This is a genomic window from Amycolatopsis sp. NPDC026612 (assembly GCF_040638285.1).
Lineage (GTDB): Bacteria > Actinomycetota > Actinomycetes > Mycobacteriales > Pseudonocardiaceae > Amycolatopsis.
Window position 1 is genome coordinate 1 of sequence record NZ_JBEZYB010000040.1, and the last position, 55598, is coordinate 55598.

The following is a 55598-nucleotide window of genomic DNA, read 5'->3' on the forward strand; positions in this document are numbered from 1 at the left end:
ATGGTCTTGGGTCTAGTAAAACGCACCGAAGGCCACATTGGGGCGTATGAGTCAGGAGGCGTCGAGCAGCCGCGACGCCGACTTCAGGACCGCGTCCCGCAGCGAGCCGACATCCGGCACCGCCTCGCCGTTGACCTGCAGGCCGACGTGGACGGAGTCGCGGTACGTCGCCACCGCGATGCCGACCGCGTGGCGCGGGGCCAGCGGCACGAACGGGTAGATCTCCGTCAGGCGGGCGCCGCCGAGGGACAGCCGGGCCGGGGGCAGCGGCACCGTCGTGATCACCAGGTCGAACAGCATCGGCGCGGCCCGGCCCGCCGTGCGGGTGCCCAGGCGGTGCAGCAGCGGCGGGACGCGGCCGGCGAGCAGCGGCAGCGCGCCGGCGCCGCGGCTCGGGCCCGCCGCCTTGTTGCGGGCCATCGCCCGGCGGACCACCCGCAGCCGCTCGACCGGGTCGTCTTCGCCGACCGGGAGGTCGCACAGGTAGCCCGAGAGCTTGTTGCCGCCCAGCTGGTCATCCCCCCGGCCGCGCACGCTCACCGGGATCAGCGCGCGCAGCGTGCGGCCGTCGGCACGCTGGCCGCGGTTGACGAGCCACTCGCGCAGCGCACCGGACAGCACCGCCAGCACGACGTCGTTGGTCGTGCCGCCGTGCGCGCGGCGCATCCGGCGCAGCTCGGTCAGCGGCAGCCGCACGAAACCGAGGCGCCGCTGGGCGGACGGCGGTGCCGACACCGGCGAGAGCGGCGGGCGCGCGGCCCGCACCACCGAAGACGCGATCCCGGCGGCCTCGTTCGCCTGGCCCCAGACCGTGCCGAGCGCGCCCTTCACCGTGTCCAAAGTGGAGCGCGGAGCCGGGATCACCGGGGCCGGTGCGGAGCTGCGCACCGGCAGTTCGACGCCGTCGAGCAGCCCGGCCGCGACCGCGTACGCCCCGGCGCCGTCGGTCAGCGCGTGGTGCAGTTTCAGCAGCAGCGCGAACTTGCCGTTCGGCAGGCCGGTGACCAGCGTCAGGTCCCACAGCGGCCGGGCCGTGTCGAGGGGCTCGGCGATCCACTGCGACGCGTAGGCGGAAAGGGGGTCCGGCTCGTACAGCGAGCTCAGCATCACGTGGTGAACGTGGTCGGCCGCAACGAAACCCGGGTCGTCGGCCCAGCTGGCCGAGCCCGGCGGGAACAGTTCCGTCCGGGTGCGCTGGCGCAGCTTCGGCAGCCGCGCGGCCCGCTGCGCGAGCAACGCCGTCAACGCGCCCGGATCCACCGGGCCGCGGGCGGTGAAGGTGGCCACCGCCGCCATGTGCATCGGAGAGGTTTCGCTTTCCAGGCAAAGGAAAGCAACATCGAGTGCGCTGAGCGGCGAGCCTGCCATGGGCGACCTTTCCGGGTTCGCGGGGGGCGCACGGCCACGTGCGTCGGAAGGGAAGGAACCCACTGCACCAGCCCGACATGACGGCCGGGTGGTCGAAGTGTTTCCACCACGCTAACGAGCGACCCCGTTCATCCATTCGAGATACCCCGGGCCGCGGTGCGCCTGCTCACAGATCAAGAAAGGGATTCATTCTCCCGGAGCAGGCTGGGGCTCTTCCGCCCGGGCGACGGGCGGCCCCCAATCGGGGGTGAACGCGACCTGCTTGCCGACGCGGCGCACCGGCAGGCCGTTCACCTGCCGCTTGCCGAGCCCCGGCCAGATCTCCGCGGCGTCCTTCGCCGCGGCCCGGATCGCGCCGCCGTCGAGCGTCGTGCGGGTCTCCGGGATCTCGCGGTCCGTCCACTGCACGACCAGCTTCAGCGGGCCTGCCGAGGGCAGCGGCCAGAGGAACACCTCGTGCTCGACGGCGAACCGCGTGCCGCCCACCGGCTGGGCCCGCAGCACGGGGGCGTCCGGTTCGGACGCGGACGGCACCGAGATGGTCTCGGAGCTCGCCCGGCTGCCGTCGGCGTAGAGCACCCCGATGAGCAGCCCGTTGTAGTCGGGCTTGCGCCGGTGGTCGATCAGCCCTTCGGCGGGGTCCTCGACCAGCCCGTCGCGGGAGTACACCGTGACGCGGAGTGTCACTGCCTGGGGCCACACCTCGATGACCCGCAGCGCGACCACCGTGCGCTCGGACCGGCCCAGCGGCTGCGCCCACGGCAGCACGGCCGGGACGATGTGCTCGCGCGGGGGATCGGTCCAGTGCCGTCCGCTGAACGCGTAAAGCTCCTGCTCCGGTACGGGGAACAGGGGACGCTCACGGGGACCGCCGGTGAAGAAGCTCATCGGACGGCCCGCGAACCACGGTCCGGCACCATGCGCCCACGGTAGGACAAGACCGCGGGAATTTCCGCCCCCGAACGGGGGTACGGCCCCGGTGACCCGTGATCCGGGACACAGGGGCCGTACACGCGGAGTGAACTGTCAGTCGCTCAGCTTGAGTTCGCCGTTGCGCCGGGCGGGCTCGGCCGGGTCGGTTTCCGCCGGCTTGCCCATGGACTCCATCAGCTGACGGGCCAGGCCGAGGCCGGTCCCGCCGAGCGACAGCGCCTTGGCGAACATGTCGGACATGCCGTCGGCGCCGTTGAGCACGACCATGTGGTCGATGTTGCCGAACGCGCTCGCGCCCGCCTCGACGATCTCCGGCCAGCGCTCGGCCAGCTGCTGCGCGACGACGGCTTCCTGGTTTTCCGCCAGCGCCGCCGCGCGCGCCTTGATCGCGTCCGCTTCGGCGAGACCCTTCGCCCTGGCCGACTCCGCTTCGGCAAGACCCTTCGCCTTCGCGGCCTCCGCCTCGGCCAGACCACGGGCCTTGGCCGCGGCGGCCTCGGCCTCACCGGTCGCCCGGGTCGCGCCCGCCATCGCCTCGGCACGGGCCTTCGTGGCCTGGGCCTCGGCCTCGGCGGCCGTCTTCACGCGGGTCGCGTCCGCCGCGGCCCGCAGCTCGGTCTCCCTCGCCTCGGCCTGGGCCTTGGCGATCGACGCGTCACGGGCGGCGTCGGCCGCTGTGCGGGTGTCGTACGCCTTCGCGTCGGCCGGCTTGCGGACCTGCGACTGCAGGCGCTGCTCGGCCAGCGCCGCCTCCAGCTCGGCGGCGCGCGTCTCCTGGACGACGACCTCCTGGCGCGCGGTCGCCTCGGCCAGCGGGCCCGACTGCGACGCCTTCGCCCGCGCCTGGTCCACCTCGGCCTGGTAGCCGGCCTGCTGGATCTGGCTCTCGCGGACCGCGGCGGCCTTCTTCGCGGCGGAGACCTGCTCGACCTCGGCGGCCTCCTGGTCGCGCTGGGCCTCGGCGATGCGGGCCGACGCGGCGACCGCGGCGGCGTGCGGCTTGCCGAGGTTGAGGATGTAGCCGGACTCGTCTTCGATCTCCTGGATCTGCAGCGAGTCGACGATCAGCCCCAGCTTGATCATCTCCGTGGCCGAGGACTGGCGCACCTCGCCGGTGAGCGCGTCCCGGTTGTGGATCATCTCCTCGATGGTCAGCCCGCCCACGATCGAGCGCAGGTGCCCGGAGAAGAGCTCGTGGATCGTGTCGTTCATGCCCTTCTGCTGGTCCAGGAACCGGCGGGCGGCATTGGCGATCGACGCGAAGTCGTCCCCGACCTTGTAGATCACGACGGCCCGCACGGTGACCGGCAGCCCCTGCTTGGTCACGCAGGAGACCTGGAGGTTGACCCCGCGGGTGTCGAGCGACAGCCGCCGCGCGGTCTGGAAGCCGGGCAGGACGTTCACCCCACGGCCGGTGATGATCTTGAAGCCCAGGCTGTCCGCGGTGTCCGCGCGGTCGACCCGCACGCCCAGCCCGGAGATGATCAGGGCTTCGTTCGGCTCGGCAACCTTGTACAGCAGCCGCAGGATCCCGAAGACGACGAACAGCACGGCGATGATTCCACCGGCCGCGGACAGCAGGATTTCCACGAAAGTCATGGCACCGACCCCCTCGCTCTTTTCTGTTGTGGTGCGTTGGTGCCCCTTCGACGTCGTCAGCGGCTCAGGGGTTGCCACCGTTCGACATAAACCGTGCGCGGGGGTTCGAAGTCGACCACGAGCACCTGGGTGCCGGAAGTGAAGGTCTCGTCCGGGTCGGCCGGGTAGGCGTAGAACGCCTCCGTGCCGCCCCGGACGTTCAGGAGCACCTCGCCGATGAGGCCGGGGCCGATCGTGCCGGACACGCGGCCTCGGCTGCCGATCATCCGCCGAAGCCCTTCAGCTTGACCTTGCTGCCCTTCTCCACGAAGGAGCCCGGCTGCGGGTCCTGCTGGAAGACGAAGTCGAACCCGCCGCCGTTGCCGCGGCCGCGGCCGCCGTCGCGGTCGGCCTTCAGCCCGGCCTGCTCGAGGATCTTCTGGGCGTCTTCGAACGACTTGAACCGCACGTCCGGCACCTGGACGGCGTTGTTGACGAAGACGCCGATGCGCTTCGCCTTCGCCTGCGAGCCGGCCGGCGGATCGGTCCGGGTGACGGCGCCGCCCGGGATTTCCTGCTTGAACTCCTCGCCCGCCTGGAACGGCTCGAACCCGGCCTGCTGCAGCAGGCCGAACGCCTCGTCCTTGGACCGGCCGGTGACGTCCGGGACCGGCGGCAGCGGGATCGGCCCCTTCGACACGATGATCGTGACCTGGCCGCCGATGGTGAGCTGGCTGCCCCCCGCCGGTGTCGTGCGGATGACCGCGCCCTGCGGGACTTCGGCGTCGAAGTCGTCGGTGCCGCGGACCGGGGTCAGCTGCGACGCCTTGATCGCCTGCTCGGCATCGGGCACCGCGGTGCCCGGCCGGATGTCCGGCACCTGCGGGCGGCCCTTCGACAGCACCACCGACACCGTCGCGTTCGGTGACAGCGTCGTGCCCTCCGCCGGGTCGGCGCGCAGCACGGTGTTCGACGGCGCCGTGTTGTCGTACTCCTGGCTGAACCGCGGGTTCAGCTTCACCGCCCGCAGCGCGTCGCCGGCCGCGGCCTGGTTCAGCCCGACGAGCCTCGGCACGCGCGCGGTCTTGTCCCCGCCGGTGTCGGTGAGGATGAACGCGAACGCCCCGATCAGCCCGCCGAGCAGCAGCACCGCGGCGGCGATCACGAGGATCCGCTTGCGGTTGTCCGCCGGCTTCTCCGGTTCCGGCCGGCTCCGCTGCCGCGGCGGCGCGGTGAGCGACGGCGGCACCGGCGGCACCTGCGTGGTCATCGGACCGGCGCCGTGGCCCAGCGCCCGGGTCACGTTCGGCCGGTGCACCGGCATCGTCTTCCCGGTGTCCGGCACCTGCGGGATCCGCGGCAGCGTGCGCTCGGTGTCGGCGAGGTCGCCCTGGCCGTGGGAGACCGGGACCGGCACGGTCACCGGCAGCAGCCCCAGCCGGGCCCGCACCGCGGTCAGCTCGGTGAGGAACTCCCCGGCGTCGGCCGGGCGCAGCTGCGGGTCCCGCCGCGTCGCGCGCATGACCAGGTCGTCCAGCTCCGGCGGCAGGTCCGGGCGCAGCCCGCTCGGCCGCGGCACGTCGTCGTTCACGTGCCGGTACGCCACCGAGAGCGCCGTGTCCCCGATGTAGGGCGCCCGCCCGGTGAGCATTTCGTAGAGCAGGATCCCCGCCGAGTAGACGTCGCCCCGCGCGGACGCCGCGCCGACGGTGACCTGCTCCGGCGACAGGTAGGCGACCGTGCCGAGGATGACGCTCGAGCTGGTCGTGCCCGCGCTCGCCACGGCCCGCACCAGGCCGAAGTCCGCGACCTTCACCGCCCCGCCGGTCTGCTGCCCCACCCGGCCGATCAGCACGTTCTCCGGCTTGACGTCCCGGTGCACCAGCCCGGCCCGGTGCGCGGCGGCCAGCGCCGACAGCACGGGCTCGGCGACGCTCAGTGCCAGTGCGACGTCCAGCGGGCCCTGGTCGTCCAGCAGGTCGCGCAGCGTCCCGCCGTCCACCAGTTCCATCACCAGGAACGCCAGCCCCGACTCCGCACCCTGCGGCAGGTCGAAGCCCTGGTCGTGCACCGCCACGACGTGCGGGTGGTGCAGCTGCGCCGCGGACTGCGCCTCCCGCACGAACCGGTCGACGAACGACCGGTCGTCCGCGAACCGCGGATCCATGATCTTGATCGCGACCGGACGGTCCAGCCGGGTGTCCGTCCCCCGGTAGACGGAAGACATTCCGCCGTGGGCGAGCAGCCGGTCCACCCGGTAGCGCTGCTCCAGGAGCGTGCCGACCAGGCTGGGATGGGTGCGTGTCACGAGTATGGATCGTACGGAACCGCGCACGCCTCGTGGAGGAGACCTGGCGGCTCACCCATGCGCACTAGCGGGGAAGAGGACGGAATGTGGCACAGTGTCACCTGTGAGTGGGATTCCTGTCGCCGAAGACGTCCTCGACGCCGCCATCGCGGTCCTCCCGTTGCCGGAGGTGGCGACCGTTCTCGGGACCTCGACCAACAAGGTCCGGCAGCTGCTGCGGGACGGGCAGCTGATCGGGCTGAAGCGCGGCGGTGAACTGTGCGTGCCCAGCGACTTCTTCGTCGAGGACGGAGTCGTCAAGGGCCTGACGGGGACGATCACCGTGCTCGCCGACTCCGGGTTCAGCCGCACGGAGATGCTGCGGTGGCTGTTCACCGAGGACGACTCCCTGCCCGGGAGCACGCCCATCAACGCGCTGCGGGCCAACCGCGGCACCGAGGTCAAGCGGCGCGCCCAGGCCATGGCGTTCTGACCTGCGAAGACAAGACGCCGCGGCGACGATCTGGACCGCTGCCGCCGTCAGCAGGCAGGCCGGGAGCGACCACGCGGCCAGCGGGCCGGCCAGCGCCGCGCCCGCGGCCAAGCCGGTGATCTTCACGCTCGCCGCCGTCGTGAACACCTGCGCGCGGACGTGGGCCGGTGCTTCCCGGTGGCGGATGGCGAACAACGCCGTGAGCTGCGGGCCTTCGGCGAACCCGGCCAGCACTGCCGCCGCCACGAGCAGCGTGACGTCGTGCGCGAGCGCGGCCAGTGCGCCGCTGGCCGCGAGGAGCAGCGTGCTCAGCCACACCGTCCGGTCGGGCGCCCACGGCGGCGGTCGTTTCGCGAAGACCGCGTTGACCAGCAGGGACGCCACCGCCAGCACGGTCAGCAGCAGCGCGCCGTCCGCCGGTCCGCGCAGGTGCGCCGCGCCCAGCAGCGGGTAACAGACCGTGACCATTCCGATCCCGCTGCAGGAGATCGTCGAGGCGACGGTGGCCCGTCTCAGCGGAGCGTTGCGGACGAGCACCCGGAAGCCGTCCGTGAGGCGGGTCTTCGCCGGCGTCCTTCCCGGCAGGGACCACGCCACCGGGACCGCGGCGGCGACCAGGACGACCGCGACCACGAGCCCGGCCGGCCCGCCGAGCAGCCCGGCCAGGCCGGGACCGGCGAGGGCCGCCGCGGTGAACGTCATGGCGTCGAGACGGCTGGCCTTCGGCAGCCCGGGGCCGGCGACCGCGGGCAGCTGAGCGGTCCAGCCGCCCGCGATGGCGGGGTTGAGCAGGCCGGTCACGACCGCCACCGCGACGACGGCTTCGAGTGGCAGGTGGCCGAAGACCGCGGTGACCAGCGCGATCCCGCTCGCGTACCCGCCCAGTGCGACGGCGAGCAGCCGTCCCGGGGTGGCGCTGCGGTCCAGCAGCGCCCCGAACACCGGGCCACCCACGGCGCCCGCCGCGGTCAGCCCCGCGAGCAACAGCGAGCCGGCGTGCGGGCCCGCGGTCAGCCCGAGCAGCAGGAGCGCGGGCCCCGACAGCTCGTCGCCGGTCCGGGCGAGCGTGGCCCCGGCGAGGTACCCCGCGTAACGGCTTGACATGGTCGAGACGTTACAGTGGGGGATGACCTTCCCGCACCGGGATTCCGTGCAGCGCGCCGCCGATCTCTTGGCCGTGCTGCTGGTGGCGTCCCCCGAGCCGGCCTCGGTGGCCCAGGTCCTGCGCGAGCACGGCGAACCGGATCCTTCGCTGTCCCCGGAAGACGTTGCGGCGCTGCGCGCGGCGGCCCTGGAACTGCGCGAAGTCTTCGCGGCGCCCGACGTCGCTTCGGCCGCTTCGGTGCTCAACGCGTTGTTCGGGAAGTACGCGGGGCCGCCGCGCCTGACCGACCACGACGATGGTTACGGCTGGCACCTGCACGCGGACGCCGCCGACGACGGCCCGTGGGGCGCATGGCTCGTGACCTCGTCGGCACTGGGGCTGGCGGCGCTGCTGGCGGAGCGCCAGGACGTCCCGGGCGGGCTGTGCGCCTCGCCGTCGTGCGGCCGGCCGTTCGCCCACACGGGCGGCGGCAGTCCCCGCCGCTACTGCTCGGCCCGGTGCGCGACGCGCGAACGCGTCGCCGCGCACCGGGCGCGAACGTGAACCTCAGCCCTGGGTCTTCTCGCGCCAGGCGATCCACTTCTCCAGCGCGCCCAGGTCGTAGTCCGGGCCGCCCACGCCGACCGTGAACGTCGTGACGCCCAGCTCCAGCAGCTTCGGGCCCAGCTCCTCCGGCTCGCCCTGGACACCGCACGAGCGCTCGATCTCGCCCGGGTCGCGGCCGGCGTCCGCGCAGTGCTGGTCGAGGATCTTCACCTTGCGCGCGACGACCTCCGGGTCGCCGAAGCCGTGCCAGATGTCGCCGTGCTTGGCGACCAGCTTGAGGGTCTTCTTTTCGCCGCCGCCGCCGATCAGCACCGGGATCTTGCGGGTCGGGGCCGGGTTCAGCTTGCCGAGGCGCGCCTCGATGCGCGGCAGCGACTCCGCCAGGTCGTCGAGGCGGCCACCGGCGGTGCCGAACTCGTAGCCGTACTCCTCGTAGTCCTTCTCGAACCAGCCGGAACCGATGCCGAGGATGAGCCGGCCGCCGGAGATGTGGTCGACCGTGCGGGCCATGTCGGCCAGCAGCTCGGGGTTGCGGTAGCTGTTGCACGTCACGAGTGCGCCGATCTCCACCCGGGACGTCGACTCCGCCCACGCGCCGAGCATGGTCCAGCACTCGAAGTGCTTGCCCTCGGGCTCGCCGTACAGCGGGTAGAAGTGGTCCCAGTTGAAGACGATGTCGGCACCGAGGTCCTCGGCGGCCGACGCGGTGCGCCGGATGGAGTCGTAGTCGGCGTGCTGCGGCTGGAGCTGCAGGCCGATCCGGATGCGTCGTTCGGTCATGATCGCAGCCTACGACCGGTGCCGAGCGTTTCGCGCGCCCATACCGCGGCCAAGGGTGGTAGCGCGACCACCAGCCTCCGCCGCTTCGGGACCACGACCCGCCGCGTCAGGACGTCGTAGTCCAGCGCGGCGATCTCGTCGAGGATCCCTCCGTACAGCGTCAACGCCGTCCGCGCGCACGGCCGCGATTCGGGGCGCAGCATCCCGACGCCGGCTTCGGCCCGCCGGTACACCGCCCGCGTCCGCGCGACGAAGTACGCCAGGGCCGCCCGGATCCGCGGGTCGGGACGCCGCCGCTCCAGCAGCTCACGCGAGACGCCGAACGCGGCCAGCTCGTCCAGCGGCAGGTAGAGCCGGCCGCGGTCGAGGTCCTCGCCGACATCGCGCAGGAAGTTCGTCAGCTGGAACGCCTCGCCCAGCGCGATCGCGCCCGGCTCGGCGTCGGCGAGCGGGCCGATCGTGCCGAACACCGGCAGCATCTGCAGCCCGATCACCGCGGCCGAGCCGTACATGTACTCGCTCAGGTCGGCGAAGGTCGCGTACTCGACGGGCTCGAGATCCCGCCGCATGGACTCGAGGAACGCGTCGAACAGGTCCCGGGCGAGGCCGTACCGGCGCACCGTGTCCGACAGCGCCACCAGCACCGGGTCGTCCGGTGTCCCGCCCGCGAAGACGACGTCGACCATGGCCGCGACGCGGTCCAGCTCGGCCGCCGGCTCGGTGCCGGGTGCGGGGTTGTCGACCAGTTCGTCGGCCATCCGCGCGAACCCGTACAGCGCGTGGGCGGCGGGCCGGGCCCGGGCCGGCAGCAGCCGCGTCGCGAGGAAGAACGTGCGGCCGTAGTGGGCGTTGATGTGGCGGCACCCGGTGTAGGCGTCGCGCAGGGCCGGGTCGGTGATGCCCGCCGCGTCGAGTTCGTTCACCGGCCGGTGATCCTTTCCGCCGCCAGTCGTCCGGAGATGAGCACCGGCGGGATGCCGACGCCGGGGGTGGTACCGCAGCCGGCCAGCACGACGTTGCCCGCCGCCCGGACCAGGTTCGCCGGCCGGAAGGGGCCGGTCTGCGCAAACGTGTGCGCCAGGGAGAACGGCGTCCCCGCCGCGAGCCCGCGCGCCGCCCAGTCCGCCGGGGTGATCGTCTCGTCGACGGTGAACTCGTCGCCGAAGCCGGTCAGCCCGCGTGCCTCGAGCGTGCGGAGCAGTTCCTCGCGGTACGGCCCGCGGAGGCGGTCCCAGTCGATCGGGCCGCGGCGCAGGTTCGGCGCCGGTGCGAGCACCGAGACGATCTCGCCACCCCGCCCGGCCAGCCCCGGGTCGGTCGCCGTCGGCCGCGTGACCAGCAGCGACGGGTCGCTCATGAGCTTGCCCTCGCGGATGATCTCGGCGAACGTCCGCTCCCAGGCGTCGCCGAAGAAGATCGTGTGGTGGCCGAGGTCCCACGCCTTCGGGGCGCGCCCGTGCAGGACCACGGCGGACGGCGAGTAGCGCAGCGGCAGCGGACGGCGGGGCCGCGCCCCGAGGAGCCGGTAGGCCGTGCTCAGCTCGGTGGCCAGCACCACGGCGTCGCAGGCGATCCGCTCGCCCGAGCGGGTCCGGACCGCGCGCACCCGCGACGCAACGCGCTCCAGCCAGGCGGCTTCGGTGCCGAACCGCACGTCCGCGCCCGCCCGCGCGGCGGCCCCGGTCATCGCCCGGCCGATTTCGCCCATTCCGCCGTCGGGGTAGTAGACGCCGCCGACGGTGTCCATGTAGGCGATGACGCCGTACGCGCCGATCGCGCGCGCCGGGTCGAGCCCCGCGTAGAGCGACTGGAACGTGAACAGCCGCCGGACGCGTTCGTCCCGCAGGTAGCGCCCGACGCGGGGACCCAGCCGGCCGAACCCGCCCAGCGCGCCGAGTTTCACCAGCTCGGGCCGGGTCAGGTCCAGCGGCGAGTCGAAGTTCGCCGCCAGGAAGTGGTCCTTCTGCACGGCGTACAGCTCGGTCAGCCAGCGTCGCAGCGCGCGGTAACCCGCCGCCTCGCGCGCGCCGGCGAAGGCGCGGATCTCGGCTTCCATCGCTTCGCCGTCGGTGCGGAGGGCGAGTTCACGGCCGTCGGCGAACCGGGCCCGGTACGCCGGGTCGAGCCGGGTCAGCCGCAGGTTCTTGGCCAGCGGCTCGCCGACCGCGGCGAACGTCTCCTCGAGGAGCTCGGGCATGGTCAGCACGCTGGCGCCGGTGTCCACGGTGTTGCCGTCGAAGCTCCGCTGCCCGGCCCGGCCGCCCGGGACGTCCGCCTGTTCCAGCAGCGTGACCTGCCGTCCCGCCCCGAGCAGGTGCAGCGCCGCCGAAAGGCCGGCCAGCCCGGCCCCGATCACGACGACGTGGTCGGCAGGACCGTCGATCGTCCGCACGTCAGTACGTCCGCTGGGTGGCCTTGACGACGAGCCCGGTCAGCGCCTCGGGAGCGGGCTCGGCCAGGTGCGCGCGCTCGAGGGCGGCCATCGCCGCCGTCGTCAGCTCGTCGATCCGCCGCTCCACGGCGTCGACCGCGCCGACCTGCTCCAACGCCATCCGGACGGTCTCGACGCCTTCGTCGGACAGGTCCGCGTCCCCGATCGCGTCCGCGATCACCGTGGCCGCGGCCCGCTCGCCCTTCTCCGCCGCGAGCTGCAGGCCGAGCGCGACCAGCAGCGTGCGCTTGCCCTCGCGCAGGTCGTCGCCGGCGGGCTTGCCGGTGACCGACGGGTCACCGAACACGCCCAGCAGGTCGTCGCGCAGCTGGAACGCGACGCCGACCTCGCCGCCGAACTCCAGCAGCGTGGCGATCAGCTCGTCCGACGCCCCGCCCAGCGCGGCGCCCAGGTGCAGCGGCCGCTGCACGGTGTAGGCGGCGGTCTTGAGCCGGTCGATCTTCAAGGCGGCCTCGACGGAGGCGTCCCCGGTGGCCTGCGTGCGGACGTCGAGGTACTGCCCGGCGAGCACCTCGGTGCGCATCGCGCGCCAGGCCGGGCGGGCCGCGGCCAGTGTTGCCGCCGGCAGCGGCGCCTCGGCGAACATGTCGTCGGCCCAGGCCAGCGCCAGGTCGCCGACCAGCACCGCGGTGGCCAGGCCGAACGTCGCGGGTGAGCCGAGCCAGCCCTGGTCGGCGTGCAGTTTCGCGCTCGCGATGTGCACCGTCGGGAAACCGCGGCGGGAGTCGGAGGAGTCGATGAGGTCGTCGTGGATCAGCGCGCACGCCTGGATCAGCTCGAGGCTGGAGACCGCCTGCAGCACACCCTCGGCGTCCGGGCCCGCGGGGTCGCCGCCCGCGCCGCGCCAGCCCCACCACGCGAACGTCGGGCGCAACCGCTTGCCCCCGTTCAGCACGAACCCGCGCAGCGCGTCGATCCCGGCGGCCACGGTCGGCTCGGTGGCCAGGATCGCGGTGCCCGCCCGCTCGAGGAACCCGGCCAGCGCGCGCTCGACGTGGGCGGGCAGATCGGTGTCGGCGCGCGCGTTCATGGCCCCAATACTCGCCGAACCCACGGGCGCGCGGGTTGCCGGGGCACCCGGATGTGGCGAATCAGACTCCGGCCGCGGCCGCCCAGAACGGACCGGTGAGGCCCGCTCCGGCGAAGTAGGCGACCGCGTCGCCCGGTTCGCGCCGCCGGTAACCGCGCTCCAGCCTGCCCGCGTACCAGCCGCGGGCGAGCTGCCAGAGCGTGACCAGGTCCAGCACGGATCCCTTGGCGCCGCCGGTTTCCGCCCGCCAAGCGTCCACACAGGACTCGCAGCAGAAGAGCCGCTGGTTCGCGCACGTGTGCAGCACGTCGTCCCACATCCGCGCCGCGGGCACCGGGAAGTGCGCCACCTGGGTGCCCTCGGGCGGCGCGGCCCGGTTCACGACCAGCGCGTGCGGCTGCCCGCAGCCGGGGCAGCGGGTCGCGACGAGCACCTCCGGCTCGTCGCCGACCAGGTGGGGGATCGCGAACGAGTCCCACGCGCAGCCGCCCCACCACAACGTGTGCGAGCCCATCACGGAGAAGCCGAGCGACTTCGCGGCGAACGGGTGGGCCAGGACGACGTGCTCGCACTCGTCGAGCACCAGCTGGCGGGCGTCGGCGAGGCGGTGCAGCGCCTGCTTCGCGACGGCCAGCGAGCCGCCCGCGGCGTCGGCCAGCTCCGGCCCGGTCGGCGCGCGGCCGTGGCGGGCGAAGGCGTGGTAGACCGCGAGGCGCACGTCCTCGTCCCAGCCGGCGTCGTCTTCCCGCATGCGCTCACTCCCGCGGACCAGTCTAATCCGCGGATCGCCCTCGAAGGTGACTCGAGCGACTGTCTCGCGACGCGGACGGGGGCTCCCGCATGCCGGGCGGCGGCCCTTAACATGCAGGGATGACGTCGGTGATCGAGCGGTTGCGCGGAGACGGGCCCAAGTTCTCCATCGAGTTCTTCCCGCCCCGGGACACGGCGGACGAGGCCGTCCTCTGGAAGGCGATCCGGGAGCTCGAGCCGTACGACCCGACCTACATGTCGATCACCTACGGCGCCGGCGGCTCCAACCGGGACGGCACGATCCGCAGCATCGCCCGTGTCGCGACCGAGACGACGCTGGTGCCGATGGCGCACCTGACCGCGGTCAACCACTCCGTCGCCGAGCTGCGCAACGTGATCGGCTGGTACGCCTCGGTCGGCGTCCGCAACATCCTCGCCCTGCGCGGCGACCCGCCGGGCGACGTCTACGGCGACTGGATCCCGCACCCGGAGGGCCTGACCTACGCGGAGGAACTGGTCCAGCTGGTCCGCGAGCTGGGCGACTTCTGCGTCGGCGTGTCGGCGTCCACCTACGGCCACCCGCGCTCACCGGACCTCGAGCACGACACGAAGTACCTGGTCCGCAAGCTGCGAGCGGGTGCCGACTTCGCGATCGCGCAGCTCTTCCACGACGCCGAGGACTTCCTGCGGCTGCGCGACCGGGTGGCCGCGACCGGCTGCGACGTCCCCGTGCTGCCCGGCGTGATGCCGCTGACGACGATGCGGACCCTGCAGACGACGATCAAGCTGTCCGGCGCACCGGCGCCGCGCAAGCTCCTGGACCGGCTCGAACCCCTGGCCGACGACCCCAAGGCGTTCCGCGCGGCGGGCATCGACGTCATCACCGAGCTGTGCGAGAAGCTGATCGCCGAGGGCGTGCCGAACCTGCACTTCTACACGTTCAACCGCTCGAAGGCGACGCGCGAGGTGATCGCGAGGCTGGGGCTGGTCCCGGCCCGTGCGTAAGTCCGTACCGCACGCCACGGGTGGTTCGGTAGCGTGCGGCGCATGGCTTCTACTGCTTCCGAAGGCGTGCACGCGATCTGTGACCGCTACGTCGACGACTACGCGGCCGCGGACCCGGTCACCGCGACGGTCGTCGGCATCAAGGGTCACGACCACCGGCTGACCGACTACTCGGCGGACGGGTTCGCCGAACGCGCCGGGCTGTCCGCGCGGGCGCACGCCGCCGTCACCGCCGCCGGACCGCGGGACGCCGCCGAACGGGCGGCCAAGGCCGTGTTCACCGAACGCATCGGCCTGGAGCTGGAGATCCACGACGCCGGCCTGGACGTGGCCGGCCTCAACGTCATCGCCAGCCCGGTGCAGGAGCTGCGGATGGCGTTCGACCTGATGCCGCTGGAGACCGAGCACGACTGGTCGGTCGTCTCGGCCCGGATCGGCGAGGTCCCGCGCGCGCTCGCGGCCATCCGCAGCGGCCTGCTTTCGGCCGCCGACGCGGGGCGTGTCTCGGCGCTGCGGCAGGTCGCGAAGGTGGCCGAGCAGTGCGAGACCTGGGCGGGCCTGAAGGAGGAGACGGGCTACTTCACCGAGCTCGTCGGCGGAGCGTCCGAGCAAGGCGAAGCGGTGAAGGCGGATCTCGCGCGCGGTGTGCGGGCCGCCGAGGAGGCGTTCGCCGAGTTCGCCGGCTTCCTGCGGGCCGAGCTGGCGCCGAGGGCCCCGGTCAAGGACGCCGTCGGCGAGGACGTCTACCGCCTGTGGTCGCGGTACTTCGTCGGCGCCGCGCTGGACCTGCGGGAGGCCTACGAGTGGGGCTGGGCGGAGTTCGCCCGGATCGAGGCCGAGATGCGCGCGGTCGCGAACCGGATCAAAGCGGGTTCGACGCCGGTGGAGGCCGCGGCGGTCCTGGACGCCGACCCGCGCTACCGCGTCCGTGGCCGCGCCGAGTTCGAGGCGTGGATGCAGCGCCTGTCCGACGACGCACTGAAGTCGTTGCGGGGCAAGCACTTCGACATCTCCGATCGGGTGATGGCCCTGGAGTGCAAGATCGCCCCGCCGGGCGGCGGCGTCGGCGCGTACTACACACCCCCGAGCGAAGACTTCGCCCGTCCGGGCCGCATGTGGTGGTCCCTGCCCGCCGGCCGCGACGAGTTCGTCACCTGGCGCGAGACGAGCACGGTGTACCACGAGGGCGCGCCGGGCCACCACCTCCAGATCGCGACGGCGGTGGACCAGTCGGCCGGGTTGAACAAGTACCAGCGGCTGATGGCGTTCACCTCGGGCCACGCGGAGGGCTGGGCCCTGTACGCGGAGCGCCTGATGGAGGACCTGGGCTACCTCGCCGACGACGGCGACCTGCTGGGCATGCTGTCGGAGCAGCTGTTCCGCGCCGCCCGGGTGGTCGTCGACCTCGGCATGCACCTGGAGCTGGCGATTCCGGCGGGCACGGGCTTCCACGAAGGCGAGCGCTGGACGCCGGAGCTGGGGCTGGAGTTCATGCTGACCCGCACGATCACCGACCAGGCCCACATCCGCGACGAGATCGACCGGTACCTGGGCTGGCCGGGCCAGGCACCGGCGTACAAGATCGGCGAGCGCCTCTGGCTCGCGGCGCGCGCGGAGGCGAAAGCCCGGGCAGGAGCCGGGTTCGACATCAAGCGGTTCCACACGGAGGCGCTGAAACTGGGCGGCATGGGACTGGACACGCTGCGGGAGCAGCTGGCCGAGCTGGACTGAGTGCTCGTGGGCGGAGCCGCCGGAAACCGGTGGCTCCGCTTCGCGGACCCCGCTAGGTTTCCCTCGTGCGCCGGATTCTCTTCGTCACCCCACCGCCTCGCGCCTGAGCGGGGTGGTCCCTCGCCGCGTGGCCTCCGTGCCCGCGGCTGCTTCGTCTTGCGCACCGCCCCGCGTCGTCGATCTCCCTTTTCCTTCGACGCAGGAGCGTTCCCTTGTTGTCTCTGCCCACGCGCGCCCGTTCTTCGGCCGCGCTCGTGCTCGCCGGTGTCCTGTGGGGCACCGGCGGTCTCGCCGGCTCGCTGCTCGGCGGTCTCGCCGGCCTCCAGCCGCTCGCCGTCGCCGCCTACCGGCTGCTCGTCGGCGGTGGCGTCGCGGCCCTCTTCGTCGTCCTGACCGGCCGTCCTGTCCCGCGCAGCGCCGCAGCGGCCAAGCGCATCCTCGCCGTCGGCGCGCTGTTCGCCCTGTTCCAGGCGAGCTACTTCGCCGCCGTCTCGTTCAGCTCGGTGAGCGTCGCGACCATGACCACGATCGGTGCCGCGCCCGTCATCGTCACCCTTGCCGGCGGGCGGAAACCGCGGCGTTGGACGCTGGTGTCGGTGGCCGGCACCGGGGCCGGCCTGGTGCTGCTCCGCTGGTCACCGGCCGGCCCCGCGCACCTGCTCGGCGGCCTCGGCTTCGCGCTGCTCGCGGCCGCCGGCTTCGCGACCCTCACCCTGCTCACGGCCAAGCCGGTCGACGGACTGGAGCCGCTGCCGACGACGGCGTTCGGCTGCCTGACCGGCGGCCTGCTGCTCGTCCCGGCGGCGAGCTGGTCCGGCATGGCGATCCCGCTCCACGCGGACGTCCTCGCGGCGGTCTGCTACCTCGGCGCGGTGCCGACCGCGCTCGCCTACGCCGCGTACCTGCGCGGATTGGCGGACGCGCACCCGGTGCTCGGCGCGCTTTCGGCGGTGCTCGAGCCGCTGACGGCCGCGGTGCTGTCCGCCGCGCTGCTCGGCGAACGGCTGAGCGTCACGGCGTGGTGCGGCGCCGCCGTGCTGGTCGCGGCGCTCGTCGTCGGCTACTGGCGGCCGGAACCGCGCTGACGACGGCTGCCCCTCGGCTCAGCGCGGGTCGAGGGGCAGCGTCCGCCCCAGGATCGCGAACGGCCGCGGGTCGCCGGCGAAGTGGTAGTCGCGCAGGACGTCGACGAACCCGGTGCGGCGGTAGAGCTTCCACGCCCGGCTGGTGCCCTCGGGCGTCGACAGCAGCACGTTCGCGCTCGGGACGCCTTCGAGCAGGCTGCGCAGCAGGTCCTCGCCGATCTGGTGGCCCTGGTTCTCCGGCCGGACGTGGATCTCGGTCAGTTCGAAGTAGTCCGACAGCCAGCGGTCGGCTTCGGCGACGCCGGCCCGGCGGCTGAGGCCGTGGCGCACCTGTTCGTGCCACCACTGCCCGGCCCGGCCGCGGTAGCCGTAGGCCACGCCGAGCAGCACGTCGTCGGCGTCGAGCGCGGCCATGCAGCGCCAGCCCTCGCGCAGCGCGTGGGTGAGCCACATCGGCGCGCGCTGCTCGGCGGTGCCCGCCGGGTACCGCATCGCCCGGACGTAGATGTCGAGCGCTTCGGGAAGGCGGGCACGGAACTCGTCCGGGGACAGCTGGACGTAGCGGGAGCAGCCGGCGGGCATCGCGGTCACGGCTGCCCATCTTCCTCCGCGCCGGCGAGCGCGCCGGGGGTGCCCCCGGTCAACGCCACCAGCCCGGCGAAGGTCGTGGGGAACACGGTCTTCGGGTGCCCGGCCGCGGCCCACACGACGTCGTGGGCGCGCAGGGCGGTGTCGACGAGGGTCGGCAGCGGCTCGGGGTGCCCGACGGGAGCGACGCCACCGATCGGCTGCCCGGTGTGCGCCCGCACGAAGTCGGCGTCGGCCTTGCCGATTTCGCCGCCGGCCAGCCGGGCGAGCGTGGCCGGGTCGGCGCGGTGGGCGCCGGAGGTCAGCGCGAGGAGCGCGTTTTTGTCGGACCCCAGGTGGAAGATGAGGCTGTTGGCGATGGCCCCGACGGGCACGCCGAGCGCTTCGGCCGCCTGAGCGGCGGTCCGGACCTCGGCGGGCAGGACACGGATGCCCTCGGCGGCGGCGTGCTGCCCGGCTTCGGCCAGCGCGGCCGCCACCTTGGCGACGGCGGGGTGCTCCAGCGAACTCATGAACCTATGAGATCACGCCACCGACCTGGTGTCCGCACACACGTCCGGGGATCGCCCCCTGGGGTTGAGTGCGCAGCGGGTACGGGGTTACTCTGGAAATTGTTCGAACAGGCGTTCGACATCTGGTGAGCGCGCACCGGTCGGGTGCCCGGGACCGGGACGGGGGAAGCGTCTCGGCACCGGGCACCGGGCACCGGATCGGGCTCACCCCGCGCAGGAGGAGGGTCGTCATGTCCGTCAAGGTCGTGTCCCCCACGGATCCCGGGCAGCCCGAGCTGCCCATGTCGCTGCGCCCGCAGGCCACGCCGGCCCCGGCAGGCACCCACCGCGGGCGGTCCCGTCAGTGCCTGACGGCCGGCGCGGAGCCGCGCCCGCGCGCGTCGGTGGATTCGCGGCAGCCGGAGCTGCCGATGCTGCGCCCGTCGGATCCGGCGCCTGCGGACCCGGCCCGGCCAGCGACTTCGGTTTCGGGTTCGGCCTCGCCTTCGGCCTCGCCTTCGGCCTCGCCTTCTGCGGATCGGGGGCAGTTTCAGCTGCCCGTGGCGTCGGCTGCGGACGCCGCGGAGCAAGCCGAGCTGCCCATCCCGCCGCAGCGCCCCGCGGCTCGGGAGCCGTCCGGGCCGGCGGCTGCCGGTGCTGGCTCCGGTCGGCTCGAGGTGCCGGCGCGCATGGATTCGGGGGAGGCCCCGCCCGCGGTGCCGGCGCCTGCGGACCCGGAGCCGTCCGAACCGGTGGCTGCCGGCTCCGGCCGGGCCGAGCTGCCGATGGCGCTGCGCCCGCCCACTGCCGGTGCGGACTCCGATCCCCAGCTCCCCATGTCCCTGCGTCCGCCCGCTTCGCCGGCCGCCGCCGGGCTGCTCGCCCAGGCGCGTCGCGAGCTGGCCGAGGCCGAGCGGGAGTCGCGGCCCGCCGAGCGGTTCATCGGTGCCTACCTCGCCGCGCTCCGGGGCGCCGCCGCGGTGCTCGCCGCGCGGGGGCGTCCGCACCGGGGACGGGCGCGGCCGGCCAGCACGTGGGTGCTGCTCGACTCCGTCGCGCCCGAACTGCGGGAGTGGTCCGCCTTCTTCGCGAGCAACTCCGCCACGCGCGCCGCCGCGCAGGCCGGTATCACCGGCAAGGTCACCGCGGAGTCGGCCGCCGGGCTGGTGCGGGCCGCCACGCCGTTCCTCGAACTCGTCCGCCGTCTGGTGCACGGCCTGCCGATCACCGGGGAAGCCCATGTCGCGTGAGCACGGCCCGGTCGACCAGGGGCGGTTGCTCACGGCGTTGGGAGCCGAAGGCGGGCTGCTGGCCGACGCGGTGCGCACGGCGCCGATCGAAGCGCCGGTGCCCGCCTGCCCCGGCTGGTCGATCGGCGAGGTCGGCCGGCACGTCGGCAGCCTCTACCGGATGGTCCGGCGCCGGCTGGCCGACGGCCGGAGCCCCGACGACTGGCCGCGCGACCCCGCACCCGGCCAAAGCCTGCAGGCGTTCCTCCAGAAGGGCCTGACCGAACTGCTCGACGAGCTGGCCGCGCACGATCCGGAGGAGCGCGCCGACACCTGGTGGCCCGCGGACCGGACGTACGGGTTCTGGTGCCGGCGGATGCTGCACGAGACCGTCGTCCACCGGGTGGACGTCGAACAGGCGGCGGGCGCGGAGCCGCGCGGTGTGCCCGACGACATCGCGGTCGACGGCATCGACGAGGTGCTGACCCTGTGGTTCGGGCAGAAGCTGCCGATGCTCGGCCTGACCGGCACCAAGGCGGGCTCGGTCGGCGTCCGGGCCGGCGCGCACAGCTGGATCGCGCGGGCGGGACCGGTCACCACCGAGGCCTGGCGCTGTTCGGCCGAGGAGGCCGAGGCCGCGGACGACGTCGTCACGGCCGGACCCGCGCAGATCTACCTGTGGCTCTGGGGCCGGGCGTCCCTGACCTCGGTGACCGTGCGGGGCGTGCACGACCAGGCGGCCCAGCTCTGGGCGCTGCTGCGGCTCGCGACCCGATGACCCGGCCGGTGGGGAAGCCGAACCGGAATCGTCGGAGGTGGCGGTTAGCCTGCGGCCCATGAGCACGCGCCTGGTGAACCTGGTGATCGACGCGGCGCGGCCGGAAGTCCTGGCGGACTTCTGGGCCGCGCTGCTCGGCTGGCACGTCGACGTCGAGCAGCCCGGTGAGGTCGACGTCCGCGCCCCGGAGAGCGACGGCTGGGACCTCGACCTCGTTTTCGTGCCGGTACCCGAACCCAAGGAGGTGAAGAACCGCATCCACCTGGACCTGGCGAGCTCGACCCTCGCGCACCAGGCCACGCTGGTGGCGCGGGCCCTGGAGCTGGGCGGCCGCCGGGTCGACGTGGGGCAGGGTGCGGTGCCGTGGGTGGTTTTGGCGGATCCGGAAGGCAACGAGTTCTGCGTGCTCGAGCCCCGCGAGCGGTACGCGGACACGGGCGCGGTCGCCTCGATCCTGGTCGACGCCCGCGCTCCGGAAGTCCTGGCGGCCTTCTGGGCGCGGATCACCGGCTGGCCGGTCCAGGCCCGTGAAGACGACGTCCTGGTGGGGCTGCGGGCGCCGTCCGGCCGGGGACCGTGGCTGGAGTTCCTCCGCAACGACGACGTCAAGCGGGTCAAGAACCGCGTGCACCTGGATGTCGCCCCGCCGGCGGGCGCCGGGCACGCCGCGGCGGTGAGGGAAGTCATCGCGGCCGGTGCGGCGCCGGCGACACTGGACGATCCGGAGCTGCCGTGGCGCGTGCTGACGGATCCGGAGGGCAACGAGTTCTGCGTGCTGACCCCACGCTGATCTGCTCGGGAGCAGGGAGGTCGCCGACTGGCGGGACGCTCGATCGGGGCCCGCGCCGACGCCCGCAATGCGTGGTCCGCGGTCGACCCCGGCCGTCTGTGGCTCGGGCGGGCCCGGCCGAGTGTTTCGCCGGCGTTGCCGGGTCGCGTCGAACGCTGATCTGCGCGAAACACCCGCGTCCTGGAGCGGCAACAAGTCAGGGGGACCGTGGGGGCATGGAGACCTCCAGAGCGTTGCCCCAGCCGAGCAGGACGGCCGCCGTCGAGGAGCCGGCTGCGCCGTCGGCGTGGCGGGTGCGGATCCGGATGCACGACCACCCGGGCACCCTCGCCCGGATCGCCATCCGGCTCGCCGACCTCGAGTGCAACATCCTCGGCTTGTCCGTGCTGCCGGTGCCCGGCGGGGTGCTCGACGAGATCGTCCTGCGTCCCGCGACGGGCCTGCCTCGCCGGCACCTGGTCGACGCCATCCGCGCCGAGGGCTGCGAGTGCACCGCGATCATCGACGCCGACGTCCACGAGCTGGTCGACCCGTCCTCGTCGACGCTGCTCGCGGCCCGCCGCGCGGTCGACGACCCGGCTCGCCTCGCCGAAGTGCTGAAGGACGTCGTGGCCGCGGACGTCGTCACGTGCGTCCCCGCCGCCGAGGCGAACCCGGCGCGCACGGAGAGCGGGCACCGCGCGGTGTTCGCGCTGGCCGACGGCACCGCGCTGGTGGCGCGCCGCCAGTGGGCGCCGTTCGTGCAACTGGAGCTCACGCGTGCCGAAGCGCTGGTGACGCTGCTCGCCGCGACGGCCCGGAACGTGGCAGGCCCGGTGGTCCTCGACCGTCCGGACGGCGCGGCGATCGTCCTGCGCAAGGGCGTCCCCGGCGACGCCGACGCGGTGGCCGAGCTCCACCGCCGCTGCTCGATGGCCACGCTGTTCCGGCGCTACCACACGGGAGTGCGGACGGTGCCGCGCCGCCGGCTGCACCGGCTGCTGATGCCACCGCGCGGCACGAGCGTGCTGGCTGTCTTCGGCCGCGAGGTGATCGGCTTGGCGCAGCTCATCCCGCTGGCCTCGGGCGGCGCCGAGATCTCGCTGCTGGTGGAGGACGACTGGCAGCGGCAGGGAATCGGCACGGCGTTGCTGGCGCGGCTCGCGGTGCTCGCGGAGGCCCAGGGCATCACGGAGCTGGCCGCGGACTGCCTCGCGGGCGACGACGTCCTGCCCCGCACCGCGGCGCGCGCCGGCCTGCGCACGGAGCGCAGCACAGAGGACGGCGCCAGGTTGAGACTGTTTCTGCCCGCTTGAATCGTGCTCGGCTGCTGCCTGCTCGAGCGTTGCTCAGCGCTTCCAGAACCAGTCTTTGTCGCGCGCTTCGCGCAGAGCGGCCTTCTTGCGCTCGGCGGTGAGCCGGTCGAGGTAGAGAACGCCGTCGAGGTGATCGGTCTCGTGCTGGAGGCATTGAGCCAGCACGTCTTCGCCTTCGACCTCGATCGGCTGGTTGCGGACGTCGACGCCCCGGACCTTCGCGTGCTTCGCCCGCTTGGTGGGAAACCACAGCTCCGGTACGGACAGGCAGCCTTCGTTGATCTCGTGCGTTTCCTCGGACAGTTCGACGATCTCGGGATTGACGACGTACCCGGTCAGGCCCGCGACGTCGTAGCTGAAAACGCGAAGCCCCACCCCGATCTGCGGCGCGGCCAGCCCGGCCCGCCCGGCGGGTTTCACCGAGTCGACCAGGTCCCGCACGAGCGCCTCGAGCTTCTCGTCGAACACGGTGACCGGTTCGCAGACGGACTTGAGGATCGGGTCCCCGAAATAGCGCAGTTCGCGCATCGCCATGAGCAGAACATCCTTCGTGCGGTGTCGGACTGGCAGCTTAGGCCAGCCGCGGACGGCGCTGCGCGCGAATCGGCAACCCGGGCTCCGGCCGCAGCGGTCTCACGCGCGTAAGCGCAGGCCCGAGGGTGTGGCCCGGAAGCCCGCCTCCTGCAGCACTTCCGCCAGCTCCGAGGTCAGCGCCTGCTCGCCGTCCGCGCGTTGGACGGACAGCTGGCCCAGCCAGCCCTCGCGGACCGCCGCCGACAGGGCTTGGGCCGCGTCCGACAACGCCGGGCGTTCCTCCGTGAAGCTCAGCAGTGATCGGCCTCCTCGCTCCACGTACAGTGCCGGGACCCCGTCGACCAGGACGGCCAGTGCGCCGGCCTTGCGGGCGGGGCGGTGCTTGGTGTCGCCCGTCGCGGCCGGCCACGGGAGGGCCGCGCCGTACGGCTGGGCCGGATCCGCCGCCGCGAGGACCACCGCGCGGCCGGGCGCCGGGCGGCCCGGGCCCGACAGCGCGCGCAGGCGGTCCACCGCGCCCTTCGCCGCGAACTGGGCCGCGCCGAGGCCCTCCACCACGTAGCCGCGGATCACCTGGCCGGTGTCCTCCATGCCGCGGAGCACCTTGTAGATCCCGGAGAACCCGCCGGTGACGCGTTCGGTGTCGAGCGCGCCGCGGGTCAGGACGCCGTGGCGCTCCAGGAACGCCTCCGTCCGCGCGTGGGCCCGGCGGGTCGCGTCGGTTTCGCGGACCGGGGTCAGCGCCCACCGGCCCGCAACCGTCGGCGGCCCGGACCGCGACGGCATCTGCGGCCGCCCCGCCCGCAGCCGCGCGTACCGGCCGCGGGGCGCCTGGCGGCGGGGTTTGTGCGCCCCGTGCCCGGCGACCTGGGCCCGCAACGGTCCCAGCGTGTCGCCCGTGACCAGCCCGGCCCACACCAGGTCCCACAGCGCCGCCACGACATCGGCGTCGTTCGGAGCCTGGTCCACCAGTACGGTCGCGCGGTCCACCAGCTGGCGGAAGAACAGCGCGCCACCCTCCAAAGTGGACACGATGGCGTCGTGCAGCGGCCCGGTCGGGATGTCCTCGACGACTTCGGGCAGCAAGAGGTCGGCGACGTCGGTCGGCGCGAGGGCGATCCAGCCGTCGCCGCCGGACAGCGCGCCGCAGCCCGCCCACGTGACCTCACCCGCCGTCGTCAGCTCGTCCAGCAGCGCGGGGGAGTAGCCCGGCAGCCGTCCGGGCAGGATCAGCGACTCCACCGCGCTCGCCGGCAGCGGCGCCCCGGCGAGCTGCTCGACCACCGACAGCACGTCGTCCGCCGTCGGAGCCGCCCGGACGCGTCCGCCGAACCCGTGCCACGAAGGCAGGAACCGGCCCAGCGCCGCCGGTTCGACCGGCTCGACCTCGGCCCGGAGCTTCGCCAGCGACGCCCGCCGCAGCCGGCGCAGCACCGCCGAATCGCAGTATTCGACCCCCACCCCGTGCGTCTCCGGGTGGCCCACGGGACTCAGCTCACCCCGCACCAGGCGGCCTTCCCCGGTCATCCGGTCGAGCACCCCGGTGACGACCGCGGTGCCGAGCCCGAACCGCGCGGCCGCGTCCGCCGCGGCGAACGGGCCCCGGCCCCGGGCGTAGCGCGACAGCAGGTCCCCGAGCGGGTCCGCCACCGGTTCGGTGAACGCCTCGGGCACCCCCACCGGCAGCGCGGTGCCCAGCGCGTCACGCACCCGGCCGGCGTCCTCGATCGCCAGGAACCGTTCCGTGCCGCCGATCCGCACCCGGATCGCGCGCCGTGCGCTTTCCAGCTCGGTGAGCCATTCCGCCCGGATCCCGCGTTCGGCGGCCTCCCCGACGGTCAGGTCGCCGAGGAACCGCAGCAGGTCGGCGGCGTCCTCGGCCGAGCGGGCGTGCCGGTCGGGCTCGAGCCGTTGCAGCGATCGTTCCACTTCGGTGACGGCTTCGGGATCCAGCAGCTCCCGGATCGCCTCGGTGCCCAGGAGCTCGGCCAGCAGCGCCGAGTCCAGCGACAGCGCCGCGGCCCGTCGCTCGGCCAGCGGCGCGTCGGTCTCGTAGAGGAACATCCCGATGTAGCCGAAGAGCAGGCTGCGCGCGAACGGCGACGCCGACGGCGTCTCGACCTCGACCAGCCGGACCTTGCGGGCCCGGACGTCGGACATCAGCTCGCGCAGGCCGCTGACGTCGTAGACGTCCTGCAGGACCTCCCGCATCGCCTCGAGGACGACCGGGAACCGCTCGTACTTGGCCGCGACCGAGAGCAGCTGCGACGCGCGTTGCCGTTGCTGCCACAGCGGAGTCCGGCGGCGCGGGTCACGGCGGGGCAGCAGCAGCGAGCGTGCCGCGCACTCCCGGAACCGCGCCGCGAACACGGCGGAGCCACCGACCTCGGCGACGATCAGCTGCTCGACCTCCTCGGGGTCCAGCAGCACGTCGTCCGCGCCGATCGTGACTTCACCGCCCTCGGCGTCCAGCGCGTCCGGCAGCCGCAGGACGATGCCGTCGTCGGAGTGCGCCACCTGCGCGTCGACCCCGCGGTTTTCCCGCAGCCGGGCGGCGATCGCCAGTGCCCACGGCGCGTTCACCTGCGCGCCGAACGGCGAGTGCACGACGATCCGCCAGTCGCCCAGCTCGTCGCGGTAGCGCTCCAGCAGGATCGTCCGGTCGTTCGGCACGTGCCGGGTGGCCGCCTTCTGCTCGGCCAGGTAGGCGAGCAGGTTGTCGCACGCCCGCTCGTCCAGCCCGGCCGCCGCGGCCCGCGCACGCGCCTTTTCGTCGTCCGAAGTGGACAGTTCGCGGACGAACTTCCCGAGCGCGCGGCCGAGTTCCAGCGGGCGGCCCGGCGCGTCGCCCTTCCAGAACGGCATCCGCGCCGGCTCGCCGGGCGCGGGCACCACGATGACGCGGTCGTGGGTGATGTCGGTGATCCGCCACGACGACGTGCCCAGCAAGATCGTGTCGCCGACGCGCGACTCGTACACCATCTCTTCGTCGAACTCGCCGACGCGCGAACCGGGCTTGTCGTCCGCGCCCGGTGTCATCACGGTGAACAGGCCGCGGTCCGGGATGGTGCCGCCCGACGTGACGGCCAGCCGCTGAGCGCCGGGGCGCCCGCGCAGCTCGCCGCTGATGCGGTCCCAGGTGATCCGCGCCCGCAGCTCGCCGAACTCCTCGCTCGGGTAGCGGCCCGCGAGCATGTCGAGCACCGCGTGGAGGGCGTCGTCCGGCAGCGCCGCGAAGGGAGCCGCCCGCCGCACCAGCGACGCCAGGTCCGGCACCGTCCACGGTTCCAACGCCACCATGGCGACGATGTGCTGCGCCAGGACGTCCAGGGGGTTGCGCGGGTAGCGGACCGCCTCGATCGCGCCGCTCGCCATCCGTTCCGCGACGACCGCGCAGGAGACGAGGTCGCCGCGGAACTTGGGGAACATCACCCCGGACGACACCGCACCGACCTGGTGCCCGGCCCGGCCGACCCGCTGCAGCCCGGACGCCACCGTCGGCGGCGCCTCGATCTGCACCACCAGGTCGACCGCACCCATGTCGATGCCCAGCTCCAGCGACGACGTCGCCACCACGCACGACAGCTGCCCGGACTTGAGCGCCTCTTCGACGTGCGTGCGCTGCTCCCGCGCCATCGACCCGTGGTGGGCCCGGGCGATCACCGGCGGCGCGCCGGTGCTCACGCCCGACTGCCCGACGGCTTCGGCCGGGAACGCGTCGGCCGGGGTGAGCTCCGTCTGCTCGGCGGCCAGTTCGTTGAGCCGGGCGGTCATCCGCTCGGTGAGCCGCCGGGAGTTGGCGAACACGATGGTCGAGCGGTGGGCCTGGATGAGGCTCAGCACCCGCTCCTCGACCGCCGGCCAGATCGACGGCCGCTGCACCGGGTTGCCGGCCATCTCTTCCAGGGTGCCGAGGCCGCCCGGCGCGATGTCGCCCGGCGGGAAGGCCTCGGTCAGCGATTCCAGGTCGTCGAGCGGGCTCGGCGCCGGGCCCCGGCGAGGGGCGTCGAGGTTGCCCATGTCCTCGACCGGCACCTCGACGCGGACCTCGATGGTCTTCGCCAGCTTCGGCTGGACCACGCGCACCGGACGGCCGCCGGCCAGGAACGCGCTCACCTCGTCGACCGGGCGGACCGTCGCCGACAGGCCGATCCGCTGCGCCGGCTTCGGCAGGAGCGAATCCAGCCGCTCCAGCGAGAGGGCGAGGTGCGCGCCGCGCTTGCCGCCGGCGACCGCGTGGACCTCGTCGACGATCACGGTCTCGACGCCGCGCAGCGACTCCCGCGCCGACGAGGTGAGGATGAGGAACAGTGACTCCGGCGTGGTCACGAGCACGTCCGGCGGGGTCTTGCCGAACGTGCGGCGCTCGGCCGCCGTGGTGTCGCCGGTGCGCATGCCCACTTCGATCCCGGGCACCGGCAGCCCGAGCCGGCGGCTGGCCTGCGAAATGCCGGCGAGCGGGGCCCGCAGGTTCCGCTGGACGTCGACGGCGAGGGCCTTCAGCGGGGAGACGTAGAGGATCCGGCAGCGTTTCGTCGCTTCCGACGGCGGCGGCTCCACCGAGAGCCGGTCCAGCGCCCAGAGGAACGCGGACAGCGTCTTGCCGGACCCGGTCGGCGCCACGACGAGGGCGTGCTCGCCCGCGTGCGCGGCCCGCCAGGCTCCCTCCTGCGCCGCGGTGGGCGCGGCGAAAGCCCCCGTGAACCAGTCCCGGGTCGCGGGGGAGAAGAGGTCGAGAACGTCAGCTGCCACGTCGTCCATCATGCGCGGCACCACCGACGGTTTCCGGTTCGCCGGCCACGATCACGCTCGGGGCGAACTGCGGGAACGTGACGTCGGCCCGGGGTTCGTCGGTGATCAGCCGGTAGTCGCGGTCGAGCGGGGTCCAGTAGGGGAAAGGGGCCTGGCCCAGCTTGGTGTGGTCGGCCAGCACGTAGGCCTCCGCGCCCGCGTGGAGCATGGTGTGCTTGACGACCGACTGCTCCAGTGACGCGCAGCACAGCCCCCGGCCGGGCACCACACCGTCCGTGCCCAGAAACACTCGATCGGGTGAGATGTGCCGCAGCTGCGCCAGCACGCTCTCGCCCAGGATCGCTTCGTCGAGGTGCCGCAGCCGGCCGCCCAGCACGATCAGGTCGATCCCGGAGAAGCCCGCGAGCTCGCGGATCGCGGCGACGCCGTTGGTGACCACGGTCAGTCCCTCGCGGTGGGCGAGGTGGCGGGCGAGTCTGCCGGTGGTCGTGCCGGCGTCGAGCAGCACCACCTCGCCGTCCTGGACCCGCGCGGCGGCTTCGCGGGCGATGGCGTCTTTCGCCGCCGCGTGCTCGCGGTCCTTCTCGTGCGGGCTGCGTTCGGTGTCGAGCGCGCCGCCGTAAGTCCGGACGACGTGGCCGGCGTCGGCGAGCGAGGCCAGGTCGCGCCGGATCGTCGACTCCGAGACCCCGAATTCCTCGGCGAGCTCCGCGATGCCGCCCGAGCCGTCGCGGACGGCCTCCAGGAGCATCGCGCGCCGGTCACGCGTTCCTGGTCGCGGCTGGGGCATGCGCCAAGCCTTCCACAGGGACGGGTTTCAGCGCGAAGAACGCCGGCCCGGCGGCCACGGCGAGGAACGCGGCCAGTACGACGAACCCGGTGGTCGCGCTGCCGGCGACGTCGGTGGGCCGGCCGAACACCCAGCGCCAGGACATGTGGTCGAGCATGATCCCGGACAGCGGTGACATGAGGATCGCCGAGATCGGCAGGCACGTCATCCAGAGCGCGTTCGCCCGGGCCTGCTCCGCCTGCGGGAACCAGGACGCCAGCGGGATCAGCAGCAGCACCGTCTTGCGGACACTCCACTTCGCCGACAGCAGCGCCGCCGGGATCTGCAGCACGAGGTAGCCGACGAAGAAGATGCCGCTCGCCGGCCCCTTCGCGCCGGCGGACAAGGGGAAGTCGTCGCCGATGCAGGGCAGGATCGGCGCGATGTTGGTGCGGTCGAGTGAGGCCGGCATGTCCACGACCGCCGCGACCGGGATGACGTACGCCCAGCGCCGGCGGGGGATCACCGGACGCCCGGTGGATAGATGGAGGGCAGTTTCCGCGCGTACGGTGCCAGGGTCGCCGCGGCCTTGAACGCCGCCCGCATGGTGCCGTGCGACGCGCGGCCGGTGCCGGCGATGTCGAACGCCGTGCCGTGGTCGACCGACGTGCGCAGGATCGGCAGGCCGACCGTCACCGACACCGTGCCGTCGAAGTCGTACGTCTTCGACGCGATGTGCCCCTGGTCGTGGTAGAGCGAGAGCACGCCGTCGAACCGGCCCTGGATCCCCTGGTGGAACACGGAATCCGCGGGGATCGGGCCGACCACGTCGAGCCCGGCCACCCGTGCGGCGGCGACCGCCGGGGCGATCGCGATGATCTCCTCGTCGCCGAACTTGCCGTTCTCCCCGCCGTGCGGGTTCAGCGCCGCCACGGCCAGTCTCGGTTTCTCGGTGCCGAACACCTCCAGCGCGGTGTACGCCTCCCGGATCGCGTGTTCGATGTTCTCGCGGGTGATCTGGTCGATGGCCTGGCGCAGGGAGAGGTGCCGGGTGGCGAAGAAGATCTTCAGCCCGGAGACCCAGAACATCGTGTTGAACCGGGTCGACCCGGTCAGCTCGCCGAGCATCTCGGTGTGCCCGAGGTGCTGCGAGCCCGCCGCCCAGATGGCTTCCTTGTTGATCGGCGCGGTCACGACCGCGTCGACCTCGCCGGCCATCGCGAGCCGGGTGGCGACCTCGATCGCCCCGACCGCCGCGGCGCCCGCGGTCGCGTTCACCTCGCCCCACGGCAGGTCCTCCCGGACCACGCCCAGGTTGAGCACGTCGATGATGCCGGTGGTGAAGCGCGCGTCGGCGACCGTGGCGATCGGGTTGATCTCGAGGTGCAGGCCCAGGTGCCGGACCAGGCGTTCCAGCACGATCGCGTCGCCCACCGCTACCCCGTGCGCCATCTGCAGGGCCTCGGGCTCGGCGAGGGTCTTCAGGGTGATCTCCGGGCCGATGCCCACGGGGTCGCCGAGGGTGACGGCGAGGACGGGGAGGTCGCTCACGGGTTGTTCCTTCCGGTGGGCCGGGTCGTGGTTCAGGTGGTGCGGGAAGGCGTCGCGCCCGCCGATCCGGTGCAGGCGGACGGGGCCGCGCGGGGCCGCCTGCTCACCACACGGTGCCCGGCGTCCAGGAGTTCCGCCTGGGCGGTGGCGTGTGGTGGCGAGGCGTGCCGGGTACCCGGGTTCGGGGCGTCGCCGGGGGTGAGCGGGTTCGGCACCAAGGCCCTCCTTGCGCGGTTTGTGCAACTTTCTTGATCGAATTGCGCAACTATCGTGCACCTTGATCGCCGCCCGCGTCAAGGACCAGTCACTTTCCCGGGTCCGCACGCACGGTGACCGGGCACATGGCAGCATCACCGCGAGCGCCGCCGAGGCGCATTGCGAAGGGGAGTGCTGTGCGGATCCTGTCGGTGGACCTCGGGACGTCCAACACCGTCGCCGTGCTTTCGGCGCACGGAAGGCCGCCCCGGGTCGTCGAGGTGGACGGCTCGGCCACCATGCCGTCGGCGGTGTTCGCCACCGAAGAGGGCACGATCATGGTCGGCCGCGACGCCGAGCGCCGCGCCCGGCTCGACCCGACGCGCTTCGAGCCCAACCCCAAGCGCCGCATCGACGAGCAGACCCTGCTGCTCGGCACCGACGTCGTCCCGGTCACCGAGGCGCTGGCCGCCATCCTGCGCCGGGTGCTCGAAGAGACCTCCCGCCAACTCGGCGGCGACCGGCCCGACGAGGTCCGGCTGACCCACCCCGCACAGTGGGGGCAGACCCGCCGCACCGTCCTGCTGTCCGCCGCCCGGCTCGCCGGGATGGGCCCGAACATCCTGCTGGTGCCCGAACCCGTCGCCGCGGCGGCGCACTTCGCGTCGTTCCCCGGCAAGGCGCCGGCCCCCGGTCAGGCACTCGCGGTCTACGACCTCGGCGCCGGCACCTTCGACGTCGCGGTCGTCGGCGCCACGCAGAACGGCTTCACCGTGCTCGCCGAGGACGGCCTGCCCGACCTCGGCGGCCTCGACGTCGACCAGGCGCTGATGGTGCACGTCGGGCGCGAGGTCTCGCACTCCGACCCGCAGCACTGGCAGCGGCTGCTGCGGCCGGAGTCCACCGCCGACCGGCGCACCCGGCGCGCGCTGCAGGAGGACGTCAAGGCGGCCAAGGAGGCGCTGTCGCGGCACCCGCAGACTGAGGTGCCGATGCCCGAGCCGTTCAAGGACGTCCTCGTCACCCGCGGTGAGCTGGAAGGCCTGGTCCGCCCGGCGATGCTGCGCAGCGTCGAACTGCTGTCGCGGACGCTGCGGTCGTCCGGGCTGACGCCGGACCGGCTGGCCGGCATCTACCTGGTCGGCGGGTCGAGCAGGCTGCCGCTGGTCGGCGCGATGATCGCGGAGAAGCTCGGTGTCGTGCCGGCCAGCCTCGACCAGCCGGAAACCGCCGTCGCGCTCGGTGCCCAGCACGTGGCCCGTGACGGGCTGTCCGTGCGCACCCAGAACGTCGAAGGGGCGGTGGCCGCGGGGGCCCCGCCGCGCCGCCCGCAGTACGCGCCGCCGCCTCCACCTCAGTACCCGGGATACGCGAGCTTCCCGCCCAGCGGCCCGCAGCCGGTGCCGTCGAACTTCCCGGCGTACCCGCCCGCGCCGGAGAAGGCGCAGCCGAAGCCCGGCGGGAAGAAGAAACTGCTGATCGGGATCGCGGCCGCGGTCGTCGTGGTGCTCGCGGCGGCCCTGACCTTCGTCCTGACGTCGTCGTCCTCGGTGCCGACCTACACCGCGGACCAGTGCAAGACGCCGGGCCAGGCCGACGCCGAGGGCTTCACCGGCTGCCTGCGCCAGCTCGCCGGGAAGATCGCCGACACCGGCGGCTGCAAGCCGGGCATGGGCAACGGCCCGGCGGCGCCGGCACAGCGCCTCGGCGCCTCTTCGACCTGCTCCGCGCCGGGCCGGGCGGGCACCCAGGTGACCTACGTCCACGGCGACGACGCCGGCACGCTCAAGCAGTACACCGACGGGCTGCTCGCCTCGGCGGGCGGCGACCGCACCGAGGCCGACTGGGGCGGCAACGGGCTCGAGGGGCACTATTCCTCGGCCGCGGGCAAGACGTCGGCGGTGCTGGTGTTCACGGTGTCGGACCGGCCGCTGGCCGGGTTCATCTACCAGCTGAACACGAGCGACCAGGCCCAGGTGACGACACCGGGCACGCTGGCCGACTACTTCGAGGCGAGCGTCCAGCCCGGGGAGTGACGGCGGCCCTGAGGGGCTCGCGGGCAGGCCGCTTCACGATCACGGCGACCAGTGTGGTCCCCGTCGGCGGTGCCCGGGTCCGCGGAGGGCGCGAACGGGCCGTTCGTGCCCGTCCCGGCCGCCCGGATACCATGGGGCCGATGCGGATCACGGTTTTCCGGCGGCTGATGGCCGACGAGTTCGGCTCCGGGCGGGCCCAGGTGCTGGCCAGGGACCACGTCCTGAGTGCGCTCGGCGGGCGCACCGTCGACCAGGCGCTGACCGCGGGAATTCCGGTGAAGGAGATCTGGCGCGAGGTCTGCGACGCCTTCGACGTCCCGGCGGAACGGCGCTGACCTGGGCGGACCCGGACCGCGCCGACCCGGGCGGGCGAAAATCCTAGCGTAAGGGTGTGTCGCTGCCAGCCTCGAACAGGTGTTCGTCTAAGGTGTTGTCCACATCGGGTCCAGCGATCCACAGATCGGGCGCCGCGCCTGGAATTGTCGGTCCCCGCCGCTAGCGTCGGACCGGACAGCTGAAGAACCGACACAGAGAGCCCTCGACGGGGCCTCCGACCAGCGAGGTGGACTTCCATGCCTGCAGCACCCGACAAGGACAAGGCGCTCGAGCTCGCGCTCGCGCAGATCGACAAGCAGTACGGCAAGGGCTCCGTCATGCGCCTCGGCGAAGACGGCCGCGCGCCCATCGCCGTGATCCCCACCGGCGCGATCGCCCTCGACGTCGCGCTCGGCATCGGCGGCCTGCCCCGCGGCCGCGTCATCGAGGTCTACGGCCCGGAGTCCTCCGGTAAGACCACGGTCGCCCTGCACGCGGTGGCGAACGCGCAGCGCAACGGCGGCATCGCGGCGTTCATCGACGCGGAGCACGCACTGGACCCGGACTACGCCAAGAAGCTCGGCGTGGACACCGACGCACTGCTCGTCTCCCAGCCGGACACCGGTGAGCAGGCCCTGGAGATCGCGGACATGCTGATCCGCTCCGGCGCGCTCGACATCCTGGTCATCGACTCCGTGGCCGCGCTCGTGCCCCGCGCCGAGATCGAGGGCGAAATGGGTGACTCGCACGTCGGCCTCCAGGCCCGGCTGATGAGCCAGGCGCTGCGCAAGATGACCGGTGCGATGAACAACTCCGGCACCACCGCGATCTTCATCAACCAGCTGCGCGAGAAGATCGGCGTCATGTTCGGCTCCCCGGAGACCACCACCGGTGGCAAGGCGCTGAAGTTCTACGCGTCGGTCCGGCTCGACGTCCGCCGCATCGAGACGCTCAAGGACGGCGGCGAGGCAGTCGGCAACCGCACCCGCGTCAAGGTCGTCAAGAACAAGATGGCGCCGCCCTTCAAGCAGGCCGAGTTCGACATCCTCTACGGCCACGGCATCTCCCGCGAGGGCTCGCTCATCGACATGGGCGTCGACCAGGCCATCCTGCGCAAGTCCGGCGCCTGGTACACCTACGAGGGCGACCAGCTCGGCCAGGGCAAGGAGAACGCGCGGAAGTTCCTGCGCGACAACCCGGACATCGCCAACGAGATCGAGAAGCGGATCAAGGAGAAGCTCGGCATCGGCGCACAGCTCGACGCGGAAGCCGCCGACGCCGTCCCGGCACCCGTCGACTTCTGATCAGGGGCTGCGGGATTGGGTGAGGTCTGCGGGATTGGGTGAGGTCTGCTCGCGGGAGGCGCTCGCCTTTATCCCTTCGCCGTGTCCTCCGGGGGTCGGACCCCGGGCCCCCGCCAGGGGGCGAGCCCCTGGACCCCCGCCGTGGTTGCGGTGGGTGGTTACGCGCCGGTTGGTGGCGTGCGGGTTGGGTTGAGAACTAGGGGTGATTCAGGTGGCTAGGGCGCCGAAGGTGCCGCCGGCCGAGCTTCCTCCCGAGGAGCGGTACAAAAAGGCCAAGGAGATCTGCTTCGATCTCCTGGCCGTGCGTGCGCGCACTCAAGAGGAGCTTCGGCAGGCCTTGCACCGCAAGGGGTTCGACGAGGAGACCAGCGAGACCCTGCTCGGCAAGCTCGACCGGGCAGGGCTGGTCAACGACGCGGAATTCGCGGAACTGTGGGTGAAGTCCCGCCACACGACCCAGGGCCTGTCCCGCACCGCGCTGCTGGCCGAGCTGCGGCGCAAAGGCGTCGACGACGAGATCGCCGCGCAGGCGGCGGGCGAGGTCGACCGCGAATCCGAGGAGCAGATGGCCAGGGAACTGGTCCGCAAACGCCTCGGTTCGCTCGGCAACGTCGACGAACAGACGGCCCTGCGGCGGCTGCTCGGCTTCCTGGCGCGCAAGGGCTACCCGCAAGGGCTCGCGTACACCGTGATCAAGGAGGAACTCCGCGAGTACGGCGCGGAGTCCACCCTGCTCGACGACGCCGTCGTCGACTGATGGCGACCCGGACCGTCGAGTACTTCTCGCAGAGCAACCCGGCAGGTCCGGGACAGGGTGACGTGGCCGCCCTGCTGCGCCGGGTCGCCGGCACGCTCGACGAACTCGGTGACGTCCAGGTCCAGGACATCACCTTCGCCGGCGAAGTCACCGCCGGCGAAGACGACCTGACGATGACCGTGTACTACCACCGGGAGCCGCGCCGCCGGTGACGGCGGTGCAGCGGTCCGCACGTCATCGGGAGGTGGCGGACACCGCCTCCCGCCCAACCGGCGGTCGCCGGTCCGAGCGGTGCTTGCGCACCGCCAGCAGCAGCACCGCGAGCAGACCCATCGCGACACACGTCACCACGGCCGTCAGCACCAGGAACTCGTCCAGCTGCCCGGCCGCCAGGTACGCGCCCAACGCCACCGCGACCAGCGCGCACACCGCGCGGTCCACAATGGACTCCATGGACAGCAGGGTCGCGCGGTACCGGGAATCCGGGATGGAGTCGTTCAGAAGCTGCTTCTGGACCGGGAACGCGACACCCGTCGCCACCGCGAACACGCACAACAGCACCACGGCCGGGAAGGAGCCCACGAACACGAGCACCCCGAGGCACAACGCCATCACGATCGTCAGGGTGAACACCGAACCCACCGGGCCGATCGCGCGGCGCAGCCGGTGGGGGCGGGCCGCGCCCAGCGCCTCGAAGACCGTCATCGCGGCCAGGACGGCGCCGTACCAGTTCACCGACAGCGACTTCGACGCCAGGATCGGCTGGAACAGGTTCACCTGGCAGATCCGCACCAGCGTGAACATCGCGATGCCCTGCACCATCAGCAGCGCCAGCCACCGGGACGAGCGCAGCGCCGACACCGCGCCGCCGACTCCCGCGAGCAGTGACGCCGTCTTGCCTGTCACCCGGCGGCCGCCGGGAATCGGGGGGAGCTTGCAGGCGAACACGAGCGCGATACCCGCGTTGAGCGCCGTCAGCCAGTACGGGGAAGGGAGGTTCCACGTCATCAGCAGGCCGATCACCGGCCAGAACACGATCTTGCCGACCAGGCTGTACGCGCGGCCGACGCCTTCCACGCGAAGGTAGTGCTCGCCCGAGCCGGACGCGTGCAGGTACTCGTACAGGTACGCGCTCTGCGCGCCGGACACCAGCGAGCGCGCCAGCGCGATCAAGACGAAGTGCACCAGGAACCCCGTGTACGAGCCCAGGAACACCGGCACCAGGTTCGCCGCCACCAGCACGCCGGCGCCCGCCGCCAGCGAGGTGCGGTAGTCGAAGCGGTCGGCGATCATCCCGGTCGGGATCTCCAGCAGGCAGAACACGACGTAGTAGATGCTCTGGATGCCGAAGATCTCGCCGTCGGACAGGCCGACGAGCTTCTGGTAGGAGTAGAAGATCGGCACCCACAGCAGCAGGCCGAAGAAGAACTGGAACCCGTAGGTCAGCCGGACGGCGCGCTGAACGGCGGGTTTCGCGGGCAGGCGAAGGCCCAGCATGGTCGTGTCTCCCGGGAGGTCAGGCCGAATAAGGGCGCAGCTGCACGAGGTGGAGGTGCTCGCCGTCGGCGAGCCACTCGATGTCCACCGGCGAATCGAAGGTGTAGTCGGGCGAGAAGTGGCCCTGCAACAGGCGACCGGCGACGGCGAGCCGCTGCAGTTGCGCGTGCGCGGCCTCGTCGAGGTCCGCGGGCGCGTCGCCCAGGGACACCGTGCGGCCACCACCCTCGACCGTCGAGTACAGGTACTGCATCGGCAGGGCCGAACCGTCGACGACGTCCGTCACGCGAGGCGACACGTTGACGTACACCGTGCGGAAGTCCGCGCGGTTCATCGGGTTCGTCGTCACCAGCACGCCACCGAAGTCGGCCGCGACCTGTTCCTGGATCACCACACCCATGTAGCACTCGTCGAGGGAGATCCCGGCCTGCTGCCGCAGCCGGACGCTGCGCACGGACACCAGCGACGCCCAGACTTCCTTGACACTGGCGAAGATCCGCTCGGCCGTGGTGACGTGGTTGCGCGACTCGTAGATCCCGGCGGCCGAGAACCCGGCGAGGTCTTCGGCGTTCGACGAACTGCGGACGACGAACGCCCGCACGCCGGCCAGCTGCGAAACGAGCGCGGAATCGATTTCGCCGGCGAGCGTGCCCGGCATGCGTGCCGAACGGATCAGGCTCTGCAGCTCGACGCACAGCGGTTCGATCTCCCGCGCGTCCAGCTCCAGGGCCATCTTGAGCTTCCCGATGGCCTGCTGGATCCGCGGCGACGACTCCAGGAACCGCCGTTGCAGCGAAAACGGCAGCGCGATGCCCCGCGGCACGCGGACGCGGTCGTCGAGCAGCCGCCGGGCCGCGGCACCGAGATCCGCGCCGTCCGGCGCGTCCAGCAGCCGGGCCAGGTACGGCAGCAGGTTGTCCCGCGGCGGGCGCGGCACCTGGTAGAAGCCGAGCAGCCGCTGCGAACCGCAGGCCAGGACGTGGTGCAGCTCGCCGAGGTTGGCCGCCTTGGTGCCGTAGCGGTGCCGGTCGGACGCGCGCAGCCGCGCGAGATCCACGATCGGACTGTGGTCGGCCTCGGGCTCCTCCAGTGTGGCGCGCTGGGCGTACCAGCCCGGCCGGGGCGCCGCCTCGGCCGGCTCGTCGACCTCCCGCAGGGAGATCGACGACGCCTGGGCGTCCACTGTGTACTCGACCCACTTCCCGTCGAGCCCGCGGCGCTCGATCTCGGCGAGGGCGCCGAGCTGGACGGCGTTCGGGATCTGCCAGCCGGTGGCGAGGACGTTGGTGTGCGACAACGGTGTCGTGTGCCGGGCGTTGACGATCCCCGAGAGCCGCGGGATGTCGTCGGGCACGCGGTCCAGCACGATGATGTCGGTCCAGTCCAGCGTGGCGGCCCGGTACTCGGCCTCGGTGCGGAACGCGCGCAGGCGCCCGGTGACCGTGCCCGGGTTCAGCGCGACGAACGGCGCCGTGGAGAACAGCTCGTGCGCGAAGACGCGGGGCAGTTCACTCGCCGGGATCTCCCGGACGATCCGCTCCTGCCGCTGGTTGGCCGGTTTGAACACCAGCGGCAGCGACGGGTCGACGTACTGCGCGACGAAGGCGTGGAACTCCCGGATCAGCGCGGCCGGCATGGTGTCGACCTCGACCGTCTCCAGCGAAAGCATCTGCGGGTGCAGCGCGAGAATGCCGAGCAGGAACCGGCGATCCGGCGCGTGGTAGAAGGTCTCGTTGTACGAGTCGATCTCGGCGCGCACGCGTTCTTCGCCGACGCCGAGGATCTCTTCGCCGATATAGATCGCGTGAAAGGAATGCCGCGCGGCGTTGAGAAAGTGGATCATCGCCTGCTCGCGGTCGACGACGACCTTGACGAAGGAATAGCCGCCGAGTGTGCCGCCCAGCTGGTGAAGTGCGGACAGGGAAAGGCGTTCGCCGACGAGCGCGGCAACGGTCTCGGGGGCAGGACTGGGCGCGACCACACTGGTCAGGGACACGGATTCTCCTCGCTGGAATAGCGAAGAGGAACGATAACAGGCCGGTAAATAACCCACCAGAGTGCTGGATGGGCCATTCAGTGGGACCCCGCGGGTTTCATGACCGGCGCCACACCCGCTCGGAGCACCGTTCCAGCGCCTTGGAACGGTGCTCCCGGAATGCGGACGCGCCTTCCGCCGTTCGGGTGCGGCAACGGCGTGGAGTGATCTCCGCTACAACGTCGCGGCTTCCGCGGCCAGCTTCTCGATCGCGGCGAAATCCCGGGCCGCGAGCGCGGACTTCGGGGTCAGCCACGAGCCGCCGATGCAGCCGACGTTCGGCAGCGCCAGGTACGAAGGCGCCGAGGCCACGGTGATCCCGCCGGTGGGGCAGAACTTCAGCGACGGCAACGGACCCGCGATCGACTTCAGGTACGCGACGCCGCCGGACGCCTCCGCCGGGAAGAACTTCAGTGCCGACAGCCCGCGTTCGGCCAGCCGCAGTGCTTCCGAGACGGTGCTCGCGCCGGGCAGGAACGGCAGCCCGGACTCGAAGCACGCGTCGACGATCGCGTCGGTGCAGCCCGGTGTCACGAGGAACTTCGCACCCGCGTCGGCCGCCTGCTTCGCCTGGTCCGGCGAGGTGACGGTGCCCGCCCCGATGACGATGTCCGGCACCTCGGTGGCGACGCGCTCGATCGCCGACAACGCCGCCGGGGTGCGCAGGGTCAGCTCGATGACCCCGATCCCGCCGGCGAGCAGGGCCCGGGCCGTGGGCACCGCGTCGTCGGCGTCGTCGATCACCACGACGGGCATCACGGGGGACAGCTCGAGCAGGTCCTGACCGGTGGTCACTGACCGACCTCCTGGGTTGCGAAAGCGGGCGTTCCGAAGTGCTCCGGCGTAAGGCCGCCGAACACGGATGCGCCCTGGTCGGCGGGGCCGACGGCACGGCGCAACGCGGCGAACAGCTCTCGGCCGGTGCCGGTCCAGGATGCTTCGGACGGCGGTGAGTCCACAAGTTCACGCCGGGCGAGTTCTTCGTCACCGACCAGCACGTCGAGCGAGCCCGCGGAAGCGTCGAGCCGGATGACGTCGCCGTCCGCGACGCGGGCGATCAGGCCGCCCGCGGCCGCCTCCGGTGTCACCTGGATCGCGGCCGGGATCTTGCCCGACGCGCCCGACATGCGGCCGTCGGTGAGCAGCGCCACCGCGTGTCCTCGGTCCATCAGCACGCCCAGCGCCGGGGTCAGGCCGTGCAGCTCCGGCATGCCGTTGGCCTGCGGGCCCTGCTGCCGGATCACCACGACGACGTCGCGGTCCAGCTCGCCGTCCTCGAACGCGGCCGTGAAGCCCTCCTGCGTGGTGAACACCCGCGCCGGGGCCTGGACGACGCGGTGCTCGGGCGCCACCGCGGACACCTTGACCACTGCGCGGCCGAGGTTGCCCTCGACCATCCGCAGCCCGCCGTCCGCGGCGAACGGCCGCCACGCCGGGCGCAGGACGTCTTCGTCGAGACTGCGGGTGGGCACGTCCCGCCAGACCAGCTCGCCGTCGGACAGGATCGGCTCGGCGCGGTAGCGGTGCAGCCCGAACCCGGCCACCGTGTGGACGTCTTCGTGCAGCAACCCGGCGTCGAGCAGCGTGCCGACCAGGAACTGGATGCCGCCGGCGGCGTGGAAGTGGTTGATGTCGGCGCTGCCGTTCGGGTAGACCCGCGCCAGCAGCGGCACGACCGCCGAGAGGGCGGAGAAGTCGTCCCAGGTCAGCTGGATGCCCGCGGCCGCCGCGATGGCGACCAGGTGCATCGTGTGGTTGGTCGAGCCGCCCGTGGCCAGCAGCGCGACGACGCCGTTGACGAACGCCTTCTCGTCGAGGATCCGCGAGACCGGCGTGTACTCCTCGCCGCGCGAGATGGCGACGATCCGCCGGCCGGCCTCTTCGGTCAGCGCGCGCCTCAGCGCCGAACCCGGCTGGACGAAGCTCGCGCCCGGCAGGTGTAGGCCCATCACCTCGACGACCATCTGGTTCGAGTTGGCGGTGCCGTAGAACGTGCAGGTGCCGGCCGAGTGGTAGGACGCCGCTTCGGCGTCGAGGAGGTCTTCGCGGGTCGCGAGGCCTTCGGCGTACAGCTGGCGGACGCGGGCCTTCTCCTTGTTCGGCAGCCCGGAGTTCATCGGACCCGCCGGCACCAGAATCGCCGGGAGGTGGCCGAACGACAGGGCGCCGATCAGCAGGCCGGGCACGATCTTGTCGCAGACGCCGAGCAGCAGCGAGGCGTCGAACATGTCGTGCGACAGCGCGATCGCCGTCGACATAGCGATGACTTCGCGGCTGAACAGCGACAGCTCCATCCCCGCGCGGCCCTGCGTGATGCCGTCGCACATGGCCGGGACGCCGCCGGCGAACTGCGCGACTCCGCCCGCCGCGCGCACCGACTTCTTCAGCCACGCCGGGTACTCCTGCATCGGCTGGTGCGCCGAAAGCATGTCGTTGTAGGACGACACGATCGCGACGCCGGGGGCGCGCGCGGCCCGCAGTGCTTCCTTGTCGACGCCGTCCATGGCGGCGAAACCGTGGGCGAGGTTGCTGCAGGCGAGGCTGCGGCGGACCGGGCCTTCGGCGTGCGCGGCGGCCGTGCGGTCGAGGTGGGCGGTGCGGGTCGCGGCACTGCGAGCCGCGATGCGGGCGGTGACTTCGGCGATGACAGGATGCAGCGGTGGGGTGGGCTGGCTCATGTCCGGCTCCGGATCACTGGGGTGGGGTGGTCCGCGGGACGGCAGCGCTGGCGCCTCTGGGTCGTGACACTGGCCACAGTACCTCGGCAAAACGCCGAATCAAAATCGATTCAGAAGATCGACCCGCGTGACCCCGATCACCCCCGGAACCGTTAGTGTGCTAGTTGTCACACTGCACGACGCGCGGCAAAGCCGTACCGGGGCGAGCACCGCCCGGCCCGGTTCCCTGCAGCCCCACCCCGCCCCGGGAGGCATGATGTCCACCTCCGAAATCGCCGAGCTGCGGCGAACCATCGGCCAGCTCCGGCAGTGCGTCGGCGCACTGCGCTCCCGCTACGGCGACGCGTCGGCCGTGCGCCGGCTCGCCAACGACGTCGAGCGCCTCGACATCGACACCGCGGACCTCGACGGCGTGCCCCTCGCGGTGCCCGCCCAGGCGAAGGCCGCGGAGCGCGTCCCCGTCCCCGACACCCCCTACGACCCGGCGCTCTGGCACGGCGCCGATGACGAAGGCGTCGGCGGCTACAAGCGCGACCAGCGGTGAGCGCTCCCGCTGACAACGGCGTCGGCACCGGCGTCCGGGCCCCGAAACGGGCCAGGATCGCCGAGCGCACCCTCCGCACGGACCGGTGGTGGCTCCAGCCGCTGCTGACCGTGCTGGGACTGTCGGCGTTCATCATCTACGCGACGGTCCGGTCGTTCGTGCGCACCGCGTACTGGGTGCCCGACTACCACTACCTGACGCCGTTCTATTCGCCGTGCCTGTCCACTTCCTGCGTCGAGGGCTCGAGCCACTTCGGCCACTGGTTCGGCGACCTGCCCGGGTTCATCCCGCTCGGCTTCGTGGTCCTGCCGTTCCTGCTCGGGTTCCGCCTGACCTGCTACTACTACCGCAAGGCCTACTACCGCTCGGTGTGGTTCTCCCCGCCCGCCTGCGCCGTCGCGGAACCGCACGCCAAGTACACCGGCGAGACGCGGCTGCCGCTGATCATCCAGAACGTCCACCGCTACTTCTTCTACGTGGCGCTGATCGTCTCGCTGGTCAACACCTACGACGCGATCACGGCGTTCCACGGCAAGACCGGCGGTTTCGGCTTCGGGCTGGGCAACATCATCCTGCTCGCCAACGTGATCCTGCTCTGGGCCTACACGCTTTCCTGCCACTCCTGCCGGCACGTGACCGGTGGCAGGCTGAAGCACTTCTCCAAGCACCCGGTGCGCTACTGGATCTGGACGCAGGTCACGAAGCTCAACACCCGCCACATGACGCTGGCCTGGACGACGCTCGGCACGCTGGTGCTGACCGACTTCTACGTCATGCTCGTGGCCAGTGGCGCGATCGCGGACCTGAGATTCGTGAACTAGCCTTTCCCGCTCCCCACAACGACGTCCCCCAGCTCCGAGGTGGAATTCTTTTATGACCGAGGTCGAACGGCACAGCTACGACGTGGTGGTGATCGGTGCCGGAGGCGCCGGTCTGCGCGCCGTGATCGAAGCCCGCGAACGCGGCTTCCGCGTCGCTGTCGTGTGCAAGTCCCTGTTCGGCAAGGCGCACACGGTGATGGCCGAGGGCGGGTGCGCGGCCTCGATGGGCAACGCGAACTCGAACGACAACTGGCAGGTCCACTTCCGCGACACCATGCGCGGCGGGAAGTTCCTCAACAACTGGCGGATGGCCGAACTGCACGCCAAGGAGGCGCCGGACCGCGTCTGGGAGCTCGAGACGTACGGCGCGCTGTTCGACCGCACCGCCGACGGCCGGATCAGCCAGCGCAACTTCGGCGGGCACACCTACCCGCGGCTGGCGCACGTCGGTGACCGCACCGGCCTCGAGCTCATCCGCACGATGCAGCAGAAGATCGTCTCGCTGCAGCAGGAGGACTTCGCCGAGACCGGGGACTACGAGGCGAAGATCAAGGTCTTCGCCGAGTGCACGGTCACCGAGCTGCTCACCACCGACGGGAAGATCGCCGGCGCGTTCGGCTACTGGCGCGAGAGCGGGCGGTTCGTCCTGTTCGAGGCGCCCGCGGTCGTGCTCGCCACCGGCGGCATCGGCAAGTCGTTCAAGGTGACGTCGAACTCGTGGGAGTACACCGGGGACGGCCACGCCCTGGCCCTGCGGGCGGGCGCGAAGCTGATCAACATGGAATTCGTCCAGTTCCACCCGACCGGGATGGTCTGGCCGCCGAGCGTCAAGGGCATCCTCGTCACCGAGGGCGTGCGCGGCGACGGCGGCGTGCTCAAGAACTCCGACGGCAAGCGGTTCATGTTCGAGTACGTGCCCGACGTGTTCAAGGGCCAGTACGCCGAAAGCGAAGAGGAAGCCGACCGCTGGTACTCCGACCAGGAGAGCAACCGGCGCACGCCGGACCTGCTGCCCCGCGACGAGGTGGCCCGCGCGATCAACTCCGAGGTCAAGGAGGGTCGCGGCTCCCCGCACGGCGGCGTCTTCCTCGACATCGCCAGCCGGCTGCCGGCCGAGGAGATCCGCAAGCGGCTGCCGTCGATGTACCACCAGTTCAAGGAGCTGGCGGACGTCGACATCACGGCGGAGCCGATGGAGGTCGGCCCGACCTGCCACTACGTCATGGGTGGTATCGAGGTCGACCCGGACACGGCCGCGGCGAGCGTGCCCGGCCTGTTCGCGGCCGGCGAGTGCTCGGGCGGCATGCACGGGTCCAACCGGCTCGGCGGCAACTCGCTGTCCGACCTGCTGGTGTTCGGCCGCCGCGCCGGGCTCGGCGCGGCCGAGTACGTGCACGGCCTCGACGGCAGGCCCGCCGTCGACGAGTCCGATGTGGACGCTGCGGCGAAGATGGCGCTGGCGCCGTTCGACCCGCCCGCCGACGGCTCCGGGGAGAACCCGTACACCCTGCACACCGAGCTGCAGCAGTCGATGAACGACCTGGTCGGCATCATCCGCAAGGCCGAGGAGGTCGAGCAGGCGCTGGTGAAGCTGGGCGAGCTGCGGCAGCGGATCCTGCGCGTCACCGTGGAAGGGCACCGGCAGTTCAACCCCGGCTGGCACCTCGCGATCGACCTGCGCAACATGCTGATGGTCAGCGAATGCGTCGCGAAGGCGGCGCTGATGCGGACCGAGAGCCGCGGCGGGCACACGCGGGACGACTTCCCGGGGCTGGACGCCGAGTGGCGCCACAAGCTCCTCGTGTGCGCGTCGTCGCCGGGTGAGAACCCGGTGGTGCCGGACATCGACGTGACGGTGAAGGAGCAGGTGCCGCTGCGGCAGGACCTGCTGGAGCTGTTCGAGTTCGGCGAACTCGGGAAGTACTACACCGACGGCGAGCTCGAGGCGCACCCCGGGAGCAAGGCATGACCTACAAGGCGAGTTTCCGCGTCTGGCGCGGCGACGACACCGGCGGCGAGCTGCAGGACTTCACCGTGGAGGTGAACGAGGGCGAGGTCGTCCTCGACATCATCCACCGGCTGCAGGCCACGCAGGCGTCGGACCTCGCCGTGCGGTGGAACTGCAAGGCCGGCAAGTGCGGCTCGTGTTCGGCGGAGATCAACGGCCGCCCGCGGCTGCTGTGCATGACGCGGATGTCGACGTTCACCGAGGAAGAAGTGATCACCGTGACGCCGATGCGGACGTTCCCGGTGATCCGCGACCTCGTCACCGACGTGTCGTTCAACTACACGAAGGCGCGGGAGATCCCGTCGTTCACCCCGCCGGCGGACCTGAAGCCGGGCGAGTACCGGATGCAGCAGGTGGACGTCGAGCGCTCGCAGGAGTTCCGCAAGTGCATCGAGTGCTTCCTGTGCCAGAACACCTGCCACGTGGTGCGGGACCACGAGGAGAACAAGGAGGCCTTCGCCGGGCCGCGGTACCTGATGCGCATCGCCGAACTGGAGATGCACCCGCTCGACGTCGCGGACCGCCGGGACGCGGCGCAGGACGAGCACGGCCTCGGGTACTGCAACATCACCAAGTGCTGCAGCGAGGTCTGCCCGGAAGGCATCCACATCACCGACAACGCGCTGATCCCGATGAAGGAGCGCGTCGCGGACCGCAAGTACGACCCGATCGTGTGGCTGGGCAACAAGCTCTTCCGCCGGGACAAGTGAGGTCCCCCACCTGGCATGGTGGGGGTATGGCGCAAGTCGGCGAATCCGCGCGACTTGCCGCTGGCCGCTGAAGCCAACTCGCCGCCCGCAGCAGCCAACTCGCCGGGAACGCGGACGTGTTGGCGTCCCGGGGTGGTGAGTTGGCCGGTCCGGGCGGTGAGTTGGCTGCTGCGGGCGGTGGTTCGGTCGCACGCGAGGGCTTGAATTCGCCAGCCACGCCCGCGGACCGCGACTTTGCCGGGCCCTGACCTGGCATGGTGGGGGCATGGAGATCGAGGTGCTGCCGCCGTCCGCCGGAGCCGCGGTGATCGAGCGGGTGACCGGGTTGGTCAACCAGGTCTACGCCGAGTCCGAGAAAGGGCTGTGGCAGGGGAACGCCGACCGCACCTCCGCGGACGAAGTGGCCGGATTCGTGACGGCCGGGGAGATCGCCGTCGCTTTCGTGGCCGGGGATGTCGCCGGGTCGGTGCGGATCCGGCGGCTCGACGAGGCGACCGGGGAGTTCGGCATGCTCGCCGCCGATCCGGCGCGCCGGGGGCTCGGCATCGGACGGGCGCTCGTGCGGTTCGCCGAGCGAGTGAGCCGGGACGCGGGGTGCCGGGAGGTGCAGCTCGAACTGCTCGTGCCGCGGACGTGGACGCATCCGTCGAAGCAGTTCCTGGCGGAGTGGTACGGACGGCTCGGCTACCGCGTGACGCACCACGCCGACCTCGCCGAGGACTACCCGCACCTCGTGCCGTCGCTGGCCACGCCGTGCGACTTCCGCATCTACCGCAAGGACCTCCGGTGACGGTGCTCGCCGGGGCGCGGGTCTTCGACCCCGAAACCGGGGAGACCGCCCGCGCGGACGTCCGGCTGGAGGGTGACCGGATCGCCGAAGTGGGTCCGGGTCTCGATGGTGAGCGGGTCGACTGCTCGGGTGGGCTGCTGATCCCCGGGCTCGTCGACTGTCATGTGCACGTTGCCTTTCCGCGGCCGGAGCTGTTGCCGCGCAGCACGCGGATCCTCGAAGCCGTGCCGGTGTTGCGCGGCCTGCTGGCGCGCGGGATCACCACCGTCCGGGACGCCTGGGGTGCCGACGCCGGGTTCAAGCACGCCCTGCGCGAAGGCTGGATCACCGGGCCCGATCTGCTGATCAGCCTGCGTCAGCTGAGCCCGACCGGCGGGCTCGGCGACAGCTGGGAGCCGCCCGCGGGCACCGTTGACACCTTCGGTGACCCGGCGCTGCCGGACCCGCTGTTCGACGGGCCGGACGCGGCGCGCGCGGCTGTCCGCCGGATGGTGCGCGCGGGTGCCGACTGGATCAAGGTTGGTGCCGACGGGGCCATGTGGGCGGTGCGCGAGGGGACCGATGTCCGCCCGGCCGACGACGAGCTCGCCGCGCTGGTCGACGAGGCCCGCCGCTGCGGCCGGGACGTACTGGCCCACGCACACACGTCCGCCGCGGTCGTCTCGGCCGCCCGTGCCGGGGCGCGCAGCATCGAGCACGGCACGTTCCTCGACGACGACGCCGTGGCCGCGCTGGAGAACGCCTGGTACGTGCCGACGCTCTCGCCGATCAGCGACAGCGAGTTCGCCGCGACACACCGCCGTTCGCTTCGCCTCGCGATGGAAGCGGGGATCCGCATCGCCGCGGGTTCGGACCTCGCCCCGCGGCCCCATGTCGACTTGACGACCGAGCTGCGGCTGCTGGCCGCGGTGCTCGGCGAGGCGGCCGCCCTGAAGGCGGCCACCTCCGAAGCGGCTCGTCTGCTCCGCCTCGACGACGACCGCGGCCGCATCGAACCCGGCTTGCGTGCCGACCTGGTGCTGCTGGACGGCACGGACCTCGACGTGACAGACCTGCCCGGGCGGATCCGGGCGGTCTGGCACGACGGGAGACGCGTCAGCGCAGCGAGCTGAGCAGTGCGCCCCACGCGGGGTGGGGGACGGTCAGGTGCCCGGCAGCGGGCGCCTTCGAGTCGCGGACCGCGGTGATCCCGGTGTCGAGCGCAACTTCGACGCAGGTGCTGTGTTCGGTGTCGGCATCGCTGTGACTGCTCTTGAACCACATCAGTTCGCTTGCCATCGGTTACTCCTTCATGTGTTCGAACTCATCCGCCAGCCGGATGAGCAGTTCCCTGGATTGTCGCTCGGAAAGAGCGGCTTGTTCCAGCCGCGTGGCGAGGACGTAGAACGCCTCGACCGCGACCCGATCGTCGATGAACAGGCCGGCCGCATAGGTTTCCTCGTAGACGACCGGCGGGTGTTCGGGAAACTCCATGACGGTGAACCGGCTGCCCACGAGGTGGTAGGGGAGCGCGGACGCCGGCAGGATCCGGATGGTGCAGTGCGGCAGGTTGGTCGACAGCAACAGGTATTGCAGCTGCTCGTGCATCAGCGCCGGACCACCGACGACGGTCCGCAGGCTGTGCTCGTAGATGAAGTACTGGCAGCGCGGCGGATTCCGCCGCTGCAGGAGCTGCTGCCGGTCGATCCGTGCCTGCACGAGGATTTTGAGGCGGTCCGCGGTGTAGCGCCCGGTCAGTTCGTGCAGCTCGGTGACGTAGTCTTCGGTCTGCAGCATGCCGGGGATGGCTGTCGGGCTGTGCGAGATGATCGTGTCGGCGAGGTTCTCCTGGATGATGAGCGATTTCATCGGATCGACGAGCTTGTCGAAGTAGGGCCGCACCCAGTACAGGTCGCCGGGCGGCTGGGTCAGTTCGAGGAGCCGCGCGCGTTCGCCTGCCTTGGTGCCGCAGTGGGCGAGGTAGATCGCCGCGTCGACCGGCGAGATGCGGCGGCCGTTCTCCCAGGCCGACACCTTCGACGCCGACCAGTCCGCGCGGCGGGCCACCTCGCGGAGGGTCATCCGTTTCAGCTCGCGCTGGCTCTTGAGCTCGAAGGCCATTTCCCGCGTGCGCACCGTGCTTCTTTCGGTCATGCTCCGCACGGTAGAGGGGAGCTCCGACAAAACGGGGCATGCCGCGCACGGATTCACCGCAAGGAGGTCGCTGTTCTGCCTGTGTGACAACGGAATCCGTCCGCGAAGCGCTACGAAGCAGCTTCGCATAATGAAGTGCGCTTCGCGCTTTCGCCCGGCACAATACGAGCCTATGGAATTCGTCCCCGGAATCGAACTGGCCCGGCGCTTCCACGCCGAAGCGGTCCGGCCGATCCTGCGCCGCGAGCTTCCCCGCCTCCGGTACACCGCCGCGCTCGTCGGCTACGGCTCCGAAGTACTGGGCTTCGACTCGCCGCGCTCCACCGACCACAACTGGGGACCGCGGCTGCTGCTGTTCGCCGACGACCGCGGCGAACGGATCCCCGGGATCCTCGCCGACCACCTGCCCCGCACGTTCCTCGGGTATCCGACGCATTTCGTCACCGACGAGGAGGGCACCCGGCACCTCGCTCCGACGACCGGCCGTCCCGACCACGGCGTCGTCGTCGCGGCGCTTGGGGACTGGATGCGCGGCGCGCTCGGCTTCGACCCCCGGCGGCCGACGCTCGCGGACTGGCTCGCGACCCCCACCCAGATCTTCGCCGAGTTCACCGGCGGCGCGGTCTTCCACGACGATCTCGGTCTCGAAACCCTGCGGCGGAACGTGGCCTGGTACCCGGACGACGTCTGGCGGTACGTCCTCGCGTGTCAATGGCAGCGCATCGGCCAGGAGGAAGCGTTCGTCGGCCGCTGCGGGGAAGCCGGGGACGAACTGGGGTCGGCGGTCGTCGCCGCGCGGCTCGTCCGGGACCTGATGCGGCTGTGCCTGCTCATGGCGCGCCGCTATCCGCCGTACAGCAAGTGGCTCGGCAGCGCCTTCGCCCGGCTGTCCGTCGCCGCCGGGCTGGCTCCGCACTTCACCGGGGCCCTCGCGTCGACGGCCTGGCGGGACCGCGAGCGGCACCTCGGGGCGGCGTACGAGCGCGTCGCCGAGCTGCACAACGAGCTGGGCCTCACCGAGGCCGTGGATCCGCGGACCAGCGGCTACCACGACCGGCCGTTCCAGGTGATCCACGCCGGCCGCTTCGTGACGCCGTTGCTCGCGGGTTCGCCGCTGCGGGCCCCGATCGGGGCGATCGACCAGTTCGTCGACAGCACGGACGCGCTCGGGGACCGCGCGCTCACCCGCGCGGTGGTTGACTGCCTGCATGGCTGACCCGGAACCGCGGCACCTCGCCGCCCTGCTGCTGACGCTGACCGTCGTCACCGGGATCGTCGACGCGGTCAGCTTCCTCGGCCTCGGCCGGGTGTTCGTGGCCAACATGACCGGCAACGTCGTGTTCCTCGGCTTCGCGGCGGCGGGGGAGACGACGCTGTCGGTGCTCGCGTCGCTGACCGCCGTGCTCGCGTTCCTGGCGGGCGCCTTGGCCGGCGGCCGTCTCGCCCGGCGCGAAGACGACTACGACGCCCTGCGGCAGGCGACCGCGGTGCAGGCGGCGCTGATCGCGGTAGCGGTCGTCCTGGCGGCGGCGCTGGGCGCCACCACGCGGCTGGGCGGTGAGCTGCTGATCGTCGTGCTCGGCTTGGCGATGGGCCTGCAGAACGCGGCGGTCCGCCGCATCGGCGCACCCGACCTGACGACGACGGTCCTGACCATGACGCTGACCGGCTTCGCGGCGGATTCGAAGGCCGCCGGCGGCCCGGGCTCGCACCCGCTGCGGAAGGTCGCCGCGGTGGGGGCGATGCTCGTGGGAGCGTTCGCGGGCGGGCTGCTGCACCTGCACGTCGCGATGTGGGTCGCGCTCACGCTCGCCCTCGTGCTGGTCCTCGGTGTGCTGACGGCGCTCCATCGCCCCCGGCGGAAGGCCGCCCGATGACGGGCCGACGAACGGAACGGCACCATCCCCTTCTTCCCGAAGCAGGCAGGACATGACAGACGGATTCGTGCGGCTGTACCGGCGCGACTGGTCACCGGAGCAGGCGCGCCGGCGAGTGGACTCGCTGGCGGCGGCGGGGATGGTGCTGCGCCATCCCCGCACCGGCCGGATCACCGCGATCAGCGGCGAGTGGGAGACCTGCGGCGAGCAGGTCGAGATGGACCGGGACAGCCTGCCGGCCGCCATGGCCGGGCTGGGGGAGAAGCAGTTCACCTTCCAGTACTGGATGACCGACGACGAGGACGCCGACGTCGTCTGCACGCTGAGCCGGGTCGGCGCGGACGTGGTCGTCGAGGACTACGGCCTCGACGGCTTCGGCGGCCCGATCTGGCGGAAGGGGGAAAACACGGTGATCCGCCGGGTGCTGGCCGAGTTCCGGGCGACCGGGCCGTCCGCGATCGGGCTGGTCGTCGACCGGTGGGGCCCCTCGCTCGACACCGACCTCGACGACATCGTGACCGGCGGCCCCACGCCGGTGTCGATCACACCGGAACTGATGGTGCTGCAGCCCGAGATCGCCCGCCGGAATTTCGAGCCCGGAAAATTGGTTCCGTTCGGCGGCTTCCTCGCCCGCGACACGGACGGGATCCTCGCCCTGGCACCGTCCTAACCGAGCGCGCGGCCGCCGTCGACCAGGAGGCGCTGGCCCGTGACGAACCCCGCCTCTTCCGACGCGAAGAAGCTCACCGCCGCGGCCACGTCCTCCGGGGTGCCCAGGCGGCCCGCCGGGACAGAAGCCCGGTACTCCTCCCGCTCGGCCGCCGGGACGTCCGCGTGCCGCTCCACCGGGATGAACCCCGGGGCCACCGTGTTGACCGTGATGCCGTCCGGGGCCAGTTCGCGCGCCCACGCGCGGGACAGGCCGATCTGCGCGCTCTTGGCCGTCGCGTAGGCGGAGCGGCCGGGTGGCGGGCGGTCGGCGACCTCCGAGTCGACGTGCACGATGCGGCCGTGGCCGCGGGCGCGCATCCCCGGCAGCACCGCGTGCCCGAGCAGCACCGGCGACCGCACGAAGAAGTCGAGCTGCGCCAGGTGCTCCGGCCAGTCCACCGCCGCCAGCGGCGCTTCCGGCTGCGGACCGGTGGCGTTGAGCACCAGCACCCCGATCGGGCCGAGCAGCGCCGTGACGGCGTCGACCAGCTCGCCGACCTGACGCCGGTCGGTCACGTCCGCGGCGAACGCCGCGGCGCGGCCTCCTTCGGCGAGGATGCCTTCCGCGGCCGTCTTCAGGCCCTCGTCGTCGTGGAGGCCGTTGACCGCGACGGCGAACCCGTCGCGGGCGAGCCTCCTGGCGATCACCCGGCCCAAGCCGCGTGAACTGCCGGTCACCAGTGCGACACCCATACCCCCGACGCTAGGGGAGACCCCCGGACACGACAAGGCCCCCGGGACGCGTCCCGGGGGCCTCGAACGGGTGACTCAGGCCGAAGCGGCCACGAGCTCGTCGGTCGCGGCGGGCGGTACGGCCACGACCTTCTTGTTGCGCCGGTTGCGCCGCTCCAGGTACGTCGCCAGCGCCGTCAGCAGCAGGCACATCACGACGTAGATGGCGGTCGCCACGATCGTCGACGGCACGATCGGCCGCCCGAACGTGCCCTGCGAACCGATGTAGCGGGCGTAGTACAGCAGCTCCTGGTAGGTGATGATGAAGCCGAGCGCGGTGTCCTTCAGCAGGACGACGAGCTGGCTGATGATCGTCGGCAGCATCGCCCGGATCGCCTGCGGCAGCAGGACCAGGAACATCACCTGCGTCTTGCGCATGCCCAGCGCGTACGCGGCTTCACTCTGGCCCTTCGGCAGCGACTGGATGCCCGCGCGGAAGACCTCGGCGAGCACCGAGCCGTTGTACAGCGTCAGGCCGAGGACCACGCCGAGGAACGGGCTCGTCGGCACGCCGGCGGTCGGCAGGCCGAAGTAGAACAGGAACATCAGGATCAGCGCCGGGATGGCGCGGAAGAACTCGACGACGAACCCGGCGATCCCGCGGATCCAGGCGTGGTCGGACAACCGGCCGGCCGCGAAGATCGCGCCGAAGATCAGCGCCAGCACGGCCGCGGCGGCGAACGCCTGCAGCGTCGACAGCACCGCGTTGGCCAGGTCACGCTGCACCTGCGCGTACTGCAGCCACTCCCACTTGCGGGCGGTGAACTGGCCGCTGTCGTAGAAGCGCCACCCGATGTAGCCGAGGAACGCGAGGACCACGACCGCGCCGAGCACCGCGTAGGTGCGGTAGCGCAGCCGGGCCTTCGGCCCCGGGACGTCGAACAGGACGTTGGTCATCGGGCCACGCTCCAGCGCTTCTCCAGGCTGCGTTGGACGAACGACAGCACGGCGACCAGGATGATGAAGCCGAGCGCGACCCACAGCAGGCCGACCAGCTGGTTCTCCCCGCGTTCGGACAGGTACGAGCGGATCGCGCCGGCCTCCGCGACGGAGAAACCGGCGGCGATGGTGGTGTTCTTCAGCAGCGCGATCAGGGTGCTGATCAGCGGCGGGACGACCGATCGCAGCGCCTGCGGCAGCACGACCTGGCCGAGGATCTGGGTGAAGGTCAGCCCCAGCGCCCGGCCCGCCTCGGCCTGGCCGACCGGCACGGTGTTGATGCCCGAGCGCACGACCTCGCAGATGAACGCCGAGGTGTACACGGTCAGGGCGGTCACCGCGGCCGGGAAGTAGTCGAGCTTGACGATGTCCAGCAGCGGGTACGCGAACACGAAGAACGCGAACACCAGGGTGAGCGGCGTGTTCCGGGCGATCGTCACGTACGCCGTGCCGACGGCGCGGAAGACGGGGACCGGGCTCACCCGCAGCATGGCCAGGATCGTGCCCCAGACCAGGGCGCCGACGGCCGAGAGCAGGAACAGTTCGATCGTGGTGAGGAAGAACGGACCGAACAGGTCCAGGTTGTTGAGCAGGACGTCCATGGAGCCTTCCCCGCGTCCGTTTGCCAGAGGTGGTCAGGTGGTGGATGGAGAAGGCCGGTGGACCGGGAATCCCGATCCACCGGCCGTCACGCGAACGTCAGTACTTCTCGAGGGTCGGGACCTTGGCTTCCGAGCCCGACTTGCCGAGGGTGGCGTCGTAGATCTTCTTCCACGTGCCGTCGTCGATCGCCTTCTGCAGGATGTCGTTGACCTTGTCGCGCAGCACCTTGTCGTCCTTGTTGAGGCCGATGCCGTACTTCTCGGTCGAGAACGTCTTGCCGACGACCTTCAGGTTGTCCGGGTCCTGCGCGGCGTAGCCCTTCAGGATCGCGTCGTCGGTCGTGACCGCGTCGACGTCCTTCGACAGCAGCTTCTCGACGCACTGCGAGTACTTCTGGAACTCGACGATGTTGTTCGGCTCGGTCAGGTTCTGCGAGCGGACCTTCTGGATCGGGGTCGAGCCGGTGACCGAGCAGACCTTCTTGCCCTTGAGGGTCTCCGGGCCGGTGATCGAGCTGTCGTCCTTGCGGACGAGCAGGTCCTGGCCCGCGACGAAGTACGGGCCGGCGAACGAGACGAGCGCCTTGCGCTTGTCGGTGATCGAGTACGTGCCGACGTAGTAGTTCACGTCGCCGTTCGCGATCGTCTGCTCACGCGCACCCGAGTCGACCGTGCGGAAGGTGATCTTCTCCGGGTCGAAGCCGAGACCGGCCGAGACGAGCTTCGCGATCTCGATGTCGAAGCCGCCGAACTTGCCCGTCGTCGGGTCCTTCAGGCCGAGGTTCGGCTGGTCGTCCTTGGCGCCGACGGTCAGCGCGCCGGCCGACTTCATCTTCGCGAACACCGGCGAACCCGGCAGGTCGACGCCGGTCGCGACCGGGTAGGACAACGCCGCGGGGGCGTTCGTGCCGGTCTGGCCGCCCGAGCCCGGCGTGGCCGGCGTGCCTTCCTTGCCGCAGGCGGTCAGCGTGGTCAGCGCCAGACCACCGGCGAGCAGTCCCACCGCGAGGGTGCGGATCCTCATGTGAATCTCTCCTGTGTGTCGTCACCCGGGCGCCGTCGGCGCCGCGGAACGTTTCTCGGCGTTGTTCTCAGTGGGTCAGGATCTTGCCGAGGAAGTCCTTCGCGCGCTCGCTCTTGGGCGCGGTGAAGAACGCTTCCGGCGTCGTGTCTTCGACGATCTCGCCGTCGGCCATGAAAATCACCCGATCGGCTGCCCGTCGGGCGAAGCCCATCTCGTGGGTGACGACGAGCATCGTCATCCCGTCCTTGGCCAGGCCCGTCATCACGTCGAGGACCTCCTGGACCATCTCCGGGTCCAGCGCCGAGGTCGGCTCGTCGAACAGCATGACCTTGGGCCGCATCGCCAGCGCCCGCGCGATGGCGACGCGCTGCTGCTGGCCGCCGGACAGCTGCGCCGGGTACTTGTCGGCCTGGTTGGCGATCCCGACGCGCTCCAGCAGTTCCATCGCCGTCTTGCGGGCTTCGGCCTGGCCGACCTTGCGGACCTTCACCGGAGCGAGCATGACGTTCTCGACGATGGTCTTGTGCGCGAACAGGTTGAACGACTGGAACACCATGCCGACGTCGGCCCGCAGCGCGGCCAGGGCCTTGCCCTCGGCGGGCAGCGGGACGCCGTCGACGGCGATCTCGCCCGAGTTGATGGGCTCGAGCCGGTTGATCGCCCGGCACAGGGTCGACTTGCCCGACCCCGACGGGCCGAGCACCACGACGACCTGGCCGCGAGGCACCTCGAGCGTGATTTCCCTGAGCACGTGCAGGTCGCCGAAGTACTTGTTCACGGCGGACGCCTTGATCATCGGCGCCGCCACCTCCGCGGTCATCTGGCCTCCCGGGTCGTTCGTGCAAATCGGGCATGGGTCACCACGCGATGGCGAGAACCTACCGTTGCTTCACCGGCTGGCAAGTCCGCTTGAGCAATACTTAGGGTTTCAACTGAGTATCGATGTCCCTTTTGACGGGTGTCCCCCGCGAGGTCACGGGGAGTGACCGTCCGGGTGGCCGGTGCGGGCCCGGCCGGGACGTCCTAGAGTTCGCGCTACCGGCCGGTGGAGCAGGTCACCATGGGAGGCGGACGGGTGCGGGTGCTGCTGGTGGAGGACGACGACCGGGTCGCGGGTGCGCTCATCCCGGCGCTGACCCGCCGTGGCCTGGCGATCGCCCGGCTCGCCACCGGAGCCGGCGTCCTCGATCGCGTGCACGAGGTGGACGTCATCCTGCTCGACCTCGGCCTGCCCGACATCGACGGCGTGACGCTCTGCCGCCAGATCCGCGCGGTCAGCGACGTCGCGATCATCGTCGTGTCGGCGCGCGGCGAGGTCGACGACCGGATCCAGGGCCTGCGCGCCGGCGCCGACGACTACCTGGTCAAGCCCTACGACGTCGAGGAGCTGCTCGCCCGGGTCGAGGCCGTGCGCCGCCGCCGCGGCGAGCACACCACCGCCGAACCGGTGGTGATCCGGGTCGGGGACGTCAGCGTCGACCTGTCCCGGCACGAAGTGCTGGTCGACGGGAAGGCGGTCGCGTTGTCGCGCAAGGAGTTCCAGGTGCTGGCGCTGGTGGCGGGCGCCCGCGGCGCGGTGTGCTCGCGCGAGCACGTGCTCACCGAGGTGTGGGGCCACCGCGGCCCCGCGGAGAGCCGTTCGCTGGACGTCCACGTCGCGACGCTGCGGACGAAGCTCGGCCGCCCGGCGCTCATCGAAACGGTCCGCGGGGTCGGGTACCGGCTCGGCGGCCAGGTCGCCCGGAGCTGAGGCGTGCGCGTCCGGCTGCAGGGCATCGTGCTGACGCTGGTGGCGTTGCTGGTGTTCGGCCTGGGTATCCCGCTGGCCAGGAGCATCGCCGCCGGCGCGCAGCAGGACCTGTTCCTCGACCGGCTCACCGACACCGCCCGGTTCGCGTCGCTGGCCCAGCGGCCGCTGCTGGACAACAAGTCGTCGCTGCTCGAACCCGACCTGGACCGCTACAACGAGG

Annotated in this window: 57 protein-coding genes (1 of these 57 running past the window's edge); 28 read left to right on the forward strand and 29 right to left on the reverse strand. The window is 72.0% G+C overall.

The genetic code is table 11. The annotated features are described in order from the left end of the window. Positions 1-51: 51 nt before the first annotated feature. The 5 genes from AB0F15_RS29075 to pknB form a co-directional block, all read right to left on the reverse strand. Positions 52-1368, reverse strand: coding sequence for a wax ester/triacylglycerol synthase family O-acyltransferase (locus AB0F15_RS29075; protein WP_360276923.1), 1317 nt, complete (start codon positions 1366-1368; stop codon positions 52-54). 186 nt (positions 1369-1554) lie between these two features. Further along, positions 1555-2256, reverse strand: a complete 702-nt coding sequence (locus tag AB0F15_RS29080) for a hypothetical protein (RefSeq protein ID WP_360276925.1) — start codon at positions 2254-2256, stop codon at positions 1555-1557. Between the two features lie 138 nt (positions 2257-2394). Then, a complete protein-coding gene (locus tag AB0F15_RS29085; RefSeq protein ID WP_360276928.1) occupies positions 2395-3900 on the reverse strand; it encodes an SPFH domain-containing protein in 1506 nt (501 codons plus the stop codon). A 56-nt stretch (positions 3901-3956) separates the two neighbouring features. Continuing rightward, positions 3957-4166: a hypothetical protein gene (locus AB0F15_RS29090; protein ID WP_360276932.1), complete on the reverse strand. Its 210-nt coding sequence runs from the start codon at positions 4164-4166 to the stop codon at positions 3957-3959. Beyond that, entirely contained in the window at positions 4163-6187 is a 2025-nt protein-coding gene (gene pknB / locus AB0F15_RS29095; protein WP_360276935.1) for a Stk1 family PASTA domain-containing Ser/Thr kinase, read from the reverse strand. Before pknB ends, AB0F15_RS29090 begins: the two co-directional genes overlap by 4 nt. Positions 6188-6290: 103 nt before the next feature. On the opposite strand from pknB, the gene AB0F15_RS29100 reads away from it, so the two are divergent. The 5 genes from AB0F15_RS29100 (at position 6291) to AB0F15_RS29120 (ending at position 8307) form a co-directional block, all read left to right on the forward strand. Next, positions 6291-6659: an Rv2175c family DNA-binding protein gene (locus AB0F15_RS29100; RefSeq protein WP_360276938.1), complete on the forward strand. Its 369-nt coding sequence runs from the start codon at positions 6291-6293 to the stop codon at positions 6657-6659. A 115-nt stretch (positions 6660-6774) separates the two neighbouring features. After that, entirely contained in the window at positions 6775-7113 is a 339-nt protein-coding gene (locus tag AB0F15_RS29105) for a hypothetical protein (RefSeq protein WP_360276941.1), read from the forward strand. Positions 7114-7119: 6 nt separating this feature from the next. Further along, positions 7120-7416 (forward strand): hypothetical protein, encoded by a 297-nt coding sequence (locus tag AB0F15_RS29110; RefSeq protein ID WP_360276944.1) that lies wholly within the window; start codon positions 7120-7122, stop codon positions 7414-7416. A gap of 27 nt (positions 7417-7443) precedes the next feature. Next, on the forward strand, positions 7444-7752 hold the full coding sequence (locus tag AB0F15_RS29115) for a hypothetical protein (protein ID WP_360276947.1): 309 nt from the start codon (positions 7444-7446) through the stop codon (positions 7750-7752). A gap of 33 nt (positions 7753-7785) precedes the next feature. Continuing rightward, positions 7786-8307, forward strand: coding sequence for a CGNR zinc finger domain-containing protein (locus AB0F15_RS29120; protein WP_360277089.1), 522 nt, complete (start codon positions 7786-7788; stop codon positions 8305-8307). 3 nt (positions 8308-8310) lie between these two features. Here the strand turns inward: AB0F15_RS29120 and AB0F15_RS29125 are convergent, their stop codons facing one another. The 5 genes from AB0F15_RS29125 to merB form a co-directional block, all read right to left on the reverse strand. Next, positions 8311-9090, reverse strand: coding sequence for an LLM class F420-dependent oxidoreductase (locus tag AB0F15_RS29125; protein WP_360276950.1), 780 nt, complete (start codon positions 9088-9090; stop codon positions 8311-8313). Further along, positions 9087-10013, reverse strand: coding sequence for a phytoene/squalene synthase family protein (locus tag AB0F15_RS29130; RefSeq protein WP_360276953.1), 927 nt, complete (start codon positions 10011-10013; stop codon positions 9087-9089). Before AB0F15_RS29130 ends, AB0F15_RS29125 begins: the two co-directional genes overlap by 4 nt. Continuing rightward, positions 10010-11482 carry a phytoene desaturase family protein gene (gene crtI / locus AB0F15_RS29135; RefSeq protein ID WP_360276956.1) on the reverse strand — a complete coding sequence of 491 codons (1473 nt, stop codon included), beginning with the start codon at positions 11480-11482 and terminating at the stop codon, positions 10010-10012. The genes AB0F15_RS29130 and crtI overlap by 4 nt, the downstream gene beginning before the upstream one ends. A gap of 1 nt (position 11483) precedes the next feature. Then, positions 11484-12572, reverse strand: coding sequence for a polyprenyl synthetase family protein (locus AB0F15_RS29140; protein ID WP_360276959.1), 1089 nt, complete (start codon positions 12570-12572; stop codon positions 11484-11486). Positions 12573-12633: 61 nt separating this feature from the next. Beyond that, a complete protein-coding gene (gene merB, locus AB0F15_RS29145; RefSeq protein ID WP_360276962.1) occupies positions 12634-13323 on the reverse strand; it encodes an organomercurial lyase in 690 nt (229 codons plus the stop codon). Positions 13324-13442: 119 nt separating this feature from the next. Here merB and AB0F15_RS29150 point away from each other — a divergent pair, with 119 nt between their 5' ends. From AB0F15_RS29150 to AB0F15_RS29160, 3 genes are all read left to right on the forward strand, one after another. After that, a complete protein-coding gene (locus tag AB0F15_RS29150; protein WP_360276965.1) occupies positions 13443-14327 on the forward strand; it encodes a methylenetetrahydrofolate reductase in 885 nt (294 codons plus the stop codon). Between the two features lie 42 nt (positions 14328-14369). Further along, on the forward strand, positions 14370-16058 hold the full coding sequence (locus AB0F15_RS29155; protein ID WP_360276968.1) for a DUF885 domain-containing protein: 1689 nt from the start codon (positions 14370-14372) through the stop codon (positions 16056-16058). Positions 16059-16273: 215 nt separating this feature from the next. Beyond that, a complete protein-coding gene (locus tag AB0F15_RS29160) occupies positions 16274-17143 on the forward strand; it encodes an EamA family transporter (RefSeq protein WP_360276971.1) in 870 nt (289 codons plus the stop codon). A gap of 18 nt (positions 17144-17161) precedes the next feature. Here the strand turns inward: AB0F15_RS29160 and AB0F15_RS29165 are convergent, their stop codons facing one another. Together AB0F15_RS29165 and AB0F15_RS29170 are read right to left on the reverse strand one after the other, a co-directional pair. Then, positions 17162-17734: a GNAT family N-acetyltransferase gene (locus AB0F15_RS29165; protein ID WP_360276973.1), complete on the reverse strand. Its 573-nt coding sequence runs from the start codon at positions 17732-17734 to the stop codon at positions 17162-17164. Continuing rightward, positions 17731-18243: a YbaK/EbsC family protein gene (locus AB0F15_RS29170; RefSeq protein WP_360276976.1), complete on the reverse strand. Its 513-nt coding sequence runs from the start codon at positions 18241-18243 to the stop codon at positions 17731-17733. Before AB0F15_RS29170 ends, AB0F15_RS29165 begins: the two co-directional genes overlap by 4 nt. Before the next feature lie 764 nt (positions 18244-19007). On the opposite strand from AB0F15_RS29170, the gene AB0F15_RS29175 reads away from it, so the two are divergent. The 4 genes from AB0F15_RS29175 to AB0F15_RS29190 all read left to right on the forward strand — a co-directional run bounded on the left by AB0F15_RS29175 (position 19008) and on the right by AB0F15_RS29190 (position 22314). Continuing rightward, positions 19008-19472 (forward strand): SAV_6107 family HEPN domain-containing protein, encoded by a 465-nt coding sequence (locus AB0F15_RS29175; protein WP_360277091.1) that lies wholly within the window; start codon positions 19008-19010, stop codon positions 19470-19472. Beyond that, positions 19462-20229 (forward strand): maleylpyruvate isomerase family mycothiol-dependent enzyme, encoded by a 768-nt coding sequence (locus AB0F15_RS29180; RefSeq protein ID WP_360276979.1) that lies wholly within the window; start codon positions 19462-19464, stop codon positions 20227-20229. The genes AB0F15_RS29175 and AB0F15_RS29180 overlap by 11 nt, the downstream gene beginning before the upstream one ends. A 58-nt stretch (positions 20230-20287) precedes the next feature. Continuing rightward, positions 20288-21019 carry a VOC family protein gene (locus AB0F15_RS29185; protein WP_360276982.1) on the forward strand — a complete coding sequence of 244 codons (732 nt, stop codon included), beginning with the start codon at positions 20288-20290 and terminating at the stop codon, positions 21017-21019. A gap of 233 nt (positions 21020-21252) precedes the next feature. After that, complete coding sequence (locus AB0F15_RS29190) at positions 21253-22314, forward strand: GNAT family N-acetyltransferase (protein WP_360277093.1); 1062 nt, start codon at positions 21253-21255, stop codon at positions 22312-22314. A 33-nt stretch (positions 22315-22347) separates the two neighbouring features. On the opposite strand, the gene def is transcribed toward AB0F15_RS29190, so the two are convergent. The 6 genes from def to AB0F15_RS29220 all read right to left on the reverse strand — a co-directional run bounded on the left by def (position 22348) and on the right by AB0F15_RS29220 (position 30135). After that, entirely contained in the window at positions 22348-22848 is a 501-nt protein-coding gene (gene def, locus AB0F15_RS29195) for a peptide deformylase (RefSeq protein WP_360276985.1), read from the reverse strand. A gap of 99 nt (positions 22849-22947) precedes the next feature. Further along, on the reverse strand, positions 22948-27612 hold the full coding sequence (locus AB0F15_RS29200; RefSeq protein ID WP_360276988.1) for a DEAD/DEAH box helicase: 4665 nt from the start codon (positions 27610-27612) through the stop codon (positions 22948-22950). Continuing rightward, positions 27590-28390: a DeoR/GlpR family DNA-binding transcription regulator gene (locus AB0F15_RS29205; protein ID WP_360276991.1), complete on the reverse strand. Its 801-nt coding sequence runs from the start codon at positions 28388-28390 to the stop codon at positions 27590-27592. Before AB0F15_RS29205 ends, AB0F15_RS29200 begins: the two co-directional genes overlap by 23 nt. Beyond that, positions 28362-28895: a hypothetical protein gene (locus AB0F15_RS29210; protein ID WP_360276994.1), complete on the reverse strand. Its 534-nt coding sequence runs from the start codon at positions 28893-28895 to the stop codon at positions 28362-28364. Before AB0F15_RS29210 ends, AB0F15_RS29205 begins: the two co-directional genes overlap by 29 nt. Beyond that, a complete protein-coding gene (pdxA, locus tag AB0F15_RS29215; RefSeq protein WP_360276996.1) occupies positions 28892-29920 on the reverse strand; it encodes a 4-hydroxythreonine-4-phosphate dehydrogenase PdxA in 1029 nt (342 codons plus the stop codon). The genes AB0F15_RS29210 and pdxA overlap by 4 nt, the downstream gene beginning before the upstream one ends. 32 nt (positions 29921-29952) lie before the next feature. Then, positions 29953-30135 carry a hypothetical protein gene (locus AB0F15_RS29220; protein ID WP_360276999.1) on the reverse strand — a complete coding sequence of 61 codons (183 nt, stop codon included), beginning with the start codon at positions 30133-30135 and terminating at the stop codon, positions 29953-29955. 177 nt (positions 30136-30312) lie between these two features. Between AB0F15_RS29220 and AB0F15_RS29225 the strand changes: the two genes are divergently transcribed. From AB0F15_RS29225 to AB0F15_RS29245, 5 genes are all read left to right on the forward strand, one after another. Then, complete coding sequence (locus AB0F15_RS29225) at positions 30313-32151, forward strand: Hsp70 family protein (RefSeq protein WP_360277002.1); 1839 nt, start codon at positions 30313-30315, stop codon at positions 32149-32151. Between the two features lie 140 nt (positions 32152-32291). Continuing rightward, positions 32292-32486, forward strand: a complete 195-nt coding sequence (locus AB0F15_RS29230) for a DUF3046 domain-containing protein (protein ID WP_360277004.1) — start codon at positions 32292-32294, stop codon at positions 32484-32486. Positions 32487-32723: 237 nt separating this feature from the next. Next, the gene (recA, locus tag AB0F15_RS29235; RefSeq protein ID WP_360277006.1) at positions 32724-33770 is read left to right on the forward strand and encodes a recombinase RecA; all 1047 of its coding nucleotides are present in this window, start codon (positions 32724-32726) and stop codon (positions 33768-33770) included. A 229-nt stretch (positions 33771-33999) separates the two neighbouring features. Continuing rightward, positions 34000-34527 (forward strand): regulatory protein RecX, encoded by a 528-nt coding sequence (locus AB0F15_RS29240; RefSeq protein ID WP_360277096.1) that lies wholly within the window; start codon positions 34000-34002, stop codon positions 34525-34527. Further along, entirely contained in the window at positions 34527-34739 is a 213-nt protein-coding gene (locus AB0F15_RS29245) for a hypothetical protein (protein ID WP_360277009.1), read from the forward strand. Before AB0F15_RS29240 ends, AB0F15_RS29245 begins: the two co-directional genes overlap by 1 nt. A gap of 22 nt (positions 34740-34761) precedes the next feature. Here AB0F15_RS29245 and AB0F15_RS29250 read toward each other — a convergent pair whose 3' ends face one another. The 4 genes from AB0F15_RS29250 to edd form a co-directional block, all read right to left on the reverse strand. Beyond that, positions 34762-36024, reverse strand: coding sequence for an MFS transporter (locus tag AB0F15_RS29250; RefSeq protein ID WP_360277012.1), 1263 nt, complete (start codon positions 36022-36024; stop codon positions 34762-34764). A 19-nt stretch (positions 36025-36043) separates the two neighbouring features. Continuing rightward, the gene (locus AB0F15_RS29255) at positions 36044-38020 is read right to left on the reverse strand and encodes a PEP/pyruvate-binding domain-containing protein (protein ID WP_360277015.1); all 1977 of its coding nucleotides are present in this window, start codon (positions 38018-38020) and stop codon (positions 36044-36046) included. A 213-nt stretch (positions 38021-38233) separates the two neighbouring features. Next, positions 38234-38854 (reverse strand): bifunctional 4-hydroxy-2-oxoglutarate aldolase/2-dehydro-3-deoxy-phosphogluconate aldolase, encoded by a 621-nt coding sequence (gene eda, locus AB0F15_RS29260; protein ID WP_360277018.1) that lies wholly within the window; start codon positions 38852-38854, stop codon positions 38234-38236. Next, positions 38851-40737, reverse strand: a complete 1887-nt coding sequence (gene edd, locus AB0F15_RS29265) for a phosphogluconate dehydratase (protein WP_360277020.1) — start codon at positions 40735-40737, stop codon at positions 38851-38853. The genes eda and edd overlap by 4 nt, the downstream gene beginning before the upstream one ends. Positions 40738-40993: 256 nt before the next feature. On the opposite strand from edd, the gene AB0F15_RS29270 reads away from it, so the two are divergent. From AB0F15_RS29270 to AB0F15_RS29295, 6 genes are all read left to right on the forward strand, one after another. Further along, a complete protein-coding gene (locus AB0F15_RS29270) occupies positions 40994-41281 on the forward strand; it encodes a hypothetical protein (protein ID WP_003054488.1) in 288 nt (95 codons plus the stop codon). Beyond that, positions 41278-42102, forward strand: a complete 825-nt coding sequence (locus AB0F15_RS29275; RefSeq protein ID WP_360277023.1) for a hypothetical protein — start codon at positions 41278-41280, stop codon at positions 42100-42102. Before AB0F15_RS29270 ends, AB0F15_RS29275 begins: the two co-directional genes overlap by 4 nt. A 52-nt stretch (positions 42103-42154) precedes the next feature. Continuing rightward, positions 42155-44071: a fumarate reductase/succinate dehydrogenase flavoprotein subunit gene (locus AB0F15_RS29280; RefSeq protein ID WP_360277026.1), complete on the forward strand. Its 1917-nt coding sequence runs from the start codon at positions 42155-42157 to the stop codon at positions 44069-44071. Beyond that, positions 44068-44820, forward strand: coding sequence for a succinate dehydrogenase/fumarate reductase iron-sulfur subunit (locus tag AB0F15_RS29285; RefSeq protein ID WP_360277029.1), 753 nt, complete (start codon positions 44068-44070; stop codon positions 44818-44820). Before AB0F15_RS29280 ends, AB0F15_RS29285 begins: the two co-directional genes overlap by 4 nt. Positions 44821-45085: 265 nt before the next feature. Next, on the forward strand, positions 45086-45610 hold the full coding sequence (locus AB0F15_RS29290; protein ID WP_360277031.1) for a GNAT family N-acetyltransferase: 525 nt from the start codon (positions 45086-45088) through the stop codon (positions 45608-45610). Then, positions 45607-46722, forward strand: coding sequence for an amidohydrolase family protein (locus AB0F15_RS29295; RefSeq protein WP_360277034.1), 1116 nt, complete (start codon positions 45607-45609; stop codon positions 46720-46722). Before AB0F15_RS29290 ends, AB0F15_RS29295 begins: the two co-directional genes overlap by 4 nt. Here AB0F15_RS29295 and AB0F15_RS29300 read toward each other — a convergent pair. Next, positions 46706-46888 (reverse strand): DUF397 domain-containing protein, encoded by a 183-nt coding sequence (locus AB0F15_RS29300; protein WP_360277037.1) that lies wholly within the window; start codon positions 46886-46888, stop codon positions 46706-46708. The genes AB0F15_RS29295 and AB0F15_RS29300 overlap by 17 nt on opposite strands. Before the next feature lie 3 nt (positions 46889-46891). Further along, positions 46892-47743 carry a helix-turn-helix transcriptional regulator gene (locus tag AB0F15_RS29305; protein ID WP_360277039.1) on the reverse strand — a complete coding sequence of 284 codons (852 nt, stop codon included), beginning with the start codon at positions 47741-47743 and terminating at the stop codon, positions 46892-46894. 172 nt (positions 47744-47915) lie between these two features. Between AB0F15_RS29305 and AB0F15_RS29310 the strand changes: the two genes are divergently transcribed. From AB0F15_RS29310 to AB0F15_RS29320, 3 genes are read left to right on the forward strand one after another with little or no spacing between them, the layout of a single operon-like run. Continuing rightward, positions 47916-48959 carry a DUF4037 domain-containing protein gene (locus AB0F15_RS29310; protein ID WP_360277042.1) on the forward strand — a complete coding sequence of 348 codons (1044 nt, stop codon included), beginning with the start codon at positions 47916-47918 and terminating at the stop codon, positions 48957-48959. Next, positions 48952-49620: a YoaK family protein gene (locus AB0F15_RS29315; protein ID WP_360277044.1), complete on the forward strand. Its 669-nt coding sequence runs from the start codon at positions 48952-48954 to the stop codon at positions 49618-49620. Before AB0F15_RS29310 ends, AB0F15_RS29315 begins: the two co-directional genes overlap by 8 nt. Before the next feature lie 52 nt (positions 49621-49672). Continuing rightward, positions 49673-50290 carry a hypothetical protein gene (locus tag AB0F15_RS29320; RefSeq protein ID WP_360277047.1) on the forward strand — a complete coding sequence of 206 codons (618 nt, stop codon included), beginning with the start codon at positions 49673-49675 and terminating at the stop codon, positions 50288-50290. On the opposite strand, the gene AB0F15_RS29325 is transcribed toward AB0F15_RS29320, so the two are convergent. The 5 genes from AB0F15_RS29325 to AB0F15_RS29345 all read right to left on the reverse strand — a co-directional run bounded on the left by AB0F15_RS29325 (position 50287) and on the right by AB0F15_RS29345 (position 54424). Further along, entirely contained in the window at positions 50287-51024 is a 738-nt protein-coding gene (locus tag AB0F15_RS29325) for an SDR family oxidoreductase (protein ID WP_360277049.1), read from the reverse strand. The two genes, AB0F15_RS29320 and AB0F15_RS29325, sit on opposite strands and share 4 nt — an antisense overlap. Positions 51025-51099: 75 nt before the next feature. Continuing rightward, entirely contained in the window at positions 51100-51960 is an 861-nt protein-coding gene (locus AB0F15_RS29330) for an amino acid ABC transporter permease (RefSeq protein WP_360277052.1), read from the reverse strand. Further along, a complete protein-coding gene (locus tag AB0F15_RS29335) occupies positions 51957-52604 on the reverse strand; it encodes an amino acid ABC transporter permease (RefSeq protein ID WP_360277055.1) in 648 nt (215 codons plus the stop codon). Before AB0F15_RS29335 ends, AB0F15_RS29330 begins: the two co-directional genes overlap by 4 nt. Positions 52605-52701: 97 nt before the next feature. Beyond that, positions 52702-53628, reverse strand: coding sequence for a glutamate ABC transporter substrate-binding protein (locus tag AB0F15_RS29340; RefSeq protein ID WP_360277058.1), 927 nt, complete (start codon positions 53626-53628; stop codon positions 52702-52704). Positions 53629-53695: 67 nt separating this feature from the next. Continuing rightward, a complete protein-coding gene (locus AB0F15_RS29345; protein WP_360277099.1) occupies positions 53696-54424 on the reverse strand; it encodes an amino acid ABC transporter ATP-binding protein in 729 nt (242 codons plus the stop codon). Positions 54425-54703: 279 nt separating this feature from the next. Between AB0F15_RS29345 and AB0F15_RS29350 the strand changes: the two genes are divergently transcribed. Continuing rightward, a complete protein-coding gene (locus AB0F15_RS29350; protein WP_360277101.1) occupies positions 54704-55378 on the forward strand; it encodes a response regulator transcription factor in 675 nt (224 codons plus the stop codon). Between the two features lie 3 nt (positions 55379-55381). Next, positions 55382-55598, forward strand: partial view of a HAMP domain-containing sensor histidine kinase gene (locus tag AB0F15_RS29355; protein ID WP_360277061.1) — the 5' end (the start) only. 1181 nt of this gene lie beyond the right edge of the window; 217 of the gene's 1398 nt are visible here — the first part of the coding sequence; the start codon lies at positions 55382-55384; the stop codon falls past the right edge of the window.

Excerpts from the sequence above, each read along its gene's own strand:
- AB0F15_RS29315 (WP_360277044.1), top strand. The coding sequence starts at position 48,952 with ATGGCTGACCCGGAACCGCGGCACCTCGCCGCCCTGCTGCTGACGCTG.
- AB0F15_RS29320 (WP_360277047.1), top strand. The coding sequence starts at position 49,673 with ATGACAGACGGATTCGTGCGGCTGTACCGGCGCGACTGGTCACCGGAG.
- AB0F15_RS29185 (WP_360276982.1), top strand. The coding sequence starts at position 20,288 with ATGAGCACGCGCCTGGTGAACCTGGTGATCGACGCGGCGCGGCCGGAA.
- AB0F15_RS29245 (WP_360277009.1), top strand. The coding sequence starts at position 34,527 with ATGGCGACCCGGACCGTCGAGTACTTCTCGCAGAGCAACCCGGCAGGT.
- AB0F15_RS29325 (WP_360277049.1), bottom strand. The coding sequence starts at position 51,024 with ATGGGTGTCGCACTGGTGACCGGCAGTTCACGCGGCTTGGGCCGGGTG.
- merB (WP_360276962.1), bottom strand. The coding sequence starts at position 13,323 with ATGCGGGAAGACGACGCCGGCTGGGACGAGGACGTGCGCCTCGCGGTC.
- AB0F15_RS29125 (WP_360276950.1), bottom strand. The coding sequence starts at position 9,090 with ATGACCGAACGACGCATCCGGATCGGCCTGCAGCTCCAGCCGCAGCAC.
- AB0F15_RS29285 (WP_360277029.1), top strand. The coding sequence starts at position 44,068 with ATGACCTACAAGGCGAGTTTCCGCGTCTGGCGCGGCGACGACACCGGC.
- AB0F15_RS29345 (WP_360277099.1), bottom strand. The coding sequence starts at position 54,424 with ATGATCAAGGCGTCCGCCGTGAACAAGTACTTCGGCGACCTGCACGTG.
- AB0F15_RS29085 (WP_360276928.1), bottom strand. The coding sequence starts at position 3,900 with ATGACTTTCGTGGAAATCCTGCTGTCCGCGGCCGGTGGAATCATCGCC.
- AB0F15_RS29155 (WP_360276968.1), top strand. The coding sequence starts at position 14,370 with ATGGCTTCTACTGCTTCCGAAGGCGTGCACGCGATCTGTGACCGCTAC.
- AB0F15_RS29200 (WP_360276988.1), bottom strand. The coding sequence starts at position 27,612 with ATGATGGACGACGTGGCAGCTGACGTTCTCGACCTCTTCTCCCCCGCG.
- AB0F15_RS29340 (WP_360277058.1), bottom strand. The coding sequence starts at position 53,628 with ATGAGGATCCGCACCCTCGCGGTGGGACTGCTCGCCGGTGGTCTGGCG.
- AB0F15_RS29205 (WP_360276991.1), bottom strand. The coding sequence starts at position 28,390 with ATGCCCCAGCCGCGACCAGGAACGCGTGACCGGCGCGCGATGCTCCTG.
- AB0F15_RS29300 (WP_360277037.1), bottom strand. The coding sequence starts at position 46,888 with ATGGCAAGCGAACTGATGTGGTTCAAGAGCAGTCACAGCGATGCCGAC.
- AB0F15_RS29330 (WP_360277052.1), bottom strand. The coding sequence starts at position 51,960 with ATGACCAACGTCCTGTTCGACGTCCCGGGGCCGAAGGCCCGGCTGCGC.
- AB0F15_RS29120 (WP_360277089.1), top strand. The coding sequence starts at position 7,786 with ATGACCTTCCCGCACCGGGATTCCGTGCAGCGCGCCGCCGATCTCTTG.
- AB0F15_RS29180 (WP_360276979.1), top strand. The coding sequence starts at position 19,462 with ATGTCGCGTGAGCACGGCCCGGTCGACCAGGGGCGGTTGCTCACGGCG.
- AB0F15_RS29310 (WP_360277042.1), top strand. The coding sequence starts at position 47,916 with ATGGAATTCGTCCCCGGAATCGAACTGGCCCGGCGCTTCCACGCCGAA.
- AB0F15_RS29250 (WP_360277012.1), bottom strand. The coding sequence starts at position 36,024 with ATGCTGGGCCTTCGCCTGCCCGCGAAACCCGCCGTTCAGCGCGCCGTC.
- AB0F15_RS29305 (WP_360277039.1), bottom strand. The coding sequence starts at position 47,743 with ATGACCGAAAGAAGCACGGTGCGCACGCGGGAAATGGCCTTCGAGCTC.
- recA (WP_360277006.1), top strand. The coding sequence starts at position 32,724 with ATGCCTGCAGCACCCGACAAGGACAAGGCGCTCGAGCTCGCGCTCGCG.
- AB0F15_RS29140 (WP_360276959.1), bottom strand. The coding sequence starts at position 12,572 with ATGAACGCGCGCGCCGACACCGATCTGCCCGCCCACGTCGAGCGCGCG.
- AB0F15_RS29175 (WP_360277091.1), top strand. The coding sequence starts at position 19,008 with ATGGCGCTGCGCCCGCCCACTGCCGGTGCGGACTCCGATCCCCAGCTC.
- AB0F15_RS29290 (WP_360277031.1), top strand. The coding sequence starts at position 45,086 with ATGGAGATCGAGGTGCTGCCGCCGTCCGCCGGAGCCGCGGTGATCGAG.
- AB0F15_RS29080 (WP_360276925.1), bottom strand. The coding sequence starts at position 2,256 with ATGAGCTTCTTCACCGGCGGTCCCCGTGAGCGTCCCCTGTTCCCCGTA.
- AB0F15_RS29230 (WP_360277004.1), top strand. The coding sequence starts at position 32,292 with ATGCGGATCACGGTTTTCCGGCGGCTGATGGCCGACGAGTTCGGCTCC.
- AB0F15_RS29335 (WP_360277055.1), bottom strand. The coding sequence starts at position 52,604 with ATGGACGTCCTGCTCAACAACCTGGACCTGTTCGGTCCGTTCTTCCTC.
- AB0F15_RS29270 (WP_003054488.1), top strand. The coding sequence starts at position 40,994 with ATGTCCACCTCCGAAATCGCCGAGCTGCGGCGAACCATCGGCCAGCTC.
- AB0F15_RS29075 (WP_360276923.1), bottom strand. The coding sequence starts at position 1,368 with ATGGCAGGCTCGCCGCTCAGCGCACTCGATGTTGCTTTCCTTTGCCTG.
- AB0F15_RS29280 (WP_360277026.1), top strand. The coding sequence starts at position 42,155 with ATGACCGAGGTCGAACGGCACAGCTACGACGTGGTGGTGATCGGTGCC.
- AB0F15_RS29150 (WP_360276965.1), top strand. The coding sequence starts at position 13,443 with ATGACGTCGGTGATCGAGCGGTTGCGCGGAGACGGGCCCAAGTTCTCC.
- edd (WP_360277020.1), bottom strand. The coding sequence starts at position 40,737 with ATGAGCCAGCCCACCCCACCGCTGCATCCTGTCATCGCCGAAGTCACC.
- AB0F15_RS29170 (WP_360276976.1), bottom strand. The coding sequence starts at position 18,243 with ATGAGTTCGCTGGAGCACCCCGCCGTCGCCAAGGTGGCGGCCGCGCTG.
- def (WP_360276985.1), bottom strand. The coding sequence starts at position 22,848 with ATGGCGATGCGCGAACTGCGCTATTTCGGGGACCCGATCCTCAAGTCC.
- AB0F15_RS29090 (WP_360276932.1), bottom strand. The coding sequence starts at position 4,166 with ATGATCGGCAGCCGAGGCCGCGTGTCCGGCACGATCGGCCCCGGCCTC.